This window comes from Actinomadura sp. KC345 (assembly GCF_004348515.1).
Lineage (GTDB): Bacteria > Actinomycetota > Actinomycetes > Streptosporangiales > Streptosporangiaceae > Spirillospora.
Map to the genome: position 1 here is coordinate 1 of NZ_SMKH01000019.1, position 48,390 is coordinate 48,390.

A 48,390-nucleotide genomic window follows, 5' to 3' on the forward strand; every position below is an offset into this window, starting at 1 on the left:
CATCAACACGGGCTTGGACCGCGCCGACTTCCTCACCACCACGCCCAGTTCCACCATCGGGGAACGCCTCCTCGCCGAGCACTATCCGGGCGGCCAGGGACGCCCCCTCCAGGTCATCACCGACCGGTCGGACACGGCCTCCGTGACCGCCGCCCTCCAGGACGCCCCCGGCGTGGCCGGCGTGGGAGCCCCCCTCCCCTCCACCGACGGACGCCTGGCGAAACTCGACGTCGTCCTCACCGACCCGCCCGACAGCGAAGCCGCGAAGGACACGGTCCGGAACCTGCGCGAGACCGTCCCGGACGCCACCTTCGGCGCGAGCACGGCCAGCGAGATCGACCTCGCCGACGCGCAGTCCCATGACCGCGCCGTGGTGATCCCGCTCGTCCTCGGAGTCGTCCTCCTCGTCCTGATTGCGCTCCTCCGCGCCCTGGTCGCCCCGCTCCTGGTGATCGCCACGGTCGTCGTGTCCTACTTCGCCGCGCTGGGCGCGTCCTGGCTGCTGTTCCGGTACGTGTTCGGCTTCCCCGCCCTCGACACCCAGGTCGCTCTCATGGGCTTCCTGTTCATGGTGGCGCTCGGCGTGGACTACAACCTGTTCCTCGTGTCCCGCATCCGCGAAGAGGCGGCACACGGCGACCACCGCGCCGGCGTCCTGCGCGGCCTGGCCGTCACCGGCGGCGTCATCTCCAGCGCCGGACTGGTCCTGGCCGCGACCTTCGGCGCCCTCGGCGTCATGCCGGTCACGATGATGGTGCAGGTCGGCGTCCTGGTGTCCCTCGGCGTCCTCTTGGACACCTTCTTCGTCCGCTCCGTCGTCGTCCCCGCCCTGGCCCTCGACACCGGCCGCCACTTCTGGTGGCCCGCCCGCCGAATCGAGGCTCCGCCCGCGAAACGGCCAAGAGAAGTAGCACACCACTGACACGGAAAAGCCGAAAGTCCACCTTCCGCCGGAACTGTGCGTGAGCCGGACGTCCGCCAATATGAAGCGGACGCCCGGCTCACGAACGGTTCATCGCCCATGTATCTCACCGACGACGACGCCCCTCGCCCTAATCTGGTGGAGTGCGGCTCGAACTGATCACCATCGTGGTGGACGACTACGACCGAGCCATCGCGTTCTTCACCGAGGTCCTAGGGTTTCACCTTGTGGAGGACTCGCCGTCGTTCACCAACGACGGCCGCCCGAAACGATGGGTCGTCGTCCGCCCGCCCGGCGCGGAGACCGGCATCCTTCTGGCGCGTGCGGACGGTGAGCGTCAGGCCGCCGTCGTCGGGGACCAGGCCGCGGGCCGCGTCGGGTTCTTCCTGCGGGTGGAGGACTTCGAAGCCGCTCACACGCGCATGACGGCCGCCGGAGTCGACTTCGTCAGCGCGCCGCGCACGGAGCCCTACGGACGGGTCGCCGTCTTCCTCGACATCGCCGGCAACCGCTGGGACCTGCTCGGCCCCTCCTGAGCGATCAGGCGGGCAGCCACCTGACGCCGGTGCCGTAGGCGTGCCACTCGTCGTTGCGGCGGCGGCGGGCGGAGAACAGCCGCTGCGAGCCCGCCGAGGCCCGGGCGTCCTCCTGCCCTTGGGCCGTGGCCCGCTGCCGCCGTTTCTCCCGGAATGCCATGTGCAGAGGGTGCCAGTTCTGGTGCCTGGACAGCTGTCTGATCTACTGTCTATATTGCGATGGCGATCCACCATGGGAGGGTCCTGATGCCCAGCCGCTACGAACGTCTGAGCCGTGAGCAGCTCGTCACGCTGGTCCCGGAGCTGTTGCTCATCGGTCACCTGATCGACCGGGCGGGCATGCCGTTCTGCCTGGAGGCGTGGGGCCAGGACCAGATGACGCAGATCGCCATCGAGGAGTGGGCGGGCGCCAGCCCCATCTACACGCGGCGGATGCAGAAGGCCCTCGGGTTCGAGGGCGACGACGTGCCCACGATCTTCAAGGGCATGCAGCTGGACATCGGCGCGCCGCCGCAGTTCATGGACTTCCGCTACGGCGTGACGGATCCGCTGCACGGGACGTTCCACCTCGACCACTGCGGGGCGCTGATGGACGTCGAGCCGATGGGCCCGTCCATGGTCAAGAACATGTGCCACGACATCGAGGACCCCACGTTCGACGCCACCGCCGTGGCCACCAATCCCAAGGCGCGGGTGCGGCCGGTCCACCGCCCGCCCCGTGTTCCGGCCGACCGGCGGCCGCACTGTGCCTGGACGGTGGAGATCGACCCGGACTCCCCCGATGTCGAGGCGATCCCCGCCCTCGCGGTCAACGAGCGTTCGCACGCCGCCACGCTCGTCCTCGATGAGGTCGACCCCGCCCAGGAAGGGCTGGGCGACTACAGCGGACCGCTCGTGGACGATCTCGATTTCGCGTCGTTCTCCCACTCGGCGCTGGTCCGGATGGCCGACGAGGTCGTCCTGCAGCAGCACCTGCTGAACCTCTCGTTCCAGCTGGCCGTGCGGGAACGCGCCGCGGGCGACGAGGAGCTCTTCCGCCGCGTCGCGCTGCGCCAGCTCATCGGGCACGCCGGTGTCGCGGCCGAGCGCCTGCACCGGGCGCTGGCGTTGTCCGACTCCCCGCAGGACGCGGCCCGGGTCGTCGAGCTGCATCCGCTGATGAACCCGATGCCGTACGTCCGCCTCGGCCGGGACGGGGAGTCGGTCACGGTGTCGCGGTCGCCCGCGCACGAGGACGGCGGCTGGCTGCCGCTGTGCACGCCCGGCTCCCCCGGCGCCCTGCAGGCGATCGTCCGTGCGGTGAACCCCTGCCTGGACGTCGAGATGAGCGGCACCGCGACCGATTGGACGGCACGGGTCGTGCTGACCGACACCGCCGCCCCGGAGACCGGGGAAGTCGCGGTCACGAAGATCAGCAAGGGTGCCGCCTTCCGGTTCGAACCGCGCCGGTCCCTTCCCCTCTTCGTGAAGTGAACCGGCGGCATCCGTCCGTGCGGCGGCCGCCGGATCAGGGCACGAGGACGGCCCGGCCGCGGACGCGGCCGGCGTCCAAGGGCCTCGATGGCGGACTGGAAGTCGTCCAGGCCGTCCTTCTCGGTGTGCAGGTGACCGCGCCGCGGGCCGCGAGGGCCATCAGGTCGCACAGGTCGTTGTAGGACCCGGACGAGGTTGCCGATGGCGTTGATCTCGGCGGAGATGATGTCGATCGTGGGGATGTCGATGTTCTCGCCGTAGTCGACCACGTGGTAGTCGCCCGCCTCGCGCAGCATGCGCACCCCCTCGGCGGTGGTCCCGCCCTCCCCGATTCGTGGCCTGTTCGGGCCGTTCCGGTTCCGCCGGGAGCCGTCCCGACCCAAGATGGGGGTCTTGATCCATTCAGTGAGGGAGCCCGATGGCGGACGACGCGGCGAAGGACCGGATCGACACGAGCGTCCCGCATTCGGCGCGGATCTGGAATTACTGGCTGGGCGGCAAGGACAACCATCCGGTCGACCGCGCCGCCGGCGACCAGTACCGGGAGACGTTCCCGGGCGTGGTCGACGTCGCCCGCGCGTCCCGGCTGTTCCTCACCCGGTCCGTGCGGTACCTGGCCGCCGAGGCGGGCATGCGCCAGTTCCTCGACGTGGGAACGGGCCTCCCGACCGTCGACAACACCCACGAGGTGGCCCAGCGCGTCGCCCCGGACGCCCGCATCGTCTACGTCGACAACGACCCGCTGGTGCTCGTGCACGCTCGTGCCCTGCTCACCAGCACTCCGGACGGCACCACCGACTACGTCGAAGCCGACCTCCATGACCCTGGCCGCATCCTGGACGCCGCGGCGAAGACCCTTGACCTCGATCGTCCCGTCGCGCTCGTCCTGAGCGGGATCATGGGCCACGTTCCGGACGGCGACGAGGCCCGCTCGATCGTCCGGGCGCTCATGGACCCGTTGCCGTCCGGCAGCCACCTCTCCCTCAACGACGGCACGAGCGTGATCGCCGGCGAGGCCGTCGAGGACGCCCAGAACGACTACAACGAGGGGGGCTCGGTGCCGTACCGGCTGCGCTCCCCGGAGGAGATCGGCCGGTTCTTCGAGGGCCTGGTGCTGGTCGAGCCCGGCCTGGTCTCCTGCCCGCACTGGCGCCCGGAGTCGACCGCCCTCGACGAGCCCGACGCCGTCGACGCCTTCGGTGCCGTGGGCCGCAAGCCTTGACGGCCGTGGCCGTCAAGCAGAAAGCCGCAGATCGATGATCTGCGGCTGGTCGCTGTACCCCCGAGCGGATTCGAACCGCCGTTACCGCCTTGAGAGGGCGGCGTCCTAGGCCACTAGACGACGGGGGCCGGACTTTGCACCCGGGCGATCTCCCGCTCGGGCCTGGCCAACCCTACCGGACACCGCCCACCGTCTCGAACGGTTTTCGGCCCTGGATGACGCTGACCAGATGTGCTGTACCCCCGAGCGGATTCGAACCGCCGTTACCGCCTTGAGAGGGCGGCGTCCTAGGCCACTAGACGACGGGGGCGAGTGTCCACGGAAAATGGACGCAGCTGGGGTACCAGGACTCGAACCTAGACTAAGTGAACCAGAATCACTCGTGCTGCCGATTACACCATACCCCAGTGAGGTACGGGCTTCCGTGCCGTTTCCGGCCGGTCGCTCGCGCCTCGATGAGAATACAGGACCCGGGGACTGCGGCCAAAACGATTGGCGCGGGAGGCCAGGCGGGACGCGCGTTCCCGGGCGTCACCGGGTGAAGTCGGGCGGACCCGTGTGACGCCGGCCCCAGTCGACCAGTGGACGCAGGCGGCGCCACGCCTCCCGGACCCGCGTCACCACCTCCGGCGTCAGCATCCACGGGTCGGCGGGCCAGCCCTTGTGGGCGTACAGAGAGCGGTGCCGGAGGAGTTCCAGGCGCGGGTGGTCCGGGGGCGTGCCGCGGGGCCGGGTCTTGAGCCGGTCTCCGGCGATCTCCATTCCGTCGGAGCGCAGATCGTCCACGATGGCCTGGAGTTCCTTGCCGGAGGTCTCGGACCCGGCGGCGTTCCGGTAGCGGCGGAGCTGCTCGGGCGTGGGCGCGTACATGCCGCCCGCGGCCATCAGGCCGTCCGCGTCGAGGTGGAGGTAGAAGCCCTCGCTCGTATGGCCGCCCTGGTGCGTCTTGTAGGGCGTCTTGTCCTTGCTGAACCGGAGGTCACGGAACGGTCGGAAGAGCTTCACCGCGCCGAATTCCTCCTCCAGTTCGGCGCACAGCTTGGCCATCGGTTCGCGCACATGGCGTTCGTACGTCTCCCTGTGGGCCGTCCAGTAGGACTTGCTGTTGTCGGCCTGCAAGCCCTCGTAGAACTCGAACGCCTCGTCGGTGAAGCCGCCGAACGCCATGGCTCCCCCTCAGTCGCGGGCGATGACGCGGTTGGACAGACTGCCGATGTTCTCGACGGTGACCGTCACCTCGTCCCCGACCTCCAGCGGGCCGACGCCGGCCGGGGTGCCGGTGAGGATGACGTCGCCGGGCAGGAGCGTCATGACCTGGCTGACGTACTCGACGAGGGTCGGGACGCCGTGCATCAGCTGGGACGTGCGGGCGTCCTGCCTGACCTCCCCGTTGACGGCGGTGGAGATCGCCAGGTCGCCGGGGTCGGCGTCGGTCTCGATCCACGGACCGAGGGGGCAGAACGTGTCGAAGCCCTTGGCGCGCGTCCACTGCCCGTCCTTGGCCTGGAGGTCGCGCGCCGTGACGTCGTTGGCGCAGGTGTACCCGAGGATCACGTCGGTGGCGCGCGACGCCGGGACCTCGCGGCACATCCGGCCGATGACGACGGCCAGCTCGCCCTCGAAGTCGACCCGCTCCGACAGCTTCTGCGGGTAGGTGACCGCCTCCCCCGGTCCGATCACGGCGGTGGACGGCTTCGAGAACAGCATCGGCTCGGCCGGAGCCTCGCCGCCCATCTCCTCCGCGTGGGCGGCGTAGTTCTTGCCGATCGCGATGACCTTGCTCGGGAGGATCGGCGCGAGCAACCGCACGTCCGGGAGCGGGAAACGCTGTCCGGTGAACGTCAGATCACCGAACGGGTGGGCCGCGATGGCGGCGACGGTGTCCTCCTCCACCACACCGAAGGACATGCCGTCGTCGGTGGAGAACCTGGCGATACGCATGGGCGAGAGCCTAGTACGCCGGTCAGAAGCCGCACGCCTTGCCGTTGAGCCAGCACGCCTGCGGGGCCGTCGTGGTGCCCGACGCACCGAACTGGATGTCCCACGTGGCGCCGGGCTGGATCGCGGCGGCGCCGTCCAGGTTCGCGAGCTCCACCAGCTCGCCGCGCTTGACGATCTTCGCGCCCCAGACGTTCTTCACCACCGCGCCCGGGGTGGTGAACGCCAGCTTCCACGTGCTCATGGGCACGCCGGTGCGGTTGGTGATGACCATGCGGCCCTCGAAGTACCCCTGGTCCTGCTGGGTGAGCTGGTAGGTGATGCCGTCGCCCTGCCGCACCGGCCCGATCGGCGCGGTCGGCACGGGAGGGGACGCGGGCTGCTGCCCGGGAGGCGCCCCCGGCGGGCCGCCGGACGGACCACCGGACGGGCCTGCGGACGGCGGCGCGGCGGGCGCCCCGCCGCCGGTGGCCCCGCCCGACGCCGTCGGAGCCGGTCCCCCGGCGCCCTCGGTCGCCGGGGCGGACGTCGCGGGCGCCCCGCCCGCCGTCGGCCGCTCCTCCGGCCCGCCGACGAGGAACAGGACCACGACCCCGGTCGCGGCGAGGAGCACGACACCGGCGGCCAGCGCGGCCAGGACGAGCGAGCGCCTGGAGCCGCCGGGCCGGGACGGCGGGACTCCCCCGGACGGCGAGGCGGCCGGCGGCAACGTGGCCGCGGGCATCCCGTGAGCCGACGGCCCGTGCGGTGGGGGCTCGTGCGGTGGAGGCGCCTGTGGTGGAGGCCCCTGCGGTGCGGCCGGCGGCGCCTGCATCGCGTGGGCGAACGCCGGATCCGGCCCGCCGAGGCTGGTCGGTTCACTCTCGGCGGAGAACTGCTCCGTCCACGGCGCCTCCCCGGGGGCGGACGCCGGGACGTACTCACCGGCGGCCGGCGCCTCGGGCGGCGGCGGTGCGGCGGCGGGAGGCGCCGCCGCGGACGCGGGCACGTGCGGGCCCGCGTCCGGCGCCTCCGCGCGCTCGGGTGCGGGGGGCGCCGGCGGGGTGATGTGCCGGTCGCCGGCCTCGCCCCGCTCGGCCGGAGGCTGCTCGTACATCGGCACGGCGTCCTCGGGCGCCGTCGCCTGCCCGGGAACGGTCGCCTGCCCGGGAACGGCCGCCTGCCCGTGGTCGGGAAGAGCCTCCTGCTCGGAGACGGCCTCCTGCCCGTACACCGGCGTGGGCATCTCGAACTCGATGGCCTCCGGCGGCGTGGACGCGGCCGGGTTGAACGGAACGGGGATGTCCGAGGCGGTGACCGAGGCCCGCGGCCGCCCTGCCGGGAAGTCGGTGACGGTGGACGGCGCGTCGTCGAGCGGCGGGTCCTGGAAGGTCACGTCCCAGTCGTCTTCGACGTCGTCCTCGAACGGCGGAGCGTCCTCGGGGTCGTCCACCGGGGCGGCGCCGAAACTCACTTCCGGGTCCTGGAGCGTCGCCTCGGAGTCGAAGGCGTCGTCGACGGGGTCGTCAACGGGTTCGTCGACGAAGGTCGTCTCGGACGCCGCCGCGGCGGGCTCGGGCTCCTCGGCCTTGCCGCCGGCGCGGAACTCGGCGGTCGTCTTGTGATCCGGGGGAACGTACCCGGGCTCCTCGCCGCTCAACTCGTCACCCTCCACGTTCGCGTCGATCTCACTGAAGTCCGACGACGCGTATGGCGGTTCGGTTCACCCGGAACCGGGAGGTCGCGCGATGCGGTCATCCGGCGGGGGTCGGCTCCAGGCCGCGGCGGGCCGCCTGGCGCAGCTGCCGGTTGAGCATGTCGGTGATCAGCTCTATGGCGTCCGGTGTGGTCGCGTCCTGCGCGCCGCTGAGCCAGCGGGTGGCCTCGGCCAGCAGATCCTCGGCCGAGGCCGTGTCGGCGGCGGAGCCCGCGTCCGCCATGCGCCCCAGCACGGCGCCGAGGCGCAGCGCCGCGTCGGCGCGGCCTGACTCCGCGGCGCGCCGGTACCAGTCCGCGGCCTGCTCCAGGTCGTCCTCGTGCTCGTACATCTCGCCCAGGCCGAAGGCCACGTCCGCCCACGTCCCGCCCGCGGGACACCCAGGATCCTCGGGGCTCCAGGGTCGGACAGGCATGCGATCACTCCGGTGGGTCGGTTCACTGAGAGACGGCACGCGCGTAGGCCACGCGTGCCGTGCCGCACCTATGGTGGATGCTCCCACCGGAATCCGCCACCACTTTTGCCATGTTTGACGAAATTCCTGCGCAGCCGCGCCGATACCGACGAAAAGACGCGCGGTCCCCCGAACGACCGCTTTCAGTCGACCGTGTAGCGCGCTAGCCGGTCCTCGAACCCGTCGTGTCCTGCGGTGGAGGGGCGCGTCCGAGCCGGGGAGCGCTCGGCGGCGCCGCGCTCCAGGAGGGCAGGGACGGCCCGCGGGTCGGGCAGCGCGCCCTCTCCGAGCCGGACCGGATCGCGCAAGACCGTCCGGACGCCGGGCTCACCGGAGACGAAGCCGCCGAGGACGAACCCTTCGGACTCGTTCCAGACGAGGGCTTGGAGGCCGAGGACGAAGGTCGCGTCCCGGGGATGGCAGGGGTCGAGCCAGATCTTCGAGAGCGGCACCCCGTGCGCCTGAAGCTCGTCGCCGACACGGGTGATGTATCCGCGGGTGGCTTCGACGAAGGGGTCCGGGTGAGGCAGGGGGCGAATGCGGCCGGTCACTGGATCATCCCTCTCTCTCATCTCCTAGAAGTATGAGGGAAAAGATCCGTTATGTCCCGTTTCTGGACGGAGAAATCTGACTGAAGGCAGCACAAACAACCCCGTTCACCACATTCCTCCCTCCTGCATCTCTGGTGTCGGTTATGGGCTCGGATCGCGCCGCGCGGACGCGGCGGCAGGCGCACGCGGGGGCGCCCTTGCCCCCGCGGAGTCCGTCAGTTCACCGCGGCGGCGACGGCCGGACGGTGCCAGTGCCGGAGCCGGGGACGAGGGGCCGATACGACCAGCCGGGGGACGACCACCACGGCGAAGCCCGCCGCCGAGCAGGCCGTGGTGAGCCTCACCGGCACACCGGCCCGCCGGCCCAGCTCGGCCGTGACCACCAGGACGGCGATCCCGGTCGCCACGACGGGCACCGCCCCGGTCCAGGTCTCCCGCGTCGCGCGGGACTCGTGAACCGGTGTCAGCACCAGCAGCGGATACGCCCGCTCGCTGGGCTGCTCCCCGTAGGCCCGCGCCGCGGGCCGCCCGCGCGCGGGCTGGTGTTCGGCGCCGGGCACCGGGTGCGAGGCACCCGGCACCGGGCCTGTCCGGCTGTCTTCCACTCGAACTCTCCTTAGGTCAGCGGCCCGCCCCGCGGCGACCGGAGATCATGTGCGCGGGCGGCTCGCAGGCGGCTCGCCCGCCGGGACCACCACGTTGACCAGCAGCGCGCGCCGGCCTCGCGCCGGCGTGGGCTTGCTCATCTGGCTGCGGAACTTCAGGTCCCTCGTGTGAAGGCCCATGAAGGCGACGTAGAGCGACAGGAACAGGAACAGTGCCGCGGGACCAAGGACCCACAGGGCGACCATCGCGGTCATGTTGAACCCTCCTCCTACTGGTTCGCGATATCTCTTACATCCAGAAGTACCTGCTGCTAGTATTGTCCGAGTTCTTCGCTGTTTGGGTTGTACCAACAAGTCTCCCTCTCAAGGTGTTACCGTTTCTAGAGGTTGCAAACACGTTGGGCGGGAACTACTTGTTTAGATCGTGAGGTCCGTTCCGTGCACATCCCTCGCCCGGCGAGGGGCACCGAGCCGGGTGGGACGGCCGGGAAAGGGGAGGGAGCCGATGGCTCGCACGACGCCGCTCCGCTGGCGCGACATCGCGAATGACCTGCTCCGCCGCATCGAGACCGGAGACCTGGCCCCCGGCGACGGCGCGGCCGCCCGGCGCCGCCTGCCTCCCGAGAAGGATCTTGAGGCCCACTACAACGCGTCCCGCAACACGGTCCGGGACGCGCTCTCCTGGCTGGCGCAGCAGGGGTTCGTCGTCTCCGAGCAGGGCAAGGGGACGTTCGTCGTCCACCGGCCCAACATCGTCCACGTGACGCTCTCCGCGGTCGAGCTGGGGCTCGCGCCGGGCAGCGGATCGGGCGAGTGGTACAACCGGGACGCCTTCATCCCCGCGCAGCGCGAAGTGACGGTGTCGCCGGTCAAGGTGGAGGTTCAGGAGGGCACCAAGGTCATCGCCCGGTACCTGCAGAGCAATCCCGGCTCCGAGTTCATCTCCCGCCACCAGGAGCTCTTCCTCGACGACCGGCCGTGGGCCCTGCAGACCTCGTTCTACCCTCTCGAGTTCGCCACCAGCGGGGCGTCCCGCCTGCTCTACCCCCGCGACATCCCCGAGGGCGCCGTCGCCTACCTCGGCGAAGCCCTCGGCTACAGCGAGGTAGGCTTCCACGACGAGATCAAGGCCCGGCTGCCGGACGAGAACGAGAAGCGGTTCTTCCGCCTGGGCGACTCCGCCGCCGACGTCGTCTTCGAGACCGTCCGGACGGCCTACTCCCCCGAAGGCACCGCGTTCCGGCTCACCGTGACGGTCTGGCCCGCCGACCGCACACGGCTGCACTACAACGACGGGCAGGTCCCCGACGACGTCCTCAGGGCCCCGGGCTTGGGGCCGCCCGAGGACGCTCCGCGCGAATCCCCACCGGCGGACGGCGCCGGAAGCGGATAGATCGCCGCCGTCCGACTGCGGCGGCCGTCCCACACCTATCCACCACGCCCCCCTTCCCGACCGGCTGGGAGCCCGAGGCACTCCCACCACCGGCCAGGAGGCGGGGGCTCGGTTTTTCTCGGAGTACAAGAGCACGTGGACACAGGAACGAAGACCCGCCGACGCAGCCGGGCACCTCACCGCAGCTACCGCATCCGCACCGCCCGGACGGACGAACTCGACGACGTCCTCGGCCTCATCGACCAGGCGGCACGATGGCTGGAGGCCGAGAAGGACACGACGCAGTGGATCCGGCCCTGGCCCAGCGCGGACGACCGCCGGAAACGCGTCTACGAATCACTGCTGAACCGGGAGACGTGGCTACTGTTCGACGGCGAGCGCCCGATCGGCTCGGTGACCATCAAGCTGATCGGCCACGAGGAGCTCTGGACGGCGTCGGAACGCGAGACGGAGGCCGTCTACCTCCATCGCCTGGTCATCCACCGGGACTACGCCGGCGACGGACTCGGAGCCGAGCTCATCGACTGGGCGGGACGCAGGGGGGCGTCGCTGCAGCAGAACGCCGAGCTGGTCAGAATCGACGTCTGGACCGACAACACCGAACTCCACGCCTACTACCGCCGGCAGGGTTTCCAGGACGTCGCCATCCGCACCACCAGCGACAACACACCCTCCGGCGCCCTGTTCGAGAAGCCGCTGCCCACGGCACCGCCGTCCGTCCCGCCACGCATTACCGAACACACCCCTGGCGCGTGACGGACGCGCTCAGACGAAGCGGACGAGCATGAGGTCGCTGTCGGGGGTCTCGCGCCAGTAGACGGCGCCGGGTTCGCGGGACATTCCCTCGACCTCGTTGGCGATGATCAGCGCGCGGTTGATGCAGTCGGTCTTGTTGTAGCCGGTCAGCTCCTGGAGCCGCTGGAGCGACTGGACCGCCTTGCCGGTCAGGTTGATCGTCACGCGCTCGCTCTGCGGGACCGCCTCCTGGCGGTGCGGATCGCCGGCGTCCATGTCCCCGCCCGAGGTGCCGGAGGCTGCTCGAGAGTTCGTCATGAGCGCATTCTCCAATCCGGGGCGGAGGCCGGTCCGGCGGCGCGGGGCGTCGGAACCGCCGCCGGTCAGGCGAGAATACAGCCTTCCGTCAGCAAACCCATGCCCCACGTACAGGGTGCACGTTAGTGGTTCCCCCGCCCGGTGAGCCGAAACCTTTGCGATCTCGGCTTCAATTGATTGTTGCCATCAGGATAGCTGATCGTCACCGGTCTTTATACATCAAACGTATGGTCTTCGTATGCCCCTCTGTGTAACCTCAGGGTTGGGAGAAGTGGGGACACGCGACGCCGGGGAGTCGGCGTAAACTACGCCGCACCTTCCCGGGGGAAGGACTACTTCGTGAGCACCGACCGTTCCGCGGCGCGGCTGTGGAGGCAGGCGACCTCCCACGGCGGCACCGGCCTGCTGAACGCGAAGGTCACGACCCCCGTGACGCTCCTGGCCGTGCTGCTGGGGTACGCGCTGGACGGCTCGCCGGGCGCGGTGATCACCGGCGGCCTGACGTTCCTGTCGCTCCCCGCGGTGACCGTGACGAACGCGTTCGTCCAGTACCTGCGGGCGGGGACGCTGCACGAACCGACCGGCCCGGCGCCGCCGCCGGGCCCCGCGCCGCCGGTCCCCGTCGCGCGCCGGGTGGCCGGGCATCTGCCGAGCCGCTCCTATGACGCGGCGACGTTCTGGGGGACGCTGACCACCGACGAGCAGCAGGGGCTTCTCGTGTGCGCGCGCCGGCACCTGTTCCGCAAGGAGGACGTGCTGTGCCGGGAGGGCGGCCCCGCCGGCGAGGTCATCGTGATTTTGTCCGGCTGGACGCGGGTCTGGGTCGAAGAGGGCCCCGAGCAGCGGATCATCGCGTTCCGGGGAGCGGGCGAACTGGTCGGCGAGCGCGCCGCGCTGATGGTCAAGGACCGGTCCGCCACCGTCACCGCCGAGGGCGACGTCGACGCCCTGCGCGTCGGCGCCCGCGACTTCGCGGCCTTCCTGGACGGCAACCCGCGCGTGCGGGGCGTGCTGGAGCAGCTGGTCTACCGGCGGCAGACCGAGCGGCCGGCGCGGAGCGCCCTGCCCGAGTGGTCGGGGGGCAACTGCACGGTCCTGATCACCGACATCACGGGGTTCAGCTCACCGTCGCGGACCGACGCCGACCGGCGGTACGTCCTGGACGCCATGTACCGGCTGCTGGACGAGGCGTTCGCCGCGTCCGGCCTCGTCCTGGCGGACTTCTACCAGGAGGACCGCGGCGACGGCACCCTCATCGTCATCCCGCCGACCACGCCGACCGAGGCCGTCGTCGACCCGATGCTCGCGCACCTGGCGGCGGCGCTGCGCCGCCACAACCGGCGCGCCGCCGAGGCCACCCGGATGCAGCTGCGCGCCGCGCTGCACGTGGGGCCGGTCCAGCGCGGGCCGAAGGGGGTGTCCGGCATCTCGATCATCACGGCACGCCGGATGGTGGACGCGCCCGCGGTGAAGAGGCGGGTCGCCGAGACGGGCGCCGACCTGGCCTTCGTCGCCTCCGACTTCGTCTTCGACACGGTGATCACGTCCGCCCCCGGGTTCGTCGACCCGGGCCGCTACGCGCGCGTCCGGGTCCGGCTGAAGGAGACGTCGCTGTCGGCATGGCTCACCCTCGAAGGCGGGACGCCGAAGCTCAGGGCGATGTGAGCATCCCCTGTCAGGGGGCCACCACGTCGTGGTAGTCGGGATGCCTCTGGATCCAGCTCTTGATGAACGGGCAGACCGGGATCACCGACCGGCCCGTGGCGCGAAGGTCGTCCAGGGCGCCGCGGGCGAGCCTGCCGCCCACGCCCTTGCCCTCGAAGGCCGGGTCGACCTCGGTGTGCGTGAGGGCGACCGTGCTCCCCTCGGCCGGCTCGTAGGCGGCGAAGCCGGCCAGCTCGCCGTCCACCCTGATCTCGTAGCGTTTCCGCTCGGCGTTGTCGGTGATCTCGGTGCTCATGCCCTCGATAATGCCCAGCGGGGCGATCTCATTCCCCCGGGTCAGCCCGCCTCGTACCCCGCCCGGAGCAGGCAGTAGGTGACGGCCTCCTCCAAGGCCTGCCAGGACGCGGCGATGACGTTGTCCTCCACACCGACCGTGCCCCACTCGCGCTCGCCGTCGCCGGACTCGATCAGAACCCGCGTCCGGGCGTCGGTGCCGTGCGCGCCCTCCAGGATGCGGACCTTGTAGTCGACGAGCTCCAGCCGCGCCAGCTCCGGGTAGAGGCGGCCGAGCGCGACGCGCAGCGCGTTGTCCAGGGCGTTGACGGGACCGTTGCCCTCGCCGGTGGCGATGATCCGCTCGCCCTTGGCGTGGAGCTTCACGGTCGCCTCGCTGACCATGGAGCCGTCGGGCCGGCGTTCGACGATCGACCGCCACGACTCGACCTCGAAGTGCCGCTGCCGGACGCCGGTCAGCTCCTCGCGCAGCAGCAGCTCGAACGAGGCGTCCGCGGCCTCGAAGGTGTAGCCGGTGTTCTCCAGCTCCTTGACCTTGTCCACGACGGCCTTGGACTTCTCACCGGACAGGTCGTAGCCCAGCTCGCGGCCCTTCAGCTCGACCGACGCGCGCCCGGCCATGCTGGAGACCAGCATCCGCATGTCGTTGCCGACGGCGGCCGGGTCGATGTGCTGGTACAGGTCCGGGTCGACCTTGACGGCGGAGGCGTGCAGGCCGGCCTTGTGGGCGAACGCCGACAGGCCGACGTACGGCTGCTGCGATGCGGGCGAGACGTTGGTGACCTCGGACACGGCGTGCGCGATGCGGGTCATCTCGCCGAGCTGGGCGTCGGTGACGAGGTTCATGCCGCGCTTGAGCTGGAGGTTCCCGACGACCGTGAACAGGTTGGCGTTGCCGCTGCGCTCGCCGTACCCGTTCGCGCAGCCCTGGACGTGGGTCGCGCCGGCCTTGACGGCGGCGAGGGAGTTGGCCACCGCGCAGCCCGAGTCGTCGTGGCAGTGGATGCCGACCCGCACACCGGCGGAGACGACCTCGTGGACGACATCGGCCAGCTCGTCCGGGAGCATGCCGCCGTTGGTGTCGCAGAGCGCGACGACGTCGGCGCCGGCCTCGACGGCGGTGCGGACGGCCTCCAGCGCGTAGGCGCGGTTGGCCTTGTAGCCGTCGAAGAAGTGCTCGGCGTCCAGGAAGACTCGTTGGCCCTCCGCACGCAGGTGGGAGACGGTGTCGCGGATCATCGCGAGGTTCTCCTCCAGCGTCGTGCGGAGGGCCAGCTCGACGTGCCTGTCGTGGCTCTTGGCGACAAGGGTCACGACGGACGCGCCGGATTCGCGCAGCGCGGCCACCTGAGGGTCGTCGGCGGCCTTCACACCGGCCCGGCGGGTCGCGCCGAACGCGGTGAGCTGCGCGTGCTTCAGCTCGAGCTCCGTGCGGGCCCGGCTGAAGAACTCGGTGTCCCTGGGGTTCGCGCCGGGCCAGCCGCCCTCGATGAAGCCGACGCCCAGGTCGTCGAGGTGCCGCGCGATGGCGAGCTTGTCGGGCACGGAGAGGTTGAGCCCCTCCTGCTGTGCGCCGTCGCGCAGGGTGGTGTCGTAGACGTGGAACGCGTCGCCTTGCATTGTGGAGAACCCCCAAGGATGGGTATCTGCGCCAGGGCACAAAAAAACCCCTCACGGACGTGAGAGGTCTGCGCGCCGGCGTCGTCCCGTTAGCTGCTGCCGGCGCGCCAGCCGATAATCACGAGGCTGTGGCGCATGATGCCGACCAGTCTGCCACACGGTTCGGATGCTCGTACCGTCCGTCCCGGATGCTGAGACGGCGATTCCCCGGCGCGGATGGCGCCGGGGCTGCGCGAACGCCGTGGTCAGACGATTCCGTGGACCCAGCCGTAGGGGTCGGGGCGGGTGCCGTACTGGATGCCGACCAGCTCCTGGCGCAGCCGCATCGACAGTTCGCCGGGCTCGCCGTCCCCGATCGTCCACTCGCGGTCGGCGCCCTTGACCCGGCCGACCGGGCTGATGATCGCGGCCGTGCCGCAGCCGAACACCTCGGTGATCGCGCCGGACTCGCAGCCCGACTGCCACTCGTCGATGCTGATCTTGCCTTCTTCGGCGGGGATGCCGAGGTCGGGCGCCAGCTTGAGCATCGAGTCGCGGGTGACGCCGGCGAGGAGCGTCCCGGTGAGCGCCGGGGTGAGGAGCCGGGCCCGCGAACCGCTGCCGTACACGAACATGAGGTTCATCGAGCCGACCTCCTCGACCCAGCGGTGCTCCACCGCGTCGAGCCAGACGACCTGGTCGCAGCCCTGCTCGACGGCCTCCGCCTGTCCGGCGAACGAGGCCGCGTAGTTGCCGCCGAACTTGGCCTCGCCGGTGCCGCCCGGGGCCGCGCGGGTGTAGTCCTGCGACAGCCACACCGAGACGGGCTTGACCCCGCGCGGGTAGTACAGGCCGGACGGGGACGCGATGACCATGAACAGGAACTCGCTCGCCGGGCTGTTGACGCCGAGTGCGCGGGTGGTGGCGAACATGAACGGCCGCAGGTAGAGGCTGTGGCCCTCGGCGTCGGGCACCCAGTCCTTGTCGGTCTTGACGAGGAGTTCGACCGCGTCCACGAACAGCTGCTCGGGGATCTCCGGCATCGCCATCCGGTGGGCGGAGCGGTTCATCCGGGCCGCGTTCATGTACGGCCTGAAGGTGACGATGGAGCCGTCCGGCTGCTTGTAGGCCTTGAGGCCCTCGAAGAGCTCCTGCGCGTAGTGGAACACCTGGCTGGCAGGATCCATGGGGATCGGCCCGTACGGTTCGAGGCGCGCGTCGTACCATCCCCGGTCGGCCGAGTACCGGATCGTGACCATGTGGTCGGTGAAATGGCGCCCGAAGCCGGGATCGGCCAGGACGCGCGCGCGTTCGGCGGCGGTGGCGGGCCGCTCGGTTCGCGTGATCTCGAAGTCCAGGGTGTCGCTCATCGCGGTTGTCCTCTCGCGGATCGCCGGGGCGGCCCCTTCGCCGCTTCGGCTTCCTTAGTCCCTATTGTCGTCCTTCGTCTAGACCCACCACTCCTTCGCTCGCGGCGCATACGGAAACGGGCGCGCCGCGAGGGCACGCCCGGAGTTCCCTGTTCCGACCAGAGAGGCGTGCCCCTAGCCGGATACTCGCTTGGCGATCGCGTCGCCGATCTGGGCGGTGGACCGGGCGCCGAGCGCGGCGCGCTCGGCCAGATCGTCGGACACCGCCTCCCCGACACGGCGGGCCGCGTCGCCGGCGCCAACGTGGTCGAGCAGCATGGCGACGGACAGGATCGTCGCGGTGGGGTCGGCCTTGCCCTGCCCGGCGATGTCGGGGGCGCTGCCGTGCACCGGCTCGAACATCGACGGCGCGGTGCGGTCCGGGTTGACGTTGCCGGACGCGGCGAGCCCGATGCCGCCGGCGATCGCGGCGCCGATGTCGGTGATGATGTCGCCGAACAGGTTGTCGGTGACGACCACGTCGAACCGCTGCGGCTGGCTCACGAAGAACATCGTGGCCGCGTCGACGTGGACGTAGTCCGTGGAGACCTGCGGGTACTCCGCGCCGACCCGCTTGAGGACGCGCTGGTAGAGGTCGCCTGCGAACGTGAGGACGTTGTCCTTGTGCACGAGCGTCAGCTTCTTGCGAGGCCGCGACGCGGCGACCTCGAAGGCGTACCGGATCACGCGCTCGACGCCGTAGGCGGTGTTGACGCTCTCCTGCGTGGCGACCTCGTGCGGGGTGCCCTTGCGCAGCACGCCACCCACCCCGGTGTAGGGGCCTTCGGTGCCCTCCCGGACGACGACCATGTCGATGTCGTCCGTCGTCACGCCCGCCAGCGGAGTCGTGACGCCCGGGAACAGCTTCACCGGGCGCAGGTTCACGTAGTGGTCCAGCTCGAACCGGGCCCGCAGCAGCAGGCCGCGCTCCAGCGTCCCGCTCGGCACGCTCGGGTCGCCGACGGCCCCCAGCAGGATGACCTCCTGCTCGCGCAGCTCGTCCAGGACCGAGTCGGGCAGCGTCTCCCCCGTCCGGTGCCAGCGGGCGGCGCCCAGGTCATAGGAGGTGCGCTCGAAGGCGAGGTCACTGGACGGGACGGCCGCGTCGAGGACCTTCAGCCCCTCGGCGACCACTTCCGGGCCGATCCCGTCCCCGGGGATGACGGCCAGACGAATGCTGCGGGAAGCCATGCGCGCACTCTACTGCAAACGTCTCAGTGCTTGGGCTGTCATCTCAAATACCGGAACGGACGTCACCTGAGCCCGCAGTCACCGCACATCCCCCCGCCTGGGACGCGGTAGTAGAGGCAGCAGTTGTGCCGGACGAACCCGTCCGCCCCGAAGGACCCCGCGCCGGCCAGGGGCTCACGGGCCAGCAGCAGCCGCACGATGGCGGCCCGCGCAGAGTCGGCCGGCCCGACGTTCAGGCTCCCGGCAAGCGCGGAGGCCGCATTCCCCCACACCAGGCCGTCCGCGAGGCCGACGAAGCTCGACAACACCTCATGCAAGGGCCTGAGCTGCTTGTCCACGACCATCGGATGGATGAGATCCGCGGCCTCCGACGGCCCCTCGACACCCCACCCGCGAGGCTCGGCGAGCCGAAGGCCGACCGACTCCCCCGGCGCCCACCGCCACCGAAGCCCCGCAAGATCGGGAACGACCCCGCGCGCCGCCGCCGCGACGACCGGCGACCACAACCGCGAAGCAAGCCCCTGAAAGAAGATGGACGCGGCGACCCGCCCCTCACCAGTCCCAAGCCGCTCACCGTAATCTGCAACAACCTGGGCAAGCCGCTCGGACTCACTCTCAGGCAGCGGACGCCACCCGGGCCCCTCCGCCCCGCCGGCACCGATCTCGAAGTAGGGCCCGAGGAGAGCAACCTCGCCGAGCACCCGCGCAACCTCGGCTGTGTTCATTGCAGTGCCCTCGGCGTCAGGCGCTGGCGCGCCTTCCTTCGGCGGGCACTGCGGTGCGATCGCTGCATCGCTCCGGCTCGCCTAGCGGCTCGCCGCGCGATCAGGTTTCTCGCTTCGCTCGCAACCTGCCTTCGGACACGATCGCAGTGGTTTTGGTTGTTGCGTGGTTGCGGTGGGGTTGATGTCCGTACGCGTGGTCGACTGCCCCCTGCACTGGGAGCGCCGAGTGAGGTCGTTCGGCTTGTCTCGGGCTGCAGACTGGGTGGCATGTTTCGGGGAATCGGCGAAGCCGAGCCCCCAAGGCCCGACCGCCTAGGGGACTGCAATAAACCCTCGTCCGCCGTTGTCGCGGCGGTCCAGGGCGGTCTGCAGGGCGCGGGCGGCTTCCTCTTCGGCGTCGTCCGCAGGGGTGTTGGTCCAGGTGTCATTCATGATGGTTCGCTCCGATCGCTGATGGTGGGGCCGCTGGCCGCCGGAGCGTGGTTCGCACGGTCCGGCGTGGACATCGGGCTCAAGGCCGGGCAGAACCTCCGCAGCGGGTGCCGGCCTGCCGATGATCAGGCCCCGCTGCGGCAGCGAAGGATTACCACGAAGCGCCGCATGACTACCTGCGAGATTACCCCGCGCCACCGTGGTTGTCCCGACCCGTGGCGGAATATCTCAATGACTGAGACGCTTGGACGGAAAACGCACCACGGGCGGGCACCCGAGGCAAAACCCCGAACACCCGCCCGCCGTACGACTGAAACACCTCAGCCGGAGCCGTTCAACCGATCACTACATGCGCTCCCGCACCAGCCACCACCGCAACCTCGCGACACCAAAACCACCGCGATCGCGTCCGATGGCAGGTTTCGAGCCTGCGAGAAACCTGATCGCGAAGCGAGCCGCAAGGCGAGTCGGAGCGATGCAGCGATCGCACCGTAGTTCCCGCCGAAGGAGGGCCCCCAGGGCCCGACGCCAAGGGAACTACAACAAGCACTGCGAACTACAGATCGACTCTTCTTCCCATGTCGGCGCCCACCTCGCGGGAGATGGCGTCGGCCAGTTGGGGTCCGATCGCCGAGTCGACGGTCAGCGCGATCAGCGCCCTGCCGCCCTTGGTGTCCCGGCCGACCTGCATGCTGGCGATGTTGACCTGCTCGTCGCCGAGGATCCTGCCGACCGCGCCGACGATCCCGGGACGGTCGACGTAGGAGAAGAACGCCATGTGCTCGGTCGGGACGAGCTCCATGTCGTAGCCGTTGATCTCGATGATCCGCTCGGCGTGCTTCGGGCCGGTGAGCGTGCCGGAGACCGAGACGACCGAGCCGTCGGACATCGTGCCGCGCACCTGGACGACGTTGCGCCAGTCCGGGCTGTCCTCGCTGGTGGTGAGGGTGACCTCGACGCCGCGGTCGCGGGCGAGCAGCGGTGCGTTGACGAACGTCACCGCCTCCTCGATCACGTCCACGAACACGCCCTTGAGCGCGGCGAGCTCCAGGACCTTGACATCGTGCTCGGCGATCTCGCCGCGGACCACCACGTCCAGCCGGACCGGGACGCCGCCCGCGAGGGCGGTGAAGATGCGGCCGAGCTTCTCGGCGAGCGGCAGGCCGGGCTTGACGTCCTCGGCGACCGCGCCGCCCTGGACGTTCACCGCGTCCGGCACGAACTCCCCGGACAGGGCCAGCTTGACCGAGCGGGCGACCTGCGTGCCCGCCTTCTCCTGCGCCTCGTGGGTGCTGGCGCCGAGGTGCGGGGTGACCACGACGTTGTCGTGCTGGAACAGCGGGCTGTCGGTGCACGGCTCGGTGCTGAACACGTCGACGCCTGCGCCGGCGACACGGCCGTCCTTGAGGGCGAGCTCCAGCGCGGCCTCGTCGACGATCCCGCCGCGGGCGGCGTTGACGATCCGCACCGTGGGCTTGACCTGGTGCAGCTCACGGTCGCCGATGAGGCCGAGGGTCTCCGGCGTCTTCGGCAGGTGGACGGTGATGAAGTCGCTCTCGCGGAGCAGCTCGTCCAGCGTGACGAGTTTCACGCCGAGCTGGGCGGCGCGGGCGGCCTGCACGTAGGGGTCGAACGCGATCACGTTCATGTCGAAGGCGGCGAGGCGCTGGGCGACGAGGACGCCGATGCGGCCGAGGCCGAGGACGCCGACGGTCTTGCCCTGGAGCTCCACACCGGTGTACTTGGACCGCTTCCACTCGCCCTGCTTGAGCGCGGCGTGGCCCTGGGGAACGTTCCGCGCGGTCGCGAGCAGGAGCGCGACGGCGTGCTCGGCGGCGGTGACGATGTTGGACGTCGGCGCGTTGACGACCATGACGCCGGCCTTGGTGGCGGCCTCGACGTCGACGTTGTCGAGTCCGACGCCGGCGCGGGCGACGACGCGCAGCGCCTTGGCGTGCTGGAAGACCTCGGCGGTGACCTTGGTGGCGCTGCGCACGATCAGTGCGTCGGCGTCCGCCACGGCGGGCAGCAGCTTGTCTTTGTCGCTGCCGTCGACGTGGCGCACCTCGTAGTCGGCTTCCAGCACGGCGATCCCGGCCGGTGAGAGTTCTTCTGCGACGAGGACGACGGGCTTGCTCAAGGAAACAGTCCTTCGGAAGTGGATGTCGGTGTGCTCTACAGGTGAAGTCGCGGGTCACCTCGTCGTGCCCTCGCCCCCACGCGAGTCTAACTGCACCCGGCGAGCACGGTTCCCGGCAGGGAGGCATGCACCGGTAACTCACGTTAGTCCCGCCGGTTCGCCCGGCGGGGCGGCTCAGGCCGCGTTGGGCTCCGGCATCGCGGCCAGGACGGACGCGACCCGCTCGGCGTCGGCGACGTGGATGTGCGGGACGTCCACGAACACCCGAAGCGGCCCGGCCGGCAGCCCCAGCTCGTCGGCGACCCCGACCTGCACCTCGCGGAGCGGGATGTAGGTCAGGTAGCCGCGGTGGACGTTCTGCGACCGGAACATCGCCGTCATGATCAGCCGGTAGCCGCGGATCCGGAACGACAGCGCGGTCAGGCTCGGCAGCCCGTCCGCCGGCTCGCCCGGGATCGTCAGCGAGATCCACGCGCTGGTCGTCCACGGCCTGGCCCGCAGCAGCTCCACCACCCAGCGGATCTGGTCGTTGCCCTGGAGGTCGTGGAGCCTCGGCCAGTACCGCCCGCGGACGGTGCGCCGCGTGCGCTCCTGAGCGCGCCGCACGAGCCGCGCCCGGTCGCCGTGCTCGCGCAGGATCGGGTCCTCCCAGCTCAGCGAGGCGACCTCGAACAACGCCGGCGGGCCCTCGATGATGGGCCCGGTGTCCTCCAGGCCGGCCTCGCCGGCGGTCCACACGTGCCGCAGGACGCCGATCCATGCCTGCCCGCAGGTCTCCCAGCGCCGGACGTCCTTGTCCTCCGCCGCCGGCACGTCACGACTCCTCGCCGTAATTCACCCCATGACCCGCGCTACGGATCGGGGAATTGCCCGCGGTCGGCATTGACATGCGGAGGAAGTTTTCCACCCCGCCTCCGGCCCGCGACCCTCCGTCGTTCTTGGACAGCATCACACCACTCATGTACTCCGCCCCAGCGCCGCTCCGGCGGCGGTCACATGGGCGTTCGCGCAGGGTGTTCCCGCACCGGCCGCTGCCGTCACGGCTTTCTTCAAGTATCAGCCAAAGCGCGCCGAAAGGATAGGGTAATTTATCCGGCCGGTACCTTCACCGGCATTCTGACGCATGGCACGACCATGGGTCACTTGGACAATCTGTCCAAAGGATCGTGAAATACATCACGAGGGCCCGGCGTGCGCGGCCCGGCCGTCCCGTTCGGCCCGGACGGCGTGGAGCAGACCTGTATCGCGGAGGACACACCGATGATATTTCACTGTGTGCGACGGAGCCAAGCCTTAACGTGACCGATGTTCCCGGCGATCAGGAGAGAACGTGACCTCGGATTGCACCATCAGCGTCCTGCGCGACGTCCTGCGCGTGTACGACCACCGCTACCTGAGCCTCGACCGGCTCCAGCGCGAGCGGCTCGTGGACGGCACCCGCCACGTCATCGGCGAGGAGGGGCTGAGCGACGCCGCACGCGCCGCCATGCCCGCCTCGGCCCGGCTCAGGGCCTTCTGCATCCAGCACGGCCTGCGCGAGGAACTGGAGCGGCTGATCCGCGACGAGATCGAGGGCGACCCGGCCGGCGCCGTCGTGGTGGGCGGCCGGATCTACGCCCTGTACCCCTACCTGCGCGGGGTCCCCCGGCAGGACGCCGACATCACGACCGAGGTCGGTGTCGACCACCGGTTGGACGGGGTGGCCTGGCAGGGCAAGAGGATCCGTATCCGGGGCGTCGCGGCACTCCAGCGCGTCGAGACGAACCGGACGGTCGTGGACGTCATCCTGCGCGAGCGCGTCTCGGGCAAGGAGCACGGTTTCCCCGCCGAGCCCTGGAAGGACCGCCCGGGAGGGTTCGAGGCCGTCGCCGACCCGGCGGTGGTGGAACCGGGACGCTGGGACGTGCACGTCGCGACGACGGCGCACGGGGTGACGCGCGAGGCGCGCTTCGGCTCGGTGCGCGCCGAGGGCCTCAAGACGGTCCCGCAAGCCCGCGCGGCGGGCGCGCGGGACGCGCGGTTCTACTTCACCAGAGGCGGCCATCTGGCCCTGACGGTGGCCGAGGAACCGGCCGACACCTCGTGGCGCGCCAGGTTCCGCCGCCGCCTCAAGCGTTGACCCGCGGCGTGCCGCCCTCACCGAGAGCCTGGGAAGGGCGGCACGCCGCGGGCCGCGACGAGGCGTCAGGCCTTGAGCCAGCTCATCATGGGACGCAGCTCGGCACCGGTCTTCTCGACCGGGTGCTCGGCGAGCTCCTCGCGGTACTTGCGGAACTGCTTCTGGCCGCCCTCGAACTCGTCCACCAGCTCCTTGGCGTACTGGCCGGACTGGATCTCGCCGAGGATCTTCTTCATCGCGGCCTTGGTCTCCGGCGTGATCACGCGCGAGCCGCGGCTGTAGCCGCCGTACTCGGCGTTGTCGGACACCGACCAGTACATCTTGGAGACGCCGCCCTCGTAGATGAGGTCGATGATCAGCTTCAGCTCGTGCAGGACCTCGAAGTAGGCCACCTCCGGCTGGTAGCCGGCCTCGGTGAGCACCTCGAACCCGGTCTTGATCAGCTCGGAGACGCCGCCGCACAGCACCGTCTGCTCACCGAACAGGTCGGTCTCGGTCTCCTCGGTGAACGTGGTCCTGATGCCCCCGGCGCGCAGGCCGCCGATGGCCTTGGCGTAGGAGAGGGCGAGCGCCCAGGCGTTGCCGGACGGGTCCTTCTCCACGGCCACGATCACCGGGACGCCGCGCCCGGCGACGAACTGGCGGCGGACGAGGTGCCCCGGGCCCTTCGGCGCCACCATCGCCACGTCCACGCCCTCCGGAGGCTGGACGAGGTCGTAGCGGATGCTGAAGCCGTGCCCGAAGAACAGCGCGTCGCCCTCGACCAGCGCGGGCCTGATGTCCTTCTCGAAGATCTCCCGGTGGTGGTGGTCGGGAGCGAGCAGCATGATGAGGTCGGCCTCCTCGGCCGCCTCCGCCGGGGTGACGACGCGCAGCCCCTCGGCCTCCGCCTTCTCCCGGCTGGCCGAGCCCTCACGGAGCCCGACCCGCACGTCGACACCGGAGTCGCGCAGGGAGAGCGCGTGCGCGTGCCCCTGGCTGCCGTATCCGATGATCGCCACGTGCCGGCCCTGGATCACGCTCAGATCGGCGGCGTCGTCGTAGAACATCTCAGCCACAGTGCTGTTGCCTTTCGTTGATGTGGTTGTTCACCGGATCATGCGCTGCGCTCGATGGCCCGCAGCGAGCGGTCGGTGATGGAGCGGGCGCCGCGGCCGATGGCCACCATGCCCGACTGCACCAGTTCCTTGATGCCGAACGGCTCCAGGACCTTGATGAACGCGTCCAGCTTGTCACGGTTGCCGGTGGCCTCGATGGTCACGGCGTCGGGCGCGACGTCCACGACCTTGGCGCGGAACAGCTGGACGGTCTCCAGGACCTGCGAGCGCGTCTCGGCGTCGGCGCGCACCTTGACCAGCACGAGCTCGCGCTGGACGGACGCCGAGGAGTCGAGCTCGACGATCTTCAGGACGTTGATCAGCTTGTTGAGCTGCTTGGTGACCTGTTCGAGCGGGAGGTCGGCGACGTTCACCACGATCGTCATCCGGGAGATCTCCGGGTGCTCGGTGACGCCGACCGCGAGGGACTCGATGTTGAAGCCGCGCCGGGAGAACAGCGAGGCGACCCGGGCCAGGATGCCGGGCTTGTTCTCCACGAGCACCGACAGGGTGTGCAGGCTCATCGGGGTCAGTCTCCGTTCTCCCACTCGGGCGCCAGGTCCCGGGCGATCTTGATGTCGTCGTTGGTCGTGCCGGCCGCGACCATCGGCCAGACCATGGCGTCCTTGTGCACGATGAAGTCGATCACGACGGGGGCGTCGTTGATCTCCATGGCCTTGGCGATGACCTCGTCGACGTCTTCGGCCTTCTCGCAGCGCAGGCCGACGCAGCCGTACGCCTCGGCGAGCTTGACGAAGTCGGGGATGCGCTTGGCCGCGTGCTCGGACCGGTCGTGCAGGGTGGTGTTGGAGTACCGCTCGTTGTAGAAGAGCGTCTGCCACTGCCGGACCATGCCGAGGTTCCCGTTGTTGATCACGGCGATCTTGACCGGGATGCCCTCGATCGCGCAGGTCGCGAGCTCCTGGTTGGTCATCTGGAAGCAGCCGTCGCCGTCGATCGCCCAGACCGTCGTGCCGGGCGCGCCGACCTTGGCGCCCATCGCCGCGGGGACGGCGTAGCCCATCGTCCCGGCGCCGCCGGAGTTCAGGAACGCGCCGGGCCGCTCGTACTTGATGAACTGCGCGGCCCACATCTGGTGCTGGCCGACGCCCGCGACGTAGTACGCCTCGGGCCCGGCGATCCGCCCGATGCGCTCGATGACGTACTGCGGCGACAGCGACCCGTCGTCCGGTTCGTCGTAGCCCAGCGGGTACGTGTCGCGCCAGGCGTCGAGCTGCCGCCACCAGTCGGTGTAGTCGCCCTTGTGCCCCGCCTCGTGCTCGTTCTGGACGGCGACGATCAGGTCGGCGATGACCTCGCGGGCGTCGCCGACGATCGGGACGTCGGCGTGCCGGTTCTTGGAGATCTCCGCCGGGTCGATGTCGGCGTGCACGATCTTCGCGCCGGGCGCGAACCCGTCGAGCTTCCCGGTGACGCGGTCGTCGAACCGGGCGCCGAGGTTGACCAGCAGGTCGGACCGCTGCAGCGCGCCGACCGCCCCGACCGTGCCGTGCATGCCCGGCATGCCCATGTGCAGCGGGTGGCTGTCGGGCAGCGCGCCCTTGGCCATCAGCGTGGTGACGACGGGCGCGCCGGTCAGTTCGGCCAGCACCTTCAGCTCGCCGGACGCGCCGGCCTTCAGGACGCCGCCGCCGACGTACAGCACCGGGCGCTCGGCCTGGACGATCAGCCGTGCCGCCTCGCGGACCTGCTTGGAGTGCGGCCGGGTGACGGGCCGGTACCCGGGGAGCTGCGGCGCGACGGGCCACTCGAAGCCGACCGTGGCCTGGAGGGCGTCCTTGGCGATGTCGACGAGGACCGGTCCGGGGCGGCCCGTCGAGGCGATGTGGAACGCCTCGGCGATCGTGCGGCCGATGTCGGCGGCATCGGTCACCAGGAAGTTGTGCTTGGTGATCGGCATCGTGATGCCGGCGATGTCGGCCTCCTGGAAGCCGTCCGTCCCGATGAGGGAGGACGCCACCTGGCCGGTGATGGCCACCATCGGCACCGAGTCCATGTAGGCGTCGGAGATCGCGGTGACGAGGTTGGTCGCGCCCGGCCCGCTGGTGGCCATGCAGACGCCCACCTTGCCGGTCACCATCGCGTAGCCCTGGGCCGCGTGGCCGGCGCCCTGCTCGTGCCTGACGAGGATGTGGCGCAGCTTCGCGGAGTCGAAGAGCGGGTCGTAGGCCGGGAGGATCGCGCCCCCCGGGATGCCGAACACGGTGTCGACGCCGACGTTCTCCAGGGCGCGGACCAGCGCCTGGGCTCCCGTCATCTGTTCGGTCGTCATGTCTGCGTTTCCTTGGGGAGTTGAGTGGAGGCTCGCCGGGCAACAAAAAACCCCCGCCGCCGTGAAGCGGTCGAGGGGAGGCGCGCAGGACGAGGAGCTTGGTCAGCCTGCGCGCCGACCAAGTACTACGAGAATGGTGATGATGGTGCTCTGCACGAGCCCACTTTCGCCGATGTCCGGCCCCCGGTCAAATCCGTGGACACATGCTCTCGCATATTGAGACGAGACCCGCTCACCCCGGGAGGGGCAGCGGGACGTCGCCGGACTGGGCGTGGGCTTCGAGGTTCGTCCGCACCAGCGACTCGACCCGCTCGGCCGCCATCGGGCGCGCCACGAGGAAGCCCTGGCCGCGCGGGCACCCCATCTCGCGCAGCAGTTCCAGCTGCTCGGGCCGCTCGATGCCCTCCGCGACCACGGTCAGCCCGAGGTCGCTGCCGAGCCGCACGATCGTCCGGGTGAGCAGCGTCAGGGTCTCGTCCGACCCGAGGCCCGCCACGAACGACGGATCGATCTTGATGATGTCGACCGGGAGCTGGCCGAGGTAGGCGAGCGAGGCGTATCCGGTGCCGAAGTCGTCGATGGCCAGCCGCACCCCCAGCTCGCGCAGCTCGGACAGGCGCTCCACGTTCTGGCCCGCGTCCTCGACCAGGACCTCCTCCCGCACCTCCAGCGTGAGGGCCTGCGGCGGCAGCGCGGTCTCCGCCAGCGCCGCCGCGACGGACTCCACGAACCCGGGCGCGGCGATCTGCCGGGCGGTGAAGTTGACCGACAGGCCGACGTCCCACGCGTCGCCGCGCCACCGGGCGACCTCGCGGCACGCCTCCCGCAGTACCCAGTCGCCGAGCGGGATCATCAGGCCGGACTCCTCCGCCGGGCCGATGAACTCCTCCGGCGGCACGGCCTCACCCGCCCGCCACCAGCGCAGCAGCGCCTCGACGCCGGTCACCCGGGACGTCGCCAGGTCCACCACCGGCTGGAACTCGATCGCGAACTCCTCCTCGGCCAGCGCCTGCTGGAGGTCGCTGCCGAGTTCCAGCCGCCGCACGACGTCGGCGTGCATGTGCGGCGCGTACACCTCGACGCGCCCGCCGCCGAGCTCCTTGGCGCGCGCCATCGCCAGGTCGCCGTTGCGCAGCAGGTCGGCGGCGGTGCGGCGGAGCCGGCGGCCGTTCTCCGCGCCGTCGCCGCCGGCGGCGTCCGCGGGCCGCTCCTCGTCCCCGGCGAACGCGATGCCGACACTCGCCGTCAGCACGATGTGCTTGTTGCCGACCTGATAAGGGTCGGCCGAAAGTACCCGCAGGAGCCGTCCGGCGAGCTCGACTGTGGCACGAGTCTCACTCTCGTCCGGCGGAAGCTGGACGAGGACGGCGAACTCGTCGCCGCCCCAGCGGGCCACCGTGTCGTCGGACAGGACGTTGGCGCGCAGCCTCCGGGCGGCCTGCGCAAGCACCTGGTCCCCGGCCGCGTGCCCGTCCGAGTCGTTCACCGCGGTGAAGCCGTCCAGATCGACGAACACGACCGCGATCTCGCCGGAGGGCTGCCGCGACAGCACCTCCCGGGTACGTTCCTCCAGGTAGGAGCGGTTGGGCAGGCCCGTCAGGCCGTCGTGGAACGTCAGGTGCGCGACCTGGCGCTGCAGCGCCGCCTGCTCGCTGAGGTCCCGCGTCGTGACGAGGAGCCGCGAGGGCGCGCCGTCGGAGCCGCTGTAGCGCGAGATCGTGGACTCGGTCGGCAGCCACGTGCCGTCCGCCGCCCGGACGCGGCACGACACCCGCAGCGCCTCGTCGCCCTCCTCGTCGTCGAGGACGTCGAAGAACACCTGCTGGACGCGCGGGAGGTCCTCCGGGTGGACGATCCCGTGGAGCGGGCGCCCGAGCAGCTCCTCCGGCTCGTAGTGGTACGTCCGCAGGGCCCCGGCGCTGGCGTACTGGACGGTGGCGTCCAGGTCGCAGATCAGCACCGCGTCGTTGATGCTCTCCGACAGGGCGCGGAAGTGCTCCTCGCCGGTGTCGACGGCCCGGCGCAGCTCGTCGTTCTCCCGCAGCAGGCCCGCCAGCCGGGCGATCAGCACCAGCGCCGCCGTTCCCGCCGCGATCGAGATGCCGGGTTCGAGGCCGTTCCGCCCGGTGAGCGAGTGGCCCGCGATGAACAGGGCGGCCGCGGCGGCGATCGCGGCGGGCGCGATGCCGGGCCCGATCATGCGGCCGCACTCCTCGCCGGTCCGGCCCGCCGCGTCCTGCCCGGCCTCGCCGGTCGCGGCCGCGTCCTCGGCCACGTCCTCGGGGATGTCGTCGACGGGCGGCCCGGGCTCGGCGGCCGTGCCCGTCCACGGCACCAGCAGCAGGAGCAGGAGCCCGGCCAAGCGCAGGATGTCGGACGGGTCGTCGCCCGCCCCGCCGCCGTCCAGCCGGACGAACGTCGACACGATGTCGGCGGCCGCGATGGCGGTCAGCGCGCCGTACCCCATCCACGCGAGACGGCGGTGCCCGCGCGCGGCGCCGAGGACGAACGGCAGCGCGCCGCAGACGAACACGACGCCGATGAGCGGGTACAGCAGCTCCAGCGCGAACTCCGTCGGCGTCTCGCCGGTCTCGTGGTAGAGCGTCCCGAACAGGGCGACCCAGCCGAGCACGAACAGCGCGCAGGCGCAGACGTAGGTGTCGGCCGCGTACCGCAGCCACGTCCCCGCGTCGCGGGGCACCCTGATCGGCGCGACGAGGCCGACGACCAGCGCGGCCAGGGCGAACAGGTAGAAGAGGTCGGGCACCGACAGCGACATGGCGCTGCGGCCGTACCCGTCGGTCAGGGCACCGCCCACGGCGCCGACGAACCAGGACGCCGCGGCGATCCCGTACCAGCGCCAGGACGCCCGCCAGAGCCCGCCGGGGGCCGTGTCCGCCGGCCCGTCCGGCCGCCGGGACGACAGCAGCAGGGAGATCGCGGCGGCGCCCGCGGCGCCCGCCTCGGCCCAGGCGATGAAGGCCGTCCCGCCCCAGCCCAGCAGCGAACCGGTGGCGTACAGGATGCCGACGACCGCGGCCATGGCGACGGGCAGCGCACGGGGCGGCAGCCGCCTGGCGTTGTCGCCGCTCATCGCGCCGTGTCCCTTCCTGCCCCGGTGGAGCGTTCGGTCCCTGCAGACGCCGCACGCGCCAGGGAAGAGTTCGGGTCCACGACCCTCGCCGCCTAAAACGGTCGGAAGGCCATGAATCGTGCCCCGCGCAGGGGTCGGCGCGGGTCGGCGGCGAACCGGTCGACTTCGCCAGCCGGAGATCAGCGACGTTGCTGCCGAACGTCCCCATCCGGCCGGCCGGCCCGCCTCAGCTGGGGCGGCCTGCCGACGATGGGAATGTTCGCTACGGGATCACCGTGAGGTTCAATGTACGTTCGGTAGGTCACGGAGCGATTGAGGCTGGGCGTCCTCCCGGCGACAAACGACCTCGTCGAACGGCGGTTTGGGACGTCCGAAAGCAGATCGTCACGGATGCGGCGCCCTGCCCGGCAACACGCCGGGTGACCGCGTTCGGGTGCGGGTATCGCGGTGTGACGGAAATGAGCCCGGGACGGGAACGGCGGGCCCCTCGGATCCGTACTACCTACGGGAGGCGCTATGCGAAGGCAGTCCATCGTCCTGGTCTCGGCCGCGGTGCTCCTGGCCGCCTGCGGGTCCCCGTCCGGCGAGGGGGACGGCGGCTCGTACACCCCGCCGCCGCTGACCGCGAGCGGCTCGCCGGGGACGGGCGGCGGGTCCGGCGCGCCGGGCGAACCGCAGGCGGTCGCGACCGGCCTGGAGGTCCCGTGGGCGGCGGCGTTCCTGCCCGGCGGCGACGCGCTCGTGACCGAACGCGACAGCGCCCGCCTGATGCGCGTCACCCCGTCCGGCGAGAAGTCGGCCGTGGCGACGGTGCCCGGAGTGGAGCCCGGCGGCGAAGGCGGGCTGATGGGCGTCGCGGTGTCACCGGGCTATGCGAGCGACAAGCTCGTCTACCTGTACTTCACGGCGGCGTCCGACAACCGCGTCGTCCGCGCCACCTACGACGGAAACCGGCTCGGAGGCCTCGCACCCGTCGTCACCGGCATCCCGAAGGGCGGCAACCACAACGGCGGCCGCATCGAGTTCGGGCCCGACAAGATGCTGTACATCGCCACCGGCGAGGTCGGCGACACCGGGCTGTCCCAGGACAGGGAATCCCTCGGCGGCAAGATCCTCCGCGTCACGCCCGACGGGAAGGCCGCCCCGGACAACCCCTTCGGCAACCTCGTCTGGACGTACGGCCACCGCAACGTCCAGGGGCTCGCCTGGGACGACGAAGGCCGCCTCTACGCCACCGAGTTCGGCCAGAACACCTACGACGAGATCAACCTCATCGAGAAGGGCAAGAACTACGGCTGGCCCGAGGCCGAGGGCACCAGCGACAACGACGAGTTCACCGACCCCCTCCTCACCTGGACGACCGACGAGGCATCACCGTCCGGCCTCGCCTACGCCGACGGCTCCCTCTGGGCCGCCGCGCTCCGGGGCGAACGCCTCTGGCAGGTCCCCCTCGACGACGGCAAGGCGGGCAAGCCCAAGGCCCACTACAACTCCGAGTACGGCCGCCTTCGCGCCGTCGTCCAGGCCCCCGGCGGCTCCCTCTGGTTCACCACCAGCAACAAGGACGGCCGAGGCGACCCCGCCGGCGACGACGACCGCGTCCTCAACGTCCCCCTCGGCTGAGGCCATTGCAGGATCACCGTCAGCGCAGGCCGCTAACCTGCCTGGATGACAGACCCATCCCGATTCACGGGGCTCGCCGAGCACATGGAGCGGCATCTGGGGGAGGTCACTCACGCGCAGCCCCCGGACTTGGGCGGGCGCAACCGGGGATTCGCGATCGGCTTCCACCGGCATCCGGAGAGGGAGATGGTCAGCGCCGCGTCCACAGGCGTCCGGTTCCAGGAGGTCGAGGCTCGGATGCCGGAGGGGTTCGTGTGCTCGGCGCTGCCGGACCAGGACTTCGACGCGAGCTACCTGGTCCACGTCGTGGCCGACCGGGTCGTGCAGAGCGGCAAGGGGCACGAGTACGGCGGCGGCTACCTGAACGACGAACCACTGATCCCGGACACCGAGGTCGTCGGCCTCATGGCCCTCCCCCACCCGTACATGCCGGACGACTTCCACATCTTCCGGGATGAGGCAGGGGCTTCGGTACTCCAGGTCATCACCCTGATACCGGTGACGCTCCTGGAGTACCACTTCATGCGCGAGCACGATCTCCAGGCCCTCGTAGCGCACTGGCGCGACAAGGACACGGACATCCTCGACATCCACCGCCCCTCCGCCATCTGACACCCGGCGGCGTCCGTGACGGCGCCGGCGCCCCCTCCGGCTGACGTCGCGTCAGTACTCCAGCGCAGCCCAGTCCACGGTGATCGGAATGGGGACGGAGATCTCCGGCGGCCCTCCGGCTTCGGCCTTCATGACCGTGCCGGTGTGCTTGTACAGCAAGGTTGCAGGGTCGATCTGGTAGAGCTGAATGAGCGAGACTCCGGTGTCATCCAGGCGTGCGATCCAGTAGTGCGGGATCCCCGCCTTCGCGTACTCAGCCAGCTTGTCCATGGTGTCCTGTGTTTCGGATCCAGGCGACACGATCTCGACGACGAGGAGCGCATGCTCCGGCCGGAGACGATCACCCCGATCGATACATCTGTAGAGGATGACGTCAGGGCGGCGATTGGAGAGCGGAATGTCCCTAATCCGAAGATCGACATCGATGTTCGCGTCGAGGCAGTCATGGCCCCGCTTCATTGCCGAGCGAGCATGACGCTCGATCAGGGTGACCAGCCGCAGCCCCGCTTTCTGATGCTCACGAGTCGGTGATTCACAGAAGACCACGTAGCCGTCCACGATCTCGATCATCTTCGAGATGTCCTCGGGCAGGGCCTCATACTCCGCCGCGGTCATCTGCTCGGGCTGCTGACGAATGCTCAGCAGCCAGTAATCATCCGGCAGCGCCGCCATCATCACTCCCTTGAGATCCCACCATGCTGACCTGCTCAGCTTACGGACCGGGTCGGACAATCACCCGGGTATGCGTTGTCCGGTCGACCTTGCGCACGCCCGGGTGATCATTCCGCCGTTCTAGGAGGCGCCGAGCTTCTCCAGGATGAGTTCGCGGGCTCGGCCGGCGTCGGCCTGGCCTCGGGTTGCCTTCATGACGGCGCCGACGAGGGCGCCGGCGGCGGCGACCTTGCCGGCGCGGATCTTGTCGGCGACGTCGGCGTTGTCGGCGATGACCTGGTCGATCACCGAGGCGAGCTCGCCCTCGTCGCTGACGACCTTCAGGCCGCGGGCGGCCACGACCTCGTCCGGGGTCCCCTCGCCCGCCAGGACGCCCTCGAACACCTTGCGGGCGAGCTTGTCGTTCAGCTCCCCCGCGGAGATCATCGCCTGGATGCGGGCGACCTGCTCGGGCGTGATGGGCAGGTCGGCCAGCTCGACGCCCTGCTCGGTGGCCCGGCGGGACAGCTCGTTCATCCACCACTTGCGGGCGGACGGGGCGTCGGAGCCGTGCGCGATCGTCGCCTCGATGAGGTCGATGGCCCCGGCGTTGACGACGTCCCGCAGCTCCAGGTCGGAGAGGCTCCACTCGCGCTGGATGCGGCGGCGGCGCGCGGCCGGAAGCTCGGGCAGCGATGCGCGCAGCTCCTCCACCCAGTCGCGGGACGGCGCCATCGGCACCAGGTCCGGCTCGGGGAAGTAGCGGTAGTCCTGCGCCTCTTCCTTGCTGCGGCCGCTGGTGGTGCGGCCGGTGTCCTCGTGGAAGTGGCGGGTCTCCTGGACGATGCGCCCGCCGTCCGCCAGCACGCCCGCCTGCCGCTCGATCTCCGACCGGACCGCCCGCTCCACCGAGCGCAGCGAGTTGACGTTCTTGGTCTCGGTGCGGGTGCCCCACTCGGCCGCGCCCCGCGGCATCAGCGAGACGTTGACGTCGCAGCGCATCGAGCCCTGCTCCATGCGGACGTCCGACACGCCCAGCGAGCGGACCAGCTCGCGCAGCTCGGTCGCGTAGGCGCGGGCCACCAGCGGCGCCTTGTCGCCGGTCGCGGCGATCGGCTTGGTGACGATCTCGACCAGCGGGATCCCGGCCCGGTTGTAGTCGACCAGCGAGAACTCGGCGCCGTGGATGCGCCCGGTCGTGCCGCCGACGTGCAGCGACTTGCCGGTGTCCTCCTCCATGTGGACGCGCTCGATCTCGATCCGGTACGTCTCGCCCTCGACGTCGACGTCCAGGTACCCGTCGACGCACAGCGGCTCGTCGTACTGGGAGATCTGGAAGTTCTTCGGCATGTCCGGATAGAAGTAGTTCTTCCGGGCGAACCTGCACCACTCGACGATGTCGCAGTTGAGCGCGAGGCCGATCTTGATGATGCCCTCGATCGCGGCGTGGTTGGTGACCGGCAGCGAACCGGGCAGCCCCAGGCACACCGGGCACACCTGCGTGTTCGGCTCGGCGCCGAACCCGGTGGGGCAGCCGCAGAACATCTTGGACGCGGTACCCAGTTCGATGTGGGTCTCGATGCCGAGCACCGGCTCGAACCTGGCCAGCGCCTCGTCGTAGTCCATCAGGGTCGGAGTGGTCACTTCGCCTCCACCAGTTCCGGGGCCTGGGCCAGGAGGGGGCCGCCCCAGCGGTCTTCGAGGGCCCGCTCGACGGCGGCGCCGACGCGGTAGACGCGGTCGTCGCCGAGGACGGGGGCCATGATCTGCAGGCCGACCGGCAGGCCGTCCGACAGCCCGCACGGCACGGAGATCGCGGCGTTGCCGGTGAGGTTGGCCGGGATCGTGCACAGGTCGGCCAGGTACATCGCGACCGGGTCGTCGGCGCGCTCGCCGATCGGGAACGCGGTCGTCGGGGTGGTCGGCGACACCAGCACGTCCACCTGCTCGAACGCGGCCTCGAAGTCGCGCTTGATCAGCGTCCGGACCTGCTGCGCCTTGCCGTAGTAGGCGTCGTAGTAGCCCGACGACAGCGCGTAGGTGCCGAGCATGATGCGCCGCTTGACCTCGGGCCCGAAGCCCTCGGCCCGGGTCAGCGCCATGACCTCCTCGGCGCTCCGGCCGCCGTCGTCGCCGACGCGCATGCCGTACCGCATCGCGTCGAAGCGGGCCAGGTTGGACGAGCACTCCGACGGCGCGATGAGGTAGTAGGCGGGCAGCGCGTAGGTGAAGTTCGGGCAGGACACCTCGACGACCTTCGCGCCCAGGGACTCCAGAAGCTCGACCGTCTCGTTGAAGCGCGCCGTGACGCCCGGCTGGTAGCCCTCGCCCGCGAACTCCTTGACGACGCCGACGCGCAGCCCGTTGACGTCGGCGCGGCGCGCGGCCTCCACGACCGGCGGGACGGCCTCGGACACCGACGTCGAGTCCATCCGGTCGTGGCCGCTGAACGCCTCGTGCAGCAGCGCCGCGTCCAGCACGTTGCGTGCGAACGGACCGGGCGTGTCCAGCGACGACGCGAACGCGATCACGCCGTACCGGGACGACCCGCCGTAGGTGGGCTTCATGCCGACGATGCCGGTGACCGCCGCGGGCTGCCGGATCGACCCGCCCGTGTCGGTCCCGGTCGACAGCGGCGCCTCGTACGCGGCCACCGCCGCGGACGAGCCGCCCGACGAACCACCGGGGATGCGCTCCAGGTCCCACGGGTTGCGCGAGGTGAAGTAGGCGCTGTTCTCCGTGGACGACCCCATGGCGAACTCGTCCATGTTCGTCTTGCCGAGGATCACCAGCCCGGCCTCGCGCAGCCGCGCCGTCACCGTCGCGTCGTACGGCGGCCGCCACCCCTCAAGGATCTTCGACCCGGCGGTGGTGGGCATGTCCGTCGTGGTGAACACGTCCTTGTGGGCGATGGGGACCCCGGCCAGCGGGCCGAGCCGCTCCCCCGCCGCGCGCCGCTCGTCCACCTTCCGGGCCTGCGCCAGCGTCGCGTCGCGGTCGACGTGCAGGAACGCCTTCACCTGTCCGTCCACGGCGGCGATGCGGTCCAGATGCGCCTCGGCGACCTCGGCCGCGGAGGCCTCACCCGCGGCGAGCAGCTCCCCGAGCTCCGCCGCGCCCTTCCCGACCAGCTCCATCAGGCCTCCTCGTCCAGGATCCGGGGGACGCGGAAGCGCTGCTCCTCGGCGGCCGGCGCGCCGGCCAGGGCCTGCTCGGGCGCGAGGCTCGGCCGCACCTCGTCGGCCCGGTAGACGTTGGTCAGCGGCAGCGCGTGCGAGGTGGGCGGGATGTCCTCCGCCGCGACCTCCTGCACCCGCGCGACCGCGGAGATGATCTGGTCGAGCTGGGCGGCGAGCTGATCGAGCTCAGCGTCGCCGAGCGCCAGCCGTGACAGCCGGGCGAGATGCGAAACCTCGTCACGGGTGATGGCGGACATGAGAGAAACCGTTCCTGCGGACCGATGGGATTCAGCCCCCATCCTATTGGCCGCACCCCACCCACCCGACCGCATTTACGCGGCACCGCGACCGGCGCGCCCCTCCGATCCGCCCACCCCGCCGGGAGCAGGCCCGGCGGTGGGCGTTGCCCGGCATCACCGTGCTCGGACGGTCTATAGCGCAGCGGCCATCGCTGTGAACCACACCAAACCAAACACGGGAGGAGCACCTATGTGCCCCAAGTGCCAGAGCCGGCTGGACGACTACGTGCAGGGTGAGTTCAAGCTCATCGTCTGCCGGAACCCCCTCTGCACGTTCACCAAGACCGTCCACGGCGACACCGAAGTCGTCTACGACGTGACCGCCCCGACCACGGCCGCGACCCTCAAGGCCGTCGTCAAGGCCATCGGCTCCAAGATCATGGCCCGCATCGGCTAGGCCGGCGACCGTTAGGCCGCTGAACTAGAGCGGCCGCCACCCGCGTTCCGCCATGACCGCATGGCGGAACGTCCACCCCTGAGGGGCCCGGTACCACCGGGCCCCTCTCTCTTCGCCACCCGAGCCTTCACCCCCCGAGCTAGGGCCCGAAGGTGGAAGGGACCGCCAGGAAGGCGTCCCGGAGCCAGGTGGTGGCGGTCTCGGCGTCCATGGGGCGGCCGAAGTGCCAGCCCTGGGCGGCGTCGCAGCCCATCTCGCGGAGGGCCTGGGCGGTGGCCGGGTCCTCGACGCCTTCGGCGACCGAGCGCAGGCCCAGGGTGCGGACGAGGTCGACGATGGAGCGGACGATGACGGCGTCGTCGGTGGACTCGGTGAGGCGCCCCACGAACGAGGAGTCGATCTTGATCTCCTCGACGGGGAGGTGCTTGAGCCGGACGAGGGAGGAGTAGCCGGTGCCGAAGTCGTCCAGGCTGAGCGGGATGCCGAGGTCGGCGAGGGCGCCGACGGTGTCGGAGGCGTAGGCGGGCTCGTTCATGAGGATCCGCTCGGTGATCTCCAGCTGGAGGGCGGCGGCGGGCAGGCCGCGGGCCAGGAGGCCCTCCTCGATCGTCTCGGTGAGGCCGGTGTCGAGGAGGTCGCGTCCGGAGGCGTTGACGGCGATCTGGACGGTGAGGTCCTCGCGCCACCACGCGGCGGCCTGGGCGAGCGCGGCCCCCACGACGTGGTGGGTGATCGAGCGCATCAGGTACGTCTGCTCGGCGATGGGGAGGAACGCGGCGGGTTCGAGGATGCCCTTGTCGGGGTGGCGCCAGCGCAGGAGGGCCTCCATGCCGACGAGCTGGCCGTCCCGCAGGGAGATCTTCGGCTGGTAGAACAGCTCCAGCTCGGAGCGGTCGATGGCGCGGCGCAGGTCGCCGAGCATGCTGAGGCGGGCCGGGGAGTTGCGGTCCTTGGCCGGGGAGTAGATCTCGACGCCGGAGCGGGCCTCCTTGGCGTTGTACATGGCGACGTCGGCGCGCTGGAGGAGCAGCTCGAAGTCGGGCGCGTGGTCGGGGAACAGCGCGATGCCGACGCTGGCCTCCAGGTCGAACGACATGCCGTCGAGCCGGACGGGTTCGCTGAGCGCGGCGCGGAGCCGGGCGGCGACCTCGCGGGCGGCGGCCTCGTCGCGGACGGACGGCAGCAGCACCGCGAACTCGTCGCCGCCGAGCCGCGCGACGAGGTCGCCGGGGCGGACGCTGTGGGTGAGGCGGTGCGCGACGAGCTGGAGGAGGCGGTCGCCGGTGGGGTGCCCGAGCGTGTCGTTGACCTCCTTGAAGCGGTCGAGGTCGAGCAGGAACAGGCCGGCGCGGTGGCCGGGCGGTTCGGTCCTGAGCGGGAAGTGCTTGCCGAGCGCCCCGGCGCGCTGGGCGCGTTTCCCGGCGCCGCGGGCTTCGGCGAGGGCCTCCTCGGTCCGGACGATGAGGAGCTTGCGGTTGGGGAGGCCGGTGAGCCCGTCGTGCAGGGCCTGGTGCTCGCGCCGGACGGAGACCGAGGCGTTCAGGTAGACGGCGATGAACGGCAGCACGATCAGGGGCACGAACACCGCGGACCGGTCCATCGCGACGACCATCAGCGGGGCCAGGCCGAGCAGCGCCAGGTGCACGAGGACCTGGTACCCGAGGTCGAAGCGCAGCGCCTTCATGAGCGAGATCCGCTCGTGCAGGGCGACGGCGGAGCCGACGAGGGTGTCGTTGCAGGCGAAGTAGACCGCACCGGCGAGCGCTATCGCGGGCAGGTCCCTGCCGTCCGGCACCCACAGGTCCGTGGGGGTGGCGAGGTCGCCGAACAGGGCGAGGACGAGCTGGGCGGCGGCCAGGCTGAGCGTGTACTGCGCGGCGTTGAAGGCGATGCGGTGCGGGGTGCGGCCGCGGAAGATGCCGCAGGTGACGACGGCGATGACCTGGAGGGCGGCGGCGATCGGCAGGCCCGCGTACAGCAGCGCGGCGAACGAGAAGGTGGTGGAGGTCGTGGCGCCGTTGTTCTCGGTGGAGCCGGGGGTGATGATCGGCCGCAGCTCGCCGAAGATGATGAAGCAGCCGAGGATCCAGAACACCGGCGTGCTCGCGAGCGCGTCCAGGTCGGGCCCGCTCAGCCCGGAGAACGCGGTGGCGCAGGCGGCGACGCCGAGCACGATGACGACGACGAAGTAGATCCACAACGGGGAGCCGCGGCGTGGCGCCGTGTTCCGCGTGTTGTTCGGGTCCTTCATCACATCCTCGGGGGGTTCGGGGGGCTTCCCCCGGCACCGGGCGTCCCCGACCTCGGGGGACGCCCCCCGGGCGTTACGTCCGGAGATTCAGGTGTAGGTCGTGATGAGAGGGAGAGTACGGCCTCCGGTCAACTTCGCGAAACCGATTGCGTACGTTGCGTTATGCCCATTCTGTACCCGCCCCTCACCGTTGGGTAGCTGCAGTGTACCCCTGAGTAACCCAAAGCTGGTGAAAGCCCCCCGAACACTCCGCGTTATTCCTCGGCGCGGACGGTCACCTCCCTGGCCGCATCCGGCCCATCCGCCAGCAGGACGCGGAAGCCCTCCTCCGCCAGCACCGGCACGCCCAGCTTGACGGCCTTGTCGAACTTGGACCCCGGGCTGTCGCCCACGACCACGAAGCCCGTCTTCTTCGACACCGACCCGGACACCTTGCCCCCGAGCTTCTGCACCGCCTCGGTCGCCGAGTCGCGGCTGAACCCCTCCAGCGATCCGGTGATGACCACGCTGACGCCCTCCAGCGGGCGGGGCCCTCCGGCGCCCTCGTCCTGCATCCGGACCCCCGCGGCCCGCCACTTGTCGACGATCTCGCGGTGCCACCCGACGTCGAACCAGCTCTTGATCGACGCGGCGATCGCCGGGCCGACGCCGTCGACGGCGGCCAGTTCCTCCTCCGAGGCGTTCGCGATCGCGTCCATCGACCGCATCTCCCGGGCCAGGTCCTGCGCCGCCGAAGGCCCCACGTGCCGGATCGACAGCGCCACCAGCACCCGCCACAGCGGCTGCTTCTTCGCCTTCTCCAATTCGTCGAAGAGGACCTCGACGGTCTTCTTCGGCTCGCCCTCCTTGTTCGCGAAGAACGACACGACCTTGGGCTCGCCGGTCTTCGGATCGGTCTTGGAGGTGCCCGTCCGCTGGTCGAGGACGGGGCTCCGGATCGGGAGGAGCCGCTCGACGGTCAGGTGGAACAGGTCGCCCTCGTTCTTGACCGGCGGCTCATCCGGCTCCAGCGGCTGGGTGAGCGCCGTCGCCCCCACGTAGCCGAGCGCCTCGATGTCGAGCGCGTTGCGGCTGGCCACGAAGAACAGCCGCTCGCGCAGCTGCCCGGGGCAGTACTGCGCGTTCGGGCACCGGATGTCGGCGGCGCCCTCCTTCTCGTAGGCCAGCTCGGTGCCGCACTCGGGGCAGTGCGTCGGCATCTCGAACTCGCGTTCCGACCCGTCCCGCAGCGCGGCCACCGGCGCGACGATCTCGGGGATCACGTCGCCGGCCTTGCGCAGGACGACGGTGTCGCCGATCAGGACGCCCTTGCGCTTGACCTCGCCCTCGTTGTGCAGGGTGGCCCGCTCCACGGTCGACCCGGCGACCTTGACCGGCTCCATCACGCCGTAGGGGGTGACGCGCCCGGTCCGGCCCACCCCGACCTTGATGTCGAGGAGCTTGGTGTTGACCTCCTCCGGCGGGTACTTCCACGCGATCGCCCAGCGCGGCGCCCGGCTCGTCGACCCGAGCCGCCGCTGGAGCGAGAACTGGTCGACCTTGACGACCACGCCGTCGATCTCGTACGCGGTGCCGTGCCGGTTCTCGCCGTACTCGGCGATGTACTCGCGGACGGCGTCCATCCCGCCGAGGACCTTGTAGCGGTCGCTGACCGGCAGCCCCCAGCCGCGCATCAGCTCGTAGGCCCCGGACTGGCTCTCCGGCTGCGTCCCGCCGCGCCACGCGCCGTACCCGTGGACGAGCATGCCGAGCGGCCGCTGCGCCGTGACCCGCGGGTCCTTCTGCCGCAGCGATCCCGCCGCCGCGTTGCGCGGGTTGGCGAACGGGTCCTTGCCGGCCTCCACCTGCGCGGCGTTGACCTGCTCGAACCCCTCGACCGGGAGGAAGACCTCGCCGCGGACCTCCAGCACGTCCGGCCAGCCCTCGCCCGCCAGCCGGTGCGGGATGTCGGCGATGCTGCGGACGTTGTTGGTGACGTCCTCGCCCGTGCGCCCGTCGCCGCGGGTGACGCCGCGCACCAGCCGCCCGTCCTCGTAGGTCAGCGCGATGGCCAGCCCGTCGATCTTCAGCTCGCACAGGTAGCCGGCGACCTCGCCGACCTCCTTGACCACACGCTCGTCCCACGCGACCAGCTCGTCGGCGTTCATCGCGTTGTCGAGGCTCTGCATTCGCTCCAGGTGCCGGACGGTCGCGAAGTCGGTGACGATCGGCGCGCCGACCCGCTGCGTCGGCGAGTCGGGCGTGACCAGCTCCGGATGCCGCGCCTCCAGCTCCTGCAGCTCCCGCATCCGCCGGTCGTAGTCGGCGTCGGTGAGGGCGGGGCTGTCGAGGACGTAGTAGCGGTAGTTGGCCTCGTCGATCTCCCGGCTCAGCTCCAGGTGCCGCTGCCGCGCCTCGGTGGGAACGCCGTCGCTCATGGTCATGCCCCTATTGTCGCCGCCGCGTCCGACAATACGAGCCCCGCCACACCAGGGTCAGCCGGCGGCCAAGAGCATCCGGGCCGTGTCGCGGCAGCGTTTCAGCGCGTCGCGGACGTAGCGCGGGGACGCGCCGGCCATCCCGCACGCCGGGGTGACCACGACCTGTTCCGCCATCCGGGCGGGCGGGAATCCGAGCCGCCGCCACAGCGCCTTGACCGGTTCCGCGGTCGCCTGGAGGGACGGGAGGACGGCGTCGGTTCCGGGCACCGCGCCGAGCAGGAGGCCCGTCCCGGCTTCGATCGTCTCGCCCACGGCGTCGTCGTCGCGCTTCGGCATGAGCCGCAGGTCGGCCGAGATGGCCTTCGCGCCCGCGCCGCGCAGCAGGGCGTAGGGGACGTTCCGGGCACAGCAGTGCACGATCGGGAACGCGGCGCCGTCCGCGCAGGCGGTCTCGATCACCGTCCGGAGCGTGTCCTCGGCGACGGGCTCCTCGATCGCCCGCAGCCGCGAGAACCCGCTGGCGGTCGGGACCGTGCCGGCGAGCGCCGCGGGCAGGCCCGGCTCGTCCAGCTGAAGGACGATCCGCGCCGCGGGCAGCCGGCGCCGGACATCGGCGACGTGCGCGGCGGCGCCCTCGGCGAGCGAGGCGGCCAGGTCGCGGACCGCGCCCGGGTCCTTGATCGCCCGGTCGCCGTGCCGCAGTTCGATCGCGGCGGCCAGCGTCCACGGCCCGCACACCTGGATCTTGAAGGGCCCGTCGTGGCCGCCCGCGAGCTCCTCAAGGACGTCCAGGTCACGAGCGAGGTGGTCGCGGGAGCGGAGGGTGTCGCGTCCCGGGCGGTCGGAGAACCGCCAGCCGGACGGCTCCACACGCGCCGGCATGTCGACCAGCAGCCCGGCCGTCCGGCCGACCATGTCGGCGCCGACGCCGCGCGCGGGCAGTTCCGGCAGATGCGGAAGCTCAGGCAGCTCCCCGAGGACGGTCCGCAACGCCTCCCCCGGGTCGTCGCCCGGATAGGACCCGGCCCCGGTCGCCGTCCCGGCCTCCCACGGATAACTCGTCACACCCGGAAGCCTAGCGGCGCGGTGATCACGTCAGTGCCGCGAGGCGGTCCAGGTAGCGAAGGGTGTCGTCCTCGGGCAGCGTCGGCAGGTTGAACAGGAGCTCGTCCACACCGGCGGCCTCCAACTCCTCCACCGCTCCAGGATCGCGCGGCACCCCGAAGACCGTCACCGGGAGCCGGCGTCCCGCCCGCTCGCGCAGCTCGGTGACCATCGCCGCGAGCCGGTCGGTGCCGCGGCCGTAGATCGGCATCCAGCCGTCGCCGAACTCCAGGACCCGGTCGAACGTCGTGGGCCCCGCCCCGCCGATCATGACGGGCGGATGCGGGTCCTGGACGGGCTTCGGGTAGCAGAACACCGGGTCGAAGTCGACGAACTCCCCGTGGAACTCCGCCTCGTCCTTCGTCCACAGCTCCTTGACGGCCAGCACGCGCTCGCGCAGGAGCCGCATCCTGGTCGCCGGGTCGGTGCCGTGGTTGCGCATCTCCTCCCGGTTCCAGCCCGCGCCGACGCCGAGCACGGCCCGCCCGCCCGAGATCAGGTCGAGGGAGGCGACCTCCTTGGCCAGCAGGATCGGGTCCCGCTGGACGATCAGCGCGATCCCAGTGCCGACCCGCAGCCGCTCGGTGGCGGTCGCGGCGGCCGACAGCGCGACGAGCGGGTCGAGCGTCCGGTAGTACTGCCGCGGCAGCTCCGCCCCGCCGGGCCACGGCGACTCGCGCTTCACCGGGATGTGCGTGTGCTCGGCCAGGTACACCGACCCGAACCCGCGCTCCTCCAACGCCCGCCCCAGCGCCCCCGGCGCGACCCCGTCATCCGTAACGAACGTCGAAACACCAAATTTCACGATGACGAGCCTATTGCAGGCCCAGCCATCGCTCACCTCAGCCGTTGCGATCGCGTGCGAAGCCAGGTTCGAGCTTGCGAGAAACTGATCGCGGAGCGAGCCGCCAGGCGAGCCGGAGCGATGCTAGCGATCGCCGCTGTGGCCGCTGAAGGAGGGCGCCCCAGCGCCCGACGCCGAGGGCACTGCAATGGACACAGTGGAGGATGCCAGGACTCGGTCTTCGGCGTAGAGGACGGCGGCCTGGCCTGGGGCGACGCCGCGGGCGGGCGTGGACAGGCGGATGCGCAGGGTGTCGCCGTCCTGCTCGGCCGTGCAGGGGTACACCTCGCCGTGCGCGCGGAGCTGGACGTCGCACTCGAACGGGCCGCCGCTGGGCTCGCTCAGCCACACCGGGCGCTCGGCCGTGATCTCGTGGACGTCCAGCGACTCGCGCGGCCCCACGGTCACCGTGTTGGTCACCGGGGAGATGTCCAGGACGTAGCGGGGGCGCCCGTCCGGCGCGGGGGTGCCCAAGCGGAGCCCCTTGCGCTGGCCGATCGTGTAGCCGTGGGCGCCCTCGTGCTCACCGACCTCGTTGCCGTCGGTGTCGACGACCGGGCCGGGCGCCGAGCCGAGCCGCTCGGCCAGGAAGCCCCGCGTGTCGCCGTCGGCGATGAAGCAGATGTCGTGGCTGTCGGGCTTGTCCGCCACCTGGAGGCCGCGCCGCTCCGCCTCCCGCCGGATGTCGGCCTTGGACGTGTCGCCGAGCGGGAACAGGGCGTGCGCGAGCTGCTCGGGCGTGCACACCGCCAGCACGTACGACTGGTCCTTGCCCTCGTCGACGCCGCGCCGCAGGACGGGGGTCGCGCCGGAGGCGTCCAGCCGGGCGTAGTGGCCGGTGCAGACGGCGTCGAAGCCGAGCGCCATCGCGCGGTCCAGCAGCGCCTCGAACTTGATCTTCTCGTTGCAGCGCAGGCACGGGTTCGGGGTGCGGCCCGCCGCGTACTCGCTGACGAAGTCCTCCACGACGTCCCGGTGGAAGCGCTCGGCGAGATCCCACACGTAGAACGGGATGCCGATCACGTCGGCGGCGCGGCGCGCGTCCCGGGAGTCCTCCAGGGTGCAGCAGCCGCGCGCCCCCGTCCGGTAGGACTGGGGATTGCTGGACAGGGCCATGTGGACGCCGGTGACGTCGTGCCCCGCCTCGGCGGCTCGGGCGGCGGCCACGGCGGAGTCGACGCCGCCGGACATGGCGGCGAGTACGCGCAGCGAAGTCATAGTCCTTCGAGCGTACGCGGCGTGGCCCGGTCCTCCGTTCTCATTTCCGCGTACGATTGGGGCCGCTATGGGAATCTTCCGTCGTCCGCGCGAGACGCCAGTCGTGACGCCGCCCGCGATCAGCGAGTTCTGGGAGTGGTGGGCGCAGGCCCGCCCGACGATCGAGGCCTCGCTGTCGGCCGGGCCCGACCAGCCCGAGGCGGAGACGCCCGGTGAGGGGCTGTCCGCCGAGGCGATCGAGGAGCTGTCCCGCCGCGTCCACAAGATCCACTCCGGGCTCCAGTGGGAGATCGGCGGCACCGACGACCGGTCGCCGTCCCTCACCGTGACCGGCGGCGGCGACCCCGAGCTGCGCGGGCTGACCGAGCGCTGGGCGCGCTCGGCGCCCGCCACCAAGAGCGCGGCCGGCGGGTGGAGTTTCCATCCCGCGCGCCAGCCCGACGCCGAGATGCTCACCCAGGACCTCGTCCTCGGCGACCACGAGTTCGACCTGGAGTACGTCCGGCTCGGCATGCGCGCCGACACCGACCGGGCACGCGTGCATGTCAGCGCCTACCATCCCGACTTCCTGTTCGTGGCCGAGGAGCAGCAGCTCCAGGTGGCGCTGAACGTCCTGCACTGGGCCCTCGGAGAGGACGACGTCGCCCGCTGGATCGGCGAGATCACCATCGCGACCGAGGCGCCGATCGACTCGCTGCCGCCGTCGATGCTGGCCGCGGTGGTCGAGCAGATCGCCGAGCCGTTCACCGAGCCCGCGTGGCTCACCGGCGAGGGCCGCACGCCGCGCGGCCACCCGGCCCGCCTCGGCGCACGGTTCCCGCTGCACCGCCAGGACTACCCGCTCTGCGACCTGCACGTGGCGATCAGCGTCCCGTACGCCAACAGCAACCCCGACCGGCTCCCCGTCGAGCCGTCGTCGGGCGCCCTGCGCGCGTTCGAGAAGAAGCTCACCAGGCTCGGCGACCGCGCGGTCCTCGCCGTCCGCGAGACCGGTGACGGCCTGCGGGTCTTCCACCTCTACGCCGACCCCGACTCCGGGGTCATCTCCGAGCTCGACCAGCTCGCCGCGGGCTGGCCGGAGGGCAAGGCCAAGGTCGCCTCCACCAGTGACCCCGGCTGGCGCGCCCTGGCCCCCTACCAGCCCTGACGCCCCACCTCAACGGGACGCGTCGACCTTGCGCCAGCGGGCCTCGCAGAGGGAGTACAGGCCGAAGATCAGGAGGCCCGCGGCCACCGCGACCAGACCCCAGGCCCCGGCCGGGGTCGCGGCGAACTCGCGGAGGGTTCCGTCCAGCCCCTTCGCCTTGTCCGGCTGGAAGGTGACGGCGGCGTAGGCGAGGAACGCGCCGACGCCCGCGCCGACGAGACCGCGTGCGGCGTTGCCGGTGATCCCGAACGGCTGGACGAGGCGGCGCGCGGCCCGGCTCATCCGGCCGGTGTCCAGCTCGTCCAGGAACGCCCGGCGGGCGGCGTTGACGACCGTCACCACGCCCCACACCAGGAAGCCCGCCGCGACGGCCAGGACGAGCCAGCGTCCGCCGGTCTCGGCCATCGCCCGCGCGGTGAACGTCCTGGACTGCTGATCGCTCGACGTGCCCTGGTGCCCGAGCAGGAATCCCAGGGTCGCCGCGGCACCGGCCGTGTACACGAGGCCGCGGGCGGCCGACCCCACCCGCTCGGTGGGCTTGTCGCCGTCCGGTACGGGGCGTCCGTACAGGACCTCGGCGAGCTGCCAGACGGCGAGCGCGGCGAAACCGGCCGCCATCAGCCACAGGACGGCGGTGCCGCCGGGCCCGTCCGCGACGATCTGGAGGGCGCCCTTCCGCTCGGCCTGCCCGCCGCCGCCGAATCCGATCTGAAGCGCCAGCCAGCCGACGAGCAGGTAGATGAGGCCGCGGGCGACGAGGCCCACCCGGGACAAGAGATGAAGCGACGGATGTCCGGCGGCCTTGCGGCCCGCTCGCTTCATCGTGCTGTCAGTCGCCATCGCGCCACCTTCCAAGAGGACGGCAACGCTGTCCCCGTTCAAGGGACGGTCAAACGCGGGTCAGGAGAGACCGGCGCGGCGTGCGCGCTCGACGACGGGGCCGATGGCGTCGGCGAGGGCCTTCACGTCGGCCTCGGTGGAGGTGTGGCCGAGGCTGAAGCGCAGCGAGCCGCGGGCGCGTTCGGCGCCGGTGCCCATCGCCGTCAGGACGTGGCTGGGCTGGGAGACGCCGGCGGAGCACGCCGAACCCGTGGAGCAGGCGATGCCGTGCGCGTCCAGCAGCATGAGCAGGGCGTCGCCCTCGCAGCCGGGGAAGGAGAAGTGCGCGTTGCCGGGGAGCCGGTCGACGGGGTCGCCGTTCAGGATCGCGTCGGGCACGGCGGCGCGGACGGCCTCGATCAGCCGGTCGCGCAGTTCGGTGAGGCGGTGCGCCTCGGCCTCCCGGTGCGCGACCGTGGCGTGGACGGCGGCGGCGAACCCCGCGATGGCGGGCGTGTCGAGCGTCCCGGACCGGACGTCGCGCTCATGGCCGCCGCCGTGCAGTAGCGGGACCGGGTCGAGGAAGACGGGCTCCTTGGGCTTGGCCAGGAGCAGGGCTCCCACACCGAGCGGGCCGCCGAGCTTGTGGCCGGTGATGGTGAGCGCCTGCGCGCCGCTCGCCGCGAACCGGACGGGCAGCGTCCCGGCGGCCTGCACGGCGTCGGTGTGCAGGGGGACGCCGTGCTCGCGGGCGGCGGCGGCCAGTTCGGCGACGGGCTGGACGGTGCCCACCTCGTTGTTGGCCCACATCACGGTCGCCAGAGCGACGTCGTCCCCGGAGCCCAGCGCCTCGCGCAGCGCCTCCGGCCGGACGCGGCCCTGCTCGTCCACGGGGATCCACTCGACCTGGGCGCCCTCGTGGCCGGCGAGCCACTCGGCGGTGTCCAGGACGGCGTGGTGCTCGACGGCGCCGGCCAGGACGCGGGTGCGGGCGGGATCGGCGGCGCGGCGGGCCCAGTAGAGACCCTTGACCGCGAGGTTGTCGGCCTCGGTGCCGCCGGAGGTGAACACGATCTCGCTCGGCCGGGCGTCGAACGCCTCGGCGATGATCTCGCGGGACTCCTCGACGACCCGGCGGGCGCGCCGGCCCACCGCGTGCAGCGAGGACGGGTTGCCGAGCTCGCGCAGCTCCGCCGTCATCGCCTCGATGGCCTCGGGCAGCATCGGGGTCGTCGCTGCATGGTCGAGGTAGGTCACCACGGGGTCAACAGTATCCACGCCGCTCGTGTTCCCTTGTGGGTGGCCGGGGAATGGCCGGGGCGGGTCCGCCGTTACGATCTATACCGTCCAGCCGGTACAGTAGAACGGTCATGATGAAGGAAGCCCTCTTGGACGCCGCCGAAGCCGTCCTCTCCGAGCAGGGGACGCAGGCGCTGACGCTCACCGCGGTCGCGGACCGCGCCGGCGTCAGCAAGGGAGGGCTGCTCTACCACTTCCCCACCAAGGAGGCGCTCGTCCGGGCGATGGTGGCACGGGTCATCGAGGAGTTCGACGACCTGATCGCCTCCTACATCGGCTCCTACGGGGACGGCACGCCGGGCGCCTACACCCGGGCCTACGTCGAGGCCACGTTCGAGATCCTCACCGGCGAGGCCCGCGCCTACCGGCGGTGGTCGGCCATCACGGCCGCCGCGGCGGACCCGGAGCAGGCCGAGCCGCTGAACGAGGCGATGCGGCGCTGGCACGGCCGCTCCCCGGCGGAGGACCCCGACCCGGGCACGGCGATGGTGGTCCGGCTCGCGGCCGAGGGCCTCTGGGAAGTGGTGAGCCATGACCCCGCGATCTATGACGCGGACCAGCTCGAAGCGCTGAGGCGGCGGCTCCTGGACCTCCTGGAGCGATGACCCCCGGGGCGCCGCCCGCCC

At 71.2% G+C, this 48,390-nt stretch carries 43 protein-coding genes, 3 tRNA genes and 1 pseudogene; 13 read left to right on the forward strand and 34 right to left on the reverse strand.

Annotated features, from left to right (window positions below):
• Together E1281_RS05250 and E1281_RS05255 are read left to right on the forward strand one after the other, a co-directional pair.
• A partial coding sequence (locus tag E1281_RS05250) for an MMPL family transporter (protein WP_207943113.1) occupies positions 1-922 on the forward strand: 922 nt, incomplete at its 5' end.
• Between the two features lie 143 nt (positions 923-1,065).
• A complete protein-coding gene (locus E1281_RS05255) occupies positions 1,066-1,458 on the forward strand; it encodes a VOC family protein (protein ID WP_131875997.1) in 393 nt (130 codons plus the stop codon).
• 4 nt (positions 1,459-1,462) lie between these two features.
• Here the strand turns inward: E1281_RS05255 and E1281_RS39980 are convergent, their stop codons facing one another.
• Positions 1,463-1,618 carry a hypothetical protein gene (locus E1281_RS39980; RefSeq protein WP_165958795.1) on the reverse strand — a complete coding sequence of 52 codons (156 nt, stop codon included), beginning with the start codon at positions 1,616-1,618 and terminating at the stop codon, positions 1,463-1,465.
• A gap of 86 nt (positions 1,619-1,704) precedes the next feature.
• Here E1281_RS39980 and E1281_RS05260 point away from each other — a divergent pair, with 86 nt between their 5' ends.
• Both E1281_RS05260 and E1281_RS05270 read left to right on the forward strand, forming a co-directional pair.
• Positions 1,705-2,931, forward strand: coding sequence for a hypothetical protein (locus E1281_RS05260; RefSeq protein WP_165958796.1), 1,227 nt, complete (start codon positions 1,705-1,707; stop codon positions 2,929-2,931).
• A gap of 418 nt (positions 2,932-3,349) precedes the next feature.
• Entirely contained in the window at positions 3,350-4,153 is an 804-nt protein-coding gene (locus E1281_RS05270) for an SAM-dependent methyltransferase (RefSeq protein ID WP_131875998.1), read from the forward strand.
• 55 nt (positions 4,154-4,208) lie between these two features.
• Here the strand turns inward: E1281_RS05270 and E1281_RS05275 are convergent.
• The 10 genes from E1281_RS05275 to E1281_RS05320 all read right to left on the reverse strand — a co-directional run bounded on the left by E1281_RS05275 (position 4,209) and on the right by E1281_RS05320 (position 9,652).
• Positions 4,209-4,281, reverse strand: a tRNA-Glu gene (locus E1281_RS05275).
• A gap of 109 nt (positions 4,282-4,390) precedes the next feature.
• Positions 4,391-4,463, reverse strand: a tRNA-Glu gene (locus E1281_RS05280).
• A gap of 25 nt (positions 4,464-4,488) precedes the next feature.
• Positions 4,489-4,560: transfer RNA gene (locus tag E1281_RS05285), tRNA-Gln, on the reverse strand.
• Between the two features lie 124 nt (positions 4,561-4,684).
• A complete protein-coding gene (locus tag E1281_RS05290) occupies positions 4,685-5,320 on the reverse strand; it encodes a DUF2461 domain-containing protein (RefSeq protein WP_131875999.1) in 636 nt (211 codons plus the stop codon).
• A gap of 9 nt (positions 5,321-5,329) precedes the next feature.
• The gene (locus E1281_RS05295) at positions 5,330-6,094 is read right to left on the reverse strand and encodes a fumarylacetoacetate hydrolase family protein (protein ID WP_131876000.1); all 765 of its coding nucleotides are present in this window, start codon (positions 6,092-6,094) and stop codon (positions 5,330-5,332) included.
• A 22-nt stretch (positions 6,095-6,116) separates the two neighbouring features.
• Positions 6,117-7,730 carry a cellulose binding domain-containing protein gene (locus E1281_RS05300; RefSeq protein ID WP_131876001.1) on the reverse strand — a complete coding sequence of 538 codons (1,614 nt, stop codon included), beginning with the start codon at positions 7,728-7,730 and terminating at the stop codon, positions 6,117-6,119.
• Positions 7,731-7,824: 94 nt separating this feature from the next.
• Positions 7,825-8,202, reverse strand: coding sequence for a hypothetical protein (locus tag E1281_RS05305; protein WP_131876002.1), 378 nt, complete (start codon positions 8,200-8,202; stop codon positions 7,825-7,827).
• Positions 8,203-8,384: 182 nt separating this feature from the next.
• Positions 8,385-8,792: a DUF6292 family protein gene (locus E1281_RS05310; protein WP_131876003.1), complete on the reverse strand. Its 408-nt coding sequence runs from the start codon at positions 8,790-8,792 to the stop codon at positions 8,385-8,387.
• A 215-nt stretch (positions 8,793-9,007) separates the two neighbouring features.
• Entirely contained in the window at positions 9,008-9,397 is a 390-nt protein-coding gene (locus E1281_RS05315) for a hypothetical protein (RefSeq protein WP_131876004.1), read from the reverse strand.
• 45 nt (positions 9,398-9,442) lie between these two features.
• Positions 9,443-9,652, reverse strand: coding sequence for a hypothetical protein (locus E1281_RS05320; RefSeq protein WP_131876005.1), 210 nt, complete (start codon positions 9,650-9,652; stop codon positions 9,443-9,445).
• Positions 9,653-9,902: 250 nt separating this feature from the next.
• Here E1281_RS05320 and E1281_RS05325 point away from each other — a divergent pair, with 250 nt between their 5' ends.
• Together E1281_RS05325 and E1281_RS05330 are read left to right on the forward strand one after the other, a co-directional pair.
• Positions 9,903-10,790 (forward strand): GntR family transcriptional regulator, encoded by an 888-nt coding sequence (locus E1281_RS05325; protein WP_131876006.1) that lies wholly within the window; start codon positions 9,903-9,905, stop codon positions 10,788-10,790.
• A gap of 135 nt (positions 10,791-10,925) precedes the next feature.
• On the forward strand, positions 10,926-11,546 hold the full coding sequence (locus E1281_RS05330) for a GNAT family N-acetyltransferase (protein WP_165958797.1): 621 nt from the start codon (positions 10,926-10,928) through the stop codon (positions 11,544-11,546).
• A 9-nt stretch (positions 11,547-11,555) separates the two neighbouring features.
• Here the strand turns inward: E1281_RS05330 and E1281_RS05335 are convergent, their stop codons facing one another.
• Positions 11,556-11,843: a hypothetical protein gene (locus tag E1281_RS05335; RefSeq protein WP_131876008.1), complete on the reverse strand. Its 288-nt coding sequence runs from the start codon at positions 11,841-11,843 to the stop codon at positions 11,556-11,558.
• Between the two features lie 339 nt (positions 11,844-12,182).
• Here E1281_RS05335 and E1281_RS05340 point away from each other — a divergent pair, with 339 nt between their 5' ends.
• Positions 12,183-13,508 (forward strand): cyclic nucleotide-binding domain-containing protein, encoded by a 1,326-nt coding sequence (locus E1281_RS05340; RefSeq protein WP_131876009.1) that lies wholly within the window; start codon positions 12,183-12,185, stop codon positions 13,506-13,508.
• A 10-nt stretch (positions 13,509-13,518) separates the two neighbouring features.
• Here E1281_RS05340 and E1281_RS05345 read toward each other — a convergent pair whose 3' ends face one another.
• The 7 genes from E1281_RS05345 to E1281_RS05375 form a co-directional block, all read right to left on the reverse strand.
• Positions 13,519-13,803 (reverse strand): GNAT family N-acetyltransferase, encoded by a 285-nt coding sequence (locus E1281_RS05345; RefSeq protein WP_131876010.1) that lies wholly within the window; start codon positions 13,801-13,803, stop codon positions 13,519-13,521.
• A gap of 41 nt (positions 13,804-13,844) precedes the next feature.
• Entirely contained in the window at positions 13,845-15,422 is a 1,578-nt protein-coding gene (gene cimA / locus E1281_RS05350) for a citramalate synthase (protein ID WP_131876011.1), read from the reverse strand.
• Between the two features lie 245 nt (positions 15,423-15,667).
• Positions 15,668-16,771, reverse strand: a complete 1,104-nt coding sequence (locus E1281_RS05355) for a branched-chain amino acid aminotransferase (protein WP_131876012.1) — start codon at positions 16,769-16,771, stop codon at positions 15,668-15,670.
• Between the two features lie 174 nt (positions 16,772-16,945).
• On the reverse strand, positions 16,946-18,001 hold the full coding sequence (locus E1281_RS05360; RefSeq protein WP_131876013.1) for a 3-isopropylmalate dehydrogenase: 1,056 nt from the start codon (positions 17,999-18,001) through the stop codon (positions 16,946-16,948).
• Between the two features lie 62 nt (positions 18,002-18,063).
• Complete coding sequence (locus E1281_RS05365; protein ID WP_131876014.1) at positions 18,064-18,726, reverse strand: (2Fe-2S)-binding protein; 663 nt, start codon at positions 18,724-18,726, stop codon at positions 18,064-18,066.
• Positions 18,727-19,714: 988 nt separating this feature from the next.
• The gene (gene serA / locus E1281_RS05370; RefSeq protein ID WP_131876015.1) at positions 19,715-21,298 is read right to left on the reverse strand and encodes a phosphoglycerate dehydrogenase; all 1,584 of its coding nucleotides are present in this window, start codon (positions 21,296-21,298) and stop codon (positions 19,715-19,717) included.
• A 174-nt stretch (positions 21,299-21,472) separates the two neighbouring features.
• A complete protein-coding gene (locus E1281_RS05375; RefSeq protein ID WP_243716615.1) occupies positions 21,473-22,111 on the reverse strand; it encodes a hypothetical protein in 639 nt (212 codons plus the stop codon).
• Positions 22,112-22,628: 517 nt separating this feature from the next.
• On the opposite strand from E1281_RS05375, the gene E1281_RS05380 reads away from it, so the two are divergent.
• The gene (locus E1281_RS05380) at positions 22,629-23,417 is read left to right on the forward strand and encodes a hypothetical protein (RefSeq protein ID WP_131876016.1); all 789 of its coding nucleotides are present in this window, start codon (positions 22,629-22,631) and stop codon (positions 23,415-23,417) included.
• A gap of 65 nt (positions 23,418-23,482) precedes the next feature.
• Here the strand turns inward: E1281_RS05380 and ilvC are convergent, their stop codons facing one another.
• The 4 genes and pseudogenes from ilvC to E1281_RS05400 form a co-directional block, all read right to left on the reverse strand.
• Positions 23,483-24,466, reverse strand: a complete 984-nt coding sequence (ilvC, locus tag E1281_RS05385) for a ketol-acid reductoisomerase (RefSeq protein ID WP_131876017.1) — start codon at positions 24,464-24,466, stop codon at positions 23,483-23,485.
• Between the two features lie 47 nt (positions 24,467-24,513).
• A complete protein-coding gene (ilvN, locus tag E1281_RS05390) occupies positions 24,514-25,038 on the reverse strand; it encodes an acetolactate synthase small subunit (RefSeq protein WP_131876018.1) in 525 nt (174 codons plus the stop codon).
• A gap of 5 nt (positions 25,039-25,043) precedes the next feature.
• Positions 25,044-26,813 (reverse strand): annotated as a pseudogene (locus E1281_RS05395) (acetolactate synthase large subunit); the annotation flags it as partial.
• A gap of 226 nt (positions 26,814-27,039) precedes the next feature.
• A complete protein-coding gene (locus tag E1281_RS05400) occupies positions 27,040-29,901 on the reverse strand; it encodes a GGDEF domain-containing protein (protein WP_131876020.1) in 2,862 nt (953 codons plus the stop codon).
• A 516-nt stretch (positions 29,902-30,417) separates the two neighbouring features.
• Here E1281_RS05400 and E1281_RS05405 point away from each other — a divergent pair.
• Both E1281_RS05405 and E1281_RS05410 read left to right on the forward strand, forming a co-directional pair.
• Positions 30,418-31,524 (forward strand): PQQ-dependent sugar dehydrogenase, encoded by a 1,107-nt coding sequence (locus E1281_RS05405; RefSeq protein ID WP_131876021.1) that lies wholly within the window; start codon positions 30,418-30,420, stop codon positions 31,522-31,524.
• 45 nt (positions 31,525-31,569) lie between these two features.
• Positions 31,570-32,136, forward strand: coding sequence for a suppressor of fused domain protein (locus tag E1281_RS05410; RefSeq protein WP_131876022.1), 567 nt, complete (start codon positions 31,570-31,572; stop codon positions 32,134-32,136).
• Between the two features lie 51 nt (positions 32,137-32,187).
• Here the strand turns inward: E1281_RS05410 and E1281_RS05415 are convergent, their stop codons facing one another.
• The 4 genes from E1281_RS05415 to gatC form a co-directional block, all read right to left on the reverse strand.
• Complete coding sequence (locus E1281_RS05415; RefSeq protein ID WP_131876023.1) at positions 32,188-32,811, reverse strand: Uma2 family endonuclease; 624 nt, start codon at positions 32,809-32,811, stop codon at positions 32,188-32,190.
• A gap of 117 nt (positions 32,812-32,928) precedes the next feature.
• A complete protein-coding gene (gene gatB, locus E1281_RS05420) occupies positions 32,929-34,413 on the reverse strand; it encodes an Asp-tRNA(Asn)/Glu-tRNA(Gln) amidotransferase subunit GatB (protein ID WP_131876035.1) in 1,485 nt (494 codons plus the stop codon).
• Between the two features lie 14 nt (positions 34,414-34,427).
• Positions 34,428-35,924: an Asp-tRNA(Asn)/Glu-tRNA(Gln) amidotransferase subunit GatA gene (gene gatA / locus E1281_RS05425; protein ID WP_207943114.1), complete on the reverse strand. Its 1,497-nt coding sequence runs from the start codon at positions 35,922-35,924 to the stop codon at positions 34,428-34,430.
• Positions 35,924-36,223 carry an Asp-tRNA(Asn)/Glu-tRNA(Gln) amidotransferase subunit GatC gene (gene gatC / locus E1281_RS05430; protein WP_131876025.1) on the reverse strand — a complete coding sequence of 100 codons (300 nt, stop codon included), beginning with the start codon at positions 36,221-36,223 and terminating at the stop codon, positions 35,924-35,926. The genes gatA and gatC overlap by 1 nt, the downstream gene beginning before the upstream one ends.
• Before the next feature lie 232 nt (positions 36,224-36,455).
• Here gatC and E1281_RS05435 point away from each other — a divergent pair, with 232 nt between their 5' ends.
• Entirely contained in the window at positions 36,456-36,662 is a 207-nt protein-coding gene (locus tag E1281_RS05435) for a hypothetical protein (RefSeq protein WP_131876026.1), read from the forward strand.
• A gap of 139 nt (positions 36,663-36,801) precedes the next feature.
• Here the strand turns inward: E1281_RS05435 and E1281_RS05440 are convergent, their stop codons facing one another.
• From E1281_RS05440 to mnmA, 5 genes are all read right to left on the reverse strand, one after another.
• Positions 36,802-38,913 (reverse strand): EAL domain-containing protein, encoded by a 2,112-nt coding sequence (locus E1281_RS05440; protein ID WP_131876027.1) that lies wholly within the window; start codon positions 38,911-38,913, stop codon positions 36,802-36,804.
• A gap of 254 nt (positions 38,914-39,167) precedes the next feature.
• Entirely contained in the window at positions 39,168-41,336 is a 2,169-nt protein-coding gene (ligA, locus tag E1281_RS05445; protein WP_131876028.1) for an NAD-dependent DNA ligase LigA, read from the reverse strand.
• A gap of 51 nt (positions 41,337-41,387) precedes the next feature.
• Entirely contained in the window at positions 41,388-42,398 is a 1,011-nt protein-coding gene (locus E1281_RS05450) for a methionine synthase (RefSeq protein ID WP_131876029.1), read from the reverse strand.
• Between the two features lie 25 nt (positions 42,399-42,423).
• Entirely contained in the window at positions 42,424-43,242 is an 819-nt protein-coding gene (locus E1281_RS05455; protein WP_131876030.1) for an LLM class F420-dependent oxidoreductase, read from the reverse strand.
• A 123-nt stretch (positions 43,243-43,365) separates the two neighbouring features.
• Positions 43,366-44,499, reverse strand: a complete 1,134-nt coding sequence (gene mnmA / locus E1281_RS05460; protein WP_279433594.1) for a tRNA 2-thiouridine(34) synthase MnmA — start codon at positions 44,497-44,499, stop codon at positions 43,366-43,368.
• A gap of 67 nt (positions 44,500-44,566) precedes the next feature.
• Here mnmA and E1281_RS05465 point away from each other — a divergent pair, with 67 nt between their 5' ends.
• Positions 44,567-45,646, forward strand: a complete 1,080-nt coding sequence (locus tag E1281_RS05465) for a DUF695 domain-containing protein (RefSeq protein WP_131876031.1) — start codon at positions 44,567-44,569, stop codon at positions 45,644-45,646.
• A 9-nt stretch (positions 45,647-45,655) separates the two neighbouring features.
• Here E1281_RS05465 and E1281_RS05470 read toward each other — a convergent pair whose 3' ends face one another.
• Together E1281_RS05470 and E1281_RS05475 are read right to left on the reverse strand one after the other, a co-directional pair.
• Positions 45,656-46,486 (reverse strand): DUF1206 domain-containing protein, encoded by an 831-nt coding sequence (locus tag E1281_RS05470; protein WP_207943115.1) that lies wholly within the window; start codon positions 46,484-46,486, stop codon positions 45,656-45,658.
• A gap of 60 nt (positions 46,487-46,546) precedes the next feature.
• The gene (locus E1281_RS05475) at positions 46,547-47,722 is read right to left on the reverse strand and encodes a cysteine desulfurase family protein (RefSeq protein WP_131876038.1); all 1,176 of its coding nucleotides are present in this window, start codon (positions 47,720-47,722) and stop codon (positions 46,547-46,549) included.
• 113 nt (positions 47,723-47,835) lie between these two features.
• On the opposite strand from E1281_RS05475, the gene E1281_RS05480 reads away from it, so the two are divergent.
• On the forward strand, positions 47,836-48,369 hold the full coding sequence (locus E1281_RS05480; RefSeq protein ID WP_131876032.1) for a TetR/AcrR family transcriptional regulator: 534 nt from the start codon (positions 47,836-47,838) through the stop codon (positions 48,367-48,369).
• Positions 48,370-48,390: the final 21 nt, after the last annotated feature.

What these genes read in the sequence shown, in the direction of transcription:
- E1281_RS39980 (WP_165958795.1), bottom strand. Translation starts at nt 1,618, where the DNA reads ATGGCATTCCGGGAGAAACGGCGGCAGCGGGCCACGGCCCAAGGGCAG.
- E1281_RS05260 (WP_165958796.1), top strand. Translation starts at nt 1,705, where the DNA reads ATGCCCAGCCGCTACGAACGTCTGAGCCGTGAGCAGCTCGTCACGCTG.
- E1281_RS05270 (WP_131875998.1), top strand. Translation starts at nt 3,350, where the DNA reads ATGGCGGACGACGCGGCGAAGGACCGGATCGACACGAGCGTCCCGCAT.
- E1281_RS05290 (WP_131875999.1), bottom strand. Translation starts at nt 5,320, where the DNA reads ATGGCGTTCGGCGGCTTCACCGACGAGGCGTTCGAGTTCTACGAGGGC.
- E1281_RS05295 (WP_131876000.1), bottom strand. Translation starts at nt 6,094, where the DNA reads ATGCGTATCGCCAGGTTCTCCACCGACGACGGCATGTCCTTCGGTGTG.
- E1281_RS05305 (WP_131876002.1), bottom strand. Translation starts at nt 8,202, where the DNA reads ATGCCTGTCCGACCCTGGAGCCCCGAGGATCCTGGGTGTCCCGCGGGC.
- E1281_RS05320 (WP_131876005.1), bottom strand. Translation starts at nt 9,652, where the DNA reads ATGACCGCGATGGTCGCCCTGTGGGTCCTTGGTCCCGCGGCACTGTTC.
- E1281_RS05325 (WP_131876006.1), top strand. Translation starts at nt 9,903, where the DNA reads ATGGCTCGCACGACGCCGCTCCGCTGGCGCGACATCGCGAATGACCTG.
- E1281_RS05335 (WP_131876008.1), bottom strand. Translation starts at nt 11,843, where the DNA reads ATGACGAACTCTCGAGCAGCCTCCGGCACCTCGGGCGGGGACATGGAC.
- E1281_RS05345 (WP_131876010.1), bottom strand. Translation starts at nt 13,803, where the DNA reads ATGAGCACCGAGATCACCGACAACGCCGAGCGGAAACGCTACGAGATC.
- cimA (WP_131876011.1), bottom strand. Translation starts at nt 15,422, where the DNA reads ATGCAAGGCGACGCGTTCCACGTCTACGACACCACCCTGCGCGACGGC.
- E1281_RS05355 (WP_131876012.1), bottom strand. Translation starts at nt 16,771, where the DNA reads ATGAGCGACACCCTGGACTTCGAGATCACGCGAACCGAGCGGCCCGCC.
- E1281_RS05360 (WP_131876013.1), bottom strand. Translation starts at nt 18,001, where the DNA reads ATGGCTTCCCGCAGCATTCGTCTGGCCGTCATCCCCGGGGACGGGATC.
- E1281_RS05365 (WP_131876014.1), bottom strand. Translation starts at nt 18,726, where the DNA reads ATGAACACAGCCGAGGTTGCGCGGGTGCTCGGCGAGGTTGCTCTCCTC.
- ilvC (WP_131876017.1), bottom strand. Translation starts at nt 24,466, where the DNA reads ATGTTCTACGACGACGCCGCCGATCTGAGCGTGATCCAGGGCCGGCAC.
- ilvN (WP_131876018.1), bottom strand. Translation starts at nt 25,038, where the DNA reads ATGAGCCTGCACACCCTGTCGGTGCTCGTGGAGAACAAGCCCGGCATC.
- E1281_RS05400 (WP_131876020.1), bottom strand. Translation starts at nt 29,901, where the DNA reads ATGAGCGGCGACAACGCCAGGCGGCTGCCGCCCCGTGCGCTGCCCGTC.
- E1281_RS05405 (WP_131876021.1), top strand. Translation starts at nt 30,418, where the DNA reads ATGCGAAGGCAGTCCATCGTCCTGGTCTCGGCCGCGGTGCTCCTGGCC.
- E1281_RS05410 (WP_131876022.1), top strand. Translation starts at nt 31,570, where the DNA reads ATGACAGACCCATCCCGATTCACGGGGCTCGCCGAGCACATGGAGCGG.
- E1281_RS05415 (WP_131876023.1), bottom strand. Translation starts at nt 32,811, where the DNA reads ATGATGGCGGCGCTGCCGGATGATTACTGGCTGCTGAGCATTCGTCAG.
- gatB (WP_131876035.1), bottom strand. Translation starts at nt 34,413, where the DNA reads ATGGACTACGACGAGGCGCTGGCCAGGTTCGAGCCGGTGCTCGGCATC.
- gatA (WP_207943114.1), bottom strand. Translation starts at nt 35,924, where the DNA reads ATGGAGCTGGTCGGGAAGGGCGCGGCGGAGCTCGGGGAGCTGCTCGCC.
- gatC (WP_131876025.1), bottom strand. Translation starts at nt 36,223, where the DNA reads ATGTCCGCCATCACCCGTGACGAGGTTTCGCATCTCGCCCGGCTGTCA.
- E1281_RS05435 (WP_131876026.1), top strand. Translation starts at nt 36,456, where the DNA reads ATGTGCCCCAAGTGCCAGAGCCGGCTGGACGACTACGTGCAGGGTGAG.
- E1281_RS05440 (WP_131876027.1), bottom strand. Translation starts at nt 38,913, where the DNA reads ATGAAGGACCCGAACAACACGCGGAACACGGCGCCACGCCGCGGCTCC.
- ligA (WP_131876028.1), bottom strand. Translation starts at nt 41,336, where the DNA reads ATGACCATGAGCGACGGCGTTCCCACCGAGGCGCGGCAGCGGCACCTG.
- mnmA (WP_279433594.1), bottom strand. Translation starts at nt 44,499, where the DNA reads ATGACTTCGCTGCGCGTACTCGCCGCCATGTCCGGCGGCGTCGACTCC.
- E1281_RS05465 (WP_131876031.1), top strand. Translation starts at nt 44,567, where the DNA reads ATGGGAATCTTCCGTCGTCCGCGCGAGACGCCAGTCGTGACGCCGCCC.
- E1281_RS05470 (WP_207943115.1), bottom strand. Translation starts at nt 46,486, where the DNA reads ATGGCGACTGACAGCACGATGAAGCGAGCGGGCCGCAAGGCCGCCGGA.
- E1281_RS05480 (WP_131876032.1), top strand. Translation starts at nt 47,836, where the DNA reads ATGATGAAGGAAGCCCTCTTGGACGCCGCCGAAGCCGTCCTCTCCGAG.